A 57,671-nucleotide genomic window follows, 5' to 3' on the forward strand; every position below is an offset into this window, starting at 1 on the left:
CGGCCGCCGCCGTGTCGGTGAGCGGCCTGATCGGCTTCGTGGGGATCGTCGTCCCGCACGTCGTGCGCCGCCTGGTGGGCTCCAACTACCGGGCGATCCTGCCGGTCACCGTGCTCCTCGGCGGCGCCTTCCTGGTCCTGGTGGACATCGTCGCCCGGACGCTCATCGCCCCCGCGGAGCTGCCCATCGGCGTGGTCACCGCCTTCCTCGGCGCGCCCTTCTTCGTGCTCATCCTGCGCACCACGCGCCACCGCGGCACCTGAGTTCCCGCTGTCACCGGTGGTTCCGGGGCGCCCCGGAAGGGGAGAGGGCCTTACCGGTACCCGCTTCGTTCCCGGCGCGCCACCCGGCCGTGACGCGAACGCGTCGCACACTCTGGAACACTGGAAGGTGCTATGGACATCACCTTGCTCGTCGCCATCATCATCGCCGTCGTGCTCCTGGCCGCCGGTGGGTTCTTCCTGGTCACGACCCGGCGCTCGGTCGAACCGGGCAAGGACGAGACCGAACCCGAAGCCACCGGCGCCGCAGCCGGGGCCACCGCCGTGGAGGACCGGGAACGGGATCCGGGGACCGTCAGCACGCCCCCCGCCCAGGCACCCCCGCCCGTGCGGGAGACCGTCGAGCCCGCCCCGCCGGAGCTGGAGACCCCGCCGCCCTCGGCCGGGCGCATGGTCCGCCTGCGCGCGCGGCTGGCCCGCTCGCAGAACGCCTTCGGCAAGGGGCTGCTCAACCTCCTGTCCTCCGACTCCCTGGACGAGGACACCTGGGAGGAGATCGAGGACACCCTCATCACCGCCGACATCGGCGTCACCTCCGCCGCGCAGATCGTGGAGAACCTGCGCACCCGGGTCAAGGTCCTGGGCACCCGCGGCACGGAGGAGGTGCGGACGCTGCTGCGCGAGGAGCTGCTCGCCCAGATCACCACCGAGGCCGACCGCGCCGTGCGCACCGGCCCGCACGACGGACGCCCGGGCGTGGTCATGGTCGTCGGGGTCAACGGCACCGGCAAGACCACCACCACCGGCAAGCTGGCCCGCGTCCTGGTCGGCGACGGCCGCAGCGTCGTGCTCGGCGCCGCCGACACCTTCCGCGCCGCCGCCACCGAGCAGCTGGAGACCTGGGGCAGCCGCGTGGGTGCCCCGGTCGTGCGCAAGGAGGAGGGCGCCGACCCCGCCAGCGTGGCCTTCGACGCCGTGGCGCGGGGCGTCGAGGAGGGCGCCGACACCGTCATCATCGACACCGCCGGACGCCTGCACACCAAGACCGGGCTCATGGACGAGCTGGGCAAGGTCAAGCGGGTCGTGGAGAAGAAGTCCCAGGTGGACGAGGTCCTGCTCGTCCTGGACGCGACCACCGGGCAGAACGGCCTGCGCCAGGCCCGGGTGTTCGGCGAGGTCGTCAACGTCACCGGCATCGCCCTGACCAAGCTCGACGGCACCGCCAAGGGCGGCATCATCGTGCAGGTCCAGCGCGAACTGGGCGTGCCGGTCAAGCTCGTCGGGCTCGGCGAGGGCCCCGACGACCTGGCGCCCTTCGATCCCGAGGTCTTCGTGGACGCGATCCTGTCCACGGAGTGACGGGGGACCCGACGACGCACGGCCGGACATCCGCACGGGTGTCCGGCCTTCTCGTGTCCGGCCCCCCGCGGCCGGGGCCGGGTCCGCCGACGCGCGTCACCGCCCCCATCACCGACCGCCCCGCCCGTGTCCGGGGGCCGGAACGCGGATGTGACGCACGACACGCGGCGGAAACCCCGGCGCAACACGGGGGCGCCGGTACCTGACCGCGCCCGCGCCGATCCCGTGAGATGTGACCGTGCGTGTCCGTGACGTCGCCCAACGGTGGTGTGACGGGGGTCGCTCTGTGCCGGTGCACGTGCGTTCGCGCGGACTGGGGCTTCGGTTCATGGCGCCTTAACACTGCCGTCTGTCCTTTTACCGGCGCGCAACACACCGGGTCCTGGAGAGAAACACCCCGGTCCGACAGTTGCCTGCGTGGTGTTCTGCATCGGGCCCGATGATGCGCTCGCTGACCGCCGCCCTCACAGACACAATCCCCCGTCCGTCCTATGGAGGCGACGCAATGATTGACTCCGGCAACACGGCGTGGCTGCTGATCAGCGCAGCCCTCGTGATGCTCATGACCCCGGGCCTGGCCTTCTTCTACGGAGGCATGTCACGGGCCAAGAGCGTCCTCAACATGATGCTGATGAGCTTCGCGAGCATCGCGGTCGTGAGCGTGCTCTGGGTCGTCATCGGCCACTCGCTCACCTACTCCGACGGGCCCGGGGCGCTCGACACCTTCATCGGCGGCCTGGACTACGTCGGCCTGTCCAACCTGATCGGTGAGATCGAGCCCGCGGCCGAGGACGGCACCGGCGGCTACCCGCTGCTGGTCGACGCCGGGTTCCAGATGATGTTCGCGGTCATCACCGTGGCCCTCATCAGCGGCGCCATCGCCGACCGCGCCAAGTTCGGCGCCTGGCTGCTGTTCGTCCCGGTCTGGGCGCTCCTGGTCTACTTCCCCGTCGCCCACTGGGTCTGGGGCGAGGGCTGGATCGAGCAGCTGGAGATCGGCGGCTACACGGTCATCGACTTCGCGGGCGGCACCGCGGTGCACATCAACGCCGGCGCCGCCGCGCTGGCCCTGACCTTCGTCCTGGGCCGCCGCAAGGGCTTCGGCTCGGAGTCGATGCGCCCCCACAACCTGCCGTTCGTCCTGCTGGGCACCGCGCTCCTGTGGTTCGGCTGGTTCGGCTTCAACGCGGGCTCGGCCTACGCCGCCGACGGCACCGCCGCCCTGGCCCTGGTCAACACCCAGGTCGCCACCGCCGCCGCCACCGGCGCCTGGATGCTCGTCGAGCGCTTCCGCTACGGCAAGGTCAGCGCGCTGGGCTTCGCCTCCGGCGCCGTCGCGGGCCTGGTCGCCATCACCCCGGCCGCCGCCAACGTCACTCCGCTCGGCGCCATCGCCGTCGGCCTGCTCTCCGGTGCGGTCTGCGCCTACGCCATCAGCTGGAAGTTCAAGTTCAAGTACGACGACGCGCTCGACGTGGTGGGCATCCACATGGTCGGCGGCATCGTCGGCTCCCTGATCCTCGGCCTGGTCGCCGCGGGTGTGGCGGGCGGCTCCGACGGCCTGCTCTACGGCGGCGGCATCGGCCTGCTGGCCGTCCAGACCATCGCCGTCATCGGCGTCATGCTCTACTCCTTCGCCGTCACCTGGGTCATCGCCAAGGTCATCCACCTCGTCATCGGGTTCCGCATCCCCGAGGAGGTGGAGACCAACGGACTGGACCACGAGCTGCACGCCGAGTCCGCCTACGCCTTCGACGAACTCGACGAACTCGACGAACTCGACGAGCTCGAGGACGCGACGGAAGCGGTCTCCCTGCCGACGCCTCCGGGCGGGGAGACGGCCTCGCCGAAGGCCAAGGCCTAGACCTCAGCGTCGAGGCCGCGGGCCTTGCGCCACTGATCCGGCGAGGTGTCCAGGGGCTGGCGGAGAGAGATCTCCGTCAGCCCCGTTCGTGTGCTCAGCCACTTTTCATGGCATATATGGGCATTTCTGGCACCGTATTGGCTGTGGCCTGTGTATCCGTTCGGTACCCTCTGAGCGGTACGGCGGTAGAGCCCGGGCGCACGGCGCCCGACCGACGGCTCCGCCACGCGGGCGGCCCCGTTCCCGGCTCCCCCGAAAAGGGGCACGCGACACAACCGGGAGCCGCGCATTCGCATCCCACACCAGGAACGGGTCGGGGACCGGCGCGTCCACCCCGCCGTCCACCCGGAAACCATGCTGATTCGTACAGTGCCCCACATGTCGGGGTCAGGAGGCAAGATGGCGCCGGTTAGTCACATCACGGGTCGCAGAGGCGGGCGCGTGGCCCTCGCCGCCGCGGGCGCGGTCGTCGCCCTCGGCTTGTCCGGCTGCTCCATCGACCTCAGCCACCTGCGCCCCGGGGGCGGCGGCGAGGAGGAGCCCAGCCCCGAGGCCGCCGAGCCGGTCGCCGCGGCGCCGCTGATGGAGCAGGCCCTGGCCGACCTGGCCGCCTACCCGGCGCTCACCGCCACCGGTCAGGTGGCCGAGAGCGTCGGCTCCGCCGACGTGCGCGACGCCTCGCTGACCGTCGCCGACGGCGGCGCGGCCAGCGGCACCATCCGCGCCAACGGCATCGAGGCCGAGCTGATCAGCGCGGACGGCAGGATGTTCCTGCGGGCCGCGGAGGACTTCTGGCTCGACCAGGGCGTCTTCAGCCCCGACTTCGACGACTTCGACGGGAACTGGGTGCGGGCCTCCTCGGCCCAGGCCGGGTTCAACCCGAGCGTCTCCCTGGCCCCGCCGGAGCTCTCCGCCGTCCTGGGCGGCATCGAGCTGGACTCGGAGGAGGCCGTCGAGGAGAACCTGGACGGCACGCTCACCTACCGGATCGACCTGGCGGGCGAGCGCAACCAGGTCTGGATCAACGCCGAGACCAGCCAGATCCAGCGCATCGCCATCGAGGAGCTCGTCCCCGAGGAGGCCGAGACCGGCCCCCAGGTCCGCCTGGACCTGGCCCAGGCCGAGACCGCCGCCGTCGAGGAGCTCTACGACGGCGTCACCGCCGCCACCGAGGAGGAGCTGACCTCCTCCCGGGACGCCCGCATCGAGGTCGGCTGGGAGGGGAGCCCCTCCATGACGTGCGAGGACGGCCCCAACTGCACCTGGACCGGGACCGTGCGCGACGCGGGCGGCGACGGCAGCGGCGAGGTGGCCGTGAGCATGGCCGTCACCTTCAGCAACGCCGACATCGGCGAGCAGACCTGCGAGGACAGCGGGACCCTGGAGGCGGGCGGCACGCTGGAGCTCTCGTGCAGCGCCGACTACAACATCGTCAGCTCCGTCCAGCAGACCTACCCGATCGACGGCGAGGCCCAGCTGTCCACGCGCGGCCTGACCGGCGGCCAGCAGGAGGAGATGCTGGCGGCCCTCGCCGAGCAGCGCGAGGCCACCCTGTCGGGCGGGGCCTCCCCCTCCGAGGAGGCGTCGGAGACGGCCGAGGAAGAGGGCAACTAGAGGTACCCGCGGGGCTCGGCCCCGAGCGCACGGCGGCCGAGGGCGGGGACGGTGTTCCCGCCCTCGGCCGTGTCCGGACCCGCCTGCCGAGGGATACTGCAAGGTGATCCCGGCCGGTAGGCTGGGAGACCAACTCCGAGACGAAGGACTGGCCACACTCGTGTTCGAGACGCTTTCCGACCGGCTGACATCGGTCTTCTCCTCGCTGCGCGGTAAAGGGCGCCTGTCCGAGGAGGACATCAACGCGACCGCGCGGGAGATCCGTCTCGCGCTGCTGGAGGCGGACGTCGCGCTGCCGGTGGTCCGCGAGTTCATCGCGCGGATCAAGGAGCGCGCCCGGGGCGAGGAGGTCTCCAAGGCCCTCAACCCGGCCCAGCAGGTCATCAAGATCGTCAACGAGGAACTGGTCGGGATCCTCGGCGGCGAGACCCGGCAGATCCGCTTCGCCAAGAACCCGCCGACCGTGATCATGCTCGCGGGCCTCCAGGGCGCCGGTAAGACCACCCTGGCGGGCAAGCTCGCCCGGTGGCTGGCCGCCGACCGCAACACGCCGCTGCTGGTCGCCGCCGACCTCCAGCGCCCCAACGCCGTCACGCAGCTCCAGGTGGTCGGTGAGCGCGCCGGGACCCCCGTGTTCGCGCCCGAGCCCGGCAACGGCGTCGGCGACCCCGTCCAGGTCGCCCGCGAGTCCGTCGAGCACGCCCGCCGCAACAACCACAACGTGGTGATCATCGACACCGCGGGCCGTCTCGGCGTGGACAGCGAGATGATGCGGCAGGCCGCGGACATCCGCGACGCGGTCAGCCCGGACGAGATCCTCTTCGTCGTCGACGCGATGATCGGCCAGGACGCGGTCAACACCGCGCAGGCCTTCCTCGACGGGGTCGGCTACGACGCGGTCGCGCTCACCAAGCTCGACGGCGACGCGCGCGGCGGCGCGGCCTTGTCCATCCGCCACATCACCGGCCGTCCCATCATGTTCGCGTCCACCGGCGAGAAGCTGGAGGACTTCGACCTCTTCCACCCGGACCGGATGGCCTCGCGCATCCTGGACATGGGTGACGTCCTCACCCTCATCGAACAGGCCCAGCGCACGTTCGACGAGGCCGAGGTCGAGAAGATGGCCTCGACCATGGCGTCGGACGAGGACTTCACGCTCGACGACTTCCTCCAGCAGATGCAGATGGTCCGCAAGCTCGGCCCGATCGGCAACCTGCTCGGCATGATGCCCGGCATGGGCCAGATGCGCGAGCAGATCGACAGCATCGACGACAAGGACCTGGACCGCATCCAGGCCGTCATCCAGTCGATGACCCCGGGCGAGCGCGCCAACCCCAAGATGATCAACGGCTCGCGCCGCCTGCGCATCGCCAACGGTTCGGGCACCCAGGTCAGCGATGTCAACGGCCTGGTCACCCGCTTCTTCGAGGCGCAGAAGATGATGCGCAAGATGAAGAGCGGCGGCATGCCGGGTATGCCCGGGATGCCGGGCATGGGCGGCGGAGCCAACCGCAAGAAGGCCAAGGCCCAGGCCAAGAAGGCCAAGAAGGGCAAGCAGCGCAGCGGCAACCCGATGAAGGCCCGCCAGCAGGAGGCCGACCGCGCGGCCGAGCGCCAGCGCCGCCAGGAGGAGGGCGGCCAGCAGCCGCCGCAGCTGCCCCCGGGCCTGGGGGGCGGCGGCCAGCCCACGCTCCCGCCCGGCTTCGGCGGCCCCAACATGCCCGACCTGTCCAACTTCAAGCTGCCCAAGCAGTAGGCGCGGCCGGTACCGGCCCTCGCGCCCGTCGGCCGACGGGCGGAGCGCTACCATGCGTGTGGCGCGACCGACCGCACCGCGGACGCGGACGGGCCCACGGCCCGGACCGCGTGCCCGCCTCCTCGGAGGCGGGCGGTCGGCGCCGCCCGGGAGACCGGGCGGGGCGGCCCGTCCACGTTCCGGGGACGGGCCGTCTCCGGGTCCGCCGCCCATCCGTGCACGGGTGTTCCGGTGTCGTGTCCGGGGAACACGTCCGCGTCTGGCACAATGAGTAGTCGACTAACGGTGCCGGGCCAGCCCTCTAACTAGCCCGCCACCCACGTCTGTCCCGTCGGGTGCCGCAACCCCACGTGGTTTCGCCGCCGGGCGCCTTACACCGTTAATCGGGAGAAGACCACTCCAGTGGCTGTCAAACTGAAGCTCAAGCGTATGGGCAAGATCCGTACGCCCCAGTACCGCATCATCGTCGCCGACGCCCGCACCAAGCGGGACGGCAAGGCGATCGAGGAGATCGGCAAGTACCACCCCAAGGAGCACCCGAGCCTCATCGAGGTCGACTCCGAGCGGGCCCAGTACTGGCTGTCCGTGGGCGCCCAGCCCTCCGACGCGGTCAAGGTCCTCCTGCGCAAGAGCGGTGACTGGCAGAAGTTCAAGGGCCTGCCCGCTCCGGCTCCGCTCCAGGTCGCCGAGGCCAAGGACCCCGAGGCCAAGGAAGCCGCCTTCCAGGCCGCTCTGAAGGAGCTCGTGCTCCCCGGCGCCGAGGGCAAGGGCAAGGGCCGCAAGTCCGAGAAGAAGGCGGACAAGGCGGACAAGCCCGCCGAGACCGCTGAGACCACCGAGACTGAGAAGTCCGAGGGCGAGGCCTGACGTGCTGGAAGAGGCGCTTGAGCACCTCGTGAAGGGGATCGTTGCGAACTCCGACGACGTCCAGGTGAGAGCCAAGCGGCTCCGCAAGGGCAAAGTCCTGGAGGTCCGGGTCCATCCCGACGACCTCGGCAAGGTGATCGGCCGCAACGGCCGCACCGCCAAGTCCCTGCGGACCGTCATCGGCGCCCTGGCCGGGGGCCGCTACGTCCGCGTGGACCTGCTGGACCTGCACGAAGTGCGCTGACGCGCCTCTCGGGGCGCCGACCGCCAGCGGTCGGCGCCCCGCAGCCGTGCCCGGGACCCCGGGGCCCGTGCCCATCGCACGCGCCCGGTCCCGGGCACAGTTTTCTCACCCCCCGAGGGGCGGAAGGAAGAATCCCCATGCGACTCGTTGTCGGCCGGATCGGCCGCGCGCACGGCGTCCGCGGCGACGTCGCGGTGGACGTGCGCACGGACGACCCCGCGGCCCGGTTCGCCGACGGCTCCGTGCTGGCCACCGACCCGGCCGAGGCCGGTCCGCTCACCGTCGTCTCCACGCGCCGCCACAGCGGCCGCCTGCTCGTGCGCTTCGAGGGCGTGGCCGACCGCGACGCCGCGGAGGGGCTGCGCGGCACCGCCCTGCTCGTGGACTCCGAGGACATCCCGCCGCTGGAGGACCCGGACGAGTTCCACGACCACGAACTCATCGGCCTGGCCGCGGTGACCACCGGCGCGGAGCCGGTCGGCACGGTCGCGGACGTGCTCCACAACGCGCAGGACCTCCTGGTGGTGACCACCCCGGGCGGTGCGGAGGTGTACGTGCCCTTCGTGGCGGCCCTGGTCCCCGAGGTGGACGTGGCCGGCGGCCGGATCGTCATCGACCCGCCGCCCGGCCTGCTCGACCTCGCCGACTGAAGGGGCGCGCCGTGCGCATCGACATCATCAGCATCTTCCCCGAGTACTTCGGCCCCCTGGACCTGTCCCTGATCGGCAGGGCCCGCGTGTCCGGGCTGCTCGACGTGCGCGTGCACGACCTGCGCTCCTGGACCCACGACCGCCACAACACCGTGGACGACACCCCCTACGGCGGCGGCCCCGGCATGGTGATGAAGCCCGAGCCGTGGGGCGAGGCGCTGGACGAGGTCGTGGGGGAGGGCCCCGCGCGGCTGATCCTGCCCACTCCCAGCGGGCGCCCCTTCCGGCAGGCCGACGCCGAGCGCCTGGCCAAGGAGGAGCGGCTGGTCTTCGGCTGCGGCCGCTACGAGGGCATCGACTCGCGGGTCGCGGCGGACGCCGCGGAGCGGATGCCCGTCGAGGAGGTCAGCATCGGCGACTACGTGCTCAACGGCGGCGAGTCCGCGACGCTGGTGATGGTCGAGGCGATCACCCGGCTGCTGCCGGGCGTCCTGGGCAACACCGAGTCCGCGGTGCAGGACTCCTTCGCCTCCGGCGGCATGGAGAACCTCGTGGAGGGGGCGGTCTACACCAAACCCGCCTCCTGGCGCGGCCGGGAGGTGCCGCCGGTGCTGCTGTCGGGCAACCACGGCGCCGTGGACCGCTGGCGCCGGGACCAGGCGCTGCGCAAGACGGCGCGCAACCGCCCCGACCTGGTGGAGGCCCTGCCGGAGGAGGCGCTGGACCGGCGCGACCGGGAGGTCCTGGCGGAGGAGGCCGTTCGAGACGCCACCTGAGATGTGGCAGACTGGGTGGGTTCCCCCTCGGTGACCGGCGGCATCCGCATGCCGGCGGTACGACGTCGGCCTCTGTGACGGTCACCCGGGCGGTTCGACAGTACAGACCCATTCGGGCCCTCGCCCGCGTACCCCCTCCCCTGCCGGGGAGCAGGACGCGGAGCGCTATCGATGAGGATTCGCGAGATGCACACCGCCATTCAGGAGCTGGAGAAGGCCCAGCTTCGTTCCGACGTCCCGGAGTTCCGTCCGGGTGACACCCTCAACGTCCACGTCCGTGTGACCGAGGGCAACCGTACCCGTGTCCAGGTCTTCAAGGGCGTCGTCATCCGCCGCCAGGGCTCGGGCAACCGCGAGACCTTCACCATCCGCAAGGTGAGCTACGGCGTGGGCGTGGAGCGTACCTTCCCGATCCACACCCCGGCCATCGAGAAGTACGAGGTCGCCGCCCGCGGCCGCGTGCGTCGCGCCAAGCTGTACTACCTGCGCGACCTGCGCGGCAAGGCCGCCCGCATCCGCGAGCGCCGCTAGTCCGCGACCGGGTGGCCCGGGGCTTCCTCCCGGCGTTTTTCCGTGTCGAATCTCTCCGCTCCCGCCAGGGAGGCAGGATAGGCTTCGGCTCGATGAGCAAAGACGAGAAGGACCTCGGCTCGGACGGGGTCCAGGACGAGGAATCCGCCCAGCCCGGTCCGGAGGAGCACGACTCCGCCACTGGCTCCCGAGCTCACGAGAGCTCGGGAGCCAGTGCTGTCTCCGGTACCGACGGCGAGGAGTCGGAGGAGGGGGCGGACGACGAGATGAGCAAGTCCCAGAGCACCGAGAAGAAGGGGTCGTTCTGGAAGGAACTCCCCGTCCTGATCGTGATCGCCGTGGTCCTGGCGTTCGTGATCAGGACCTGGCTGGTGCAGGCCTTCTACATTCCCTCCACCTCGATGGAGAACACCCTCCTCGTCGGGGACCGGGTACTCGTCAACAAGGTCGTCTACGAACTCCGCGACATCGAGCGCGGAGAGGTGGTCGTCTTCGACGGCAACGGGTCCTGGGACGATCCGAACACCGTGTCGGTCCCCGAGCCCACCAACCCGGTCTCGGCCGCGTTCACGTGGGTGCAGCAGCAGCTGGGCGCGGCGCCCACGGGCAAGGAGTACATCAAGCGGGTCATCGGCCTGCCCGGTGACACCGTGGAGTGCTGCGACGAGCAGAACCGCGTCCTGGTCAACGGGGTCCCCCTCGAAGAGGATGCCTACCTGTACCCGGGCAGCGTGGCCACGCACACCGAGTTCGGCCCGATCGAGGTGCCCGAGGGACACCTGTGGCTGATGGGGGACCACCGGGCGATCTCCTCCGACTCGCGGCTCAACCAGAACAACCCCGGCGGCGGCGCGGTCCCGATCGACCACGTCGTGGGACGGGCCTTCGTGATCATCTGGCCGGCCGGGCAGATCGGTCCGCTCAGCATCCCCGAGTCCTTCGAGGAGCTCAACGCCGCGGACGAGTGACGCACCGCGCGGGCGGTCCGGCGAGAAAATCCGCACGGCGGAGTACACGGGGCCCTTCCGTGACGCATGATGGAGGCTGGACGGTATCGGCGTCCCCCGACGCGCGGGGCCGCCGTCGACCGGGAACATCCCGGCCGCCGGCGGTGTCCCGGTGGGAGGGGACCGGCACACCACGACCGGAGAGTGCGACGAAAGCGAGCGCGTGGATGAGTTCTGAGGACCTGGAGAAGTACGAGGCCGAGATGGAGCTCCAGCTCTATCGCGAGTACCGCGACGTCGTCGGTCTGTTCAGCTACGTGGTGGAGACCGAACGGCGGTTCTACCTCACCAACCACGTCGACCTCCAGCCGCGTTCGACCGAGAACGGGGAGATGTACTTCGAGGTCGTGATGGAGGACGCCTGGGTCTGGGACATGTACCGCCCGGCCAGGTTCGTCCGCAACGTCCGCGTGGTGACGTTCAAGGACGTCAACGTCGAGGAGATCACCAAGGCCGACCTGGAGATGCCGCCCGCCGAGGGGAGCGGACAGAGCTGATCCGGCCGCCGGGCGGCCGGGGAGACCCCCGGGTTCCGGCCCCCGGGCCCGGCCTCCCTCCCCCGGACGGCGTCGGGGTTTTCCACAGGAGAGAACCGGCCCTGGCGCCGTGAACGGCGATCACCGACCGTGGTTACGGGAGGTGGTCGACCTTGGACCGGTGGGCCGAGTACCGAAGGACGCTGGGCGGCCGCGGCGAGGACCTCGCCGCGGCCTTCCTCCGACGCGCCGGGATGCGGGTGGTCGCCCGCAACTGGCGCATCCCCGACGGGGAGATCGACATCGTGGCCCGGGACGGCCCCGTCCTGGTCGTCGCGGAGGTCAAGACCCGTACCTCCGTCCGGCACGGGCACCCGGTGGAGGCCATCACCCCCGACAAGAGGCGCCGCCTGCGCCGCCTCGGACGCGCCTGGGCGGCCCGGCACCGGGTGCCCGCCCACCCCCTGCGCGTGGACGGCGTCTGCGTCCTGATCAGCGGCGGGCGCGTGTTCGTCTCCCATGAGCGGGGGATGGCATGATGACGCTCGCCCGCACCCGCTGCATCGCCCTGCTGGGCGTCCAGGGGCACATCGTCGAGGTGGAGGTGCACCTGGGCGGCGGCGACTTCGGGGTGACCCTGGTGGGGCTGCCCGACGCCGCGCTCCGCGAGGCCAGGGACCGCATCCGCGCCGCCGTCGTCAACAGCGGTGAGGAGTGGCCCAGCGGCCAGATCGTCATCAGCCTGTCCCCGGCCAGCCTGCCCAAGTCAGGGAGCCTGTTCGACCTGGCCATCGCCGCCGCCGTCCTCGCCGCGGCGGGCTCGGTGCCGGTGGAGCGGCTGGAGGACAGCGTCCTCATCGCCGAACTCGGCCTGGACGGCCGGGCACGGCCGGTGCTGGGGGTCCTCCCGGCGGTCGTGTCGGCCGCCGAGCAGGGCTACCGCAGGTTCGTCGTCGCGCGGGGGAACGCCGCCGAGGCCCGGCTGGTGCCCGGCGCCGAGGTGACGGCGGTGGACAGCCTGATGGACCTGTGCCAGTGGCTACGCGGGGAGTGCTTTCCCGAGGCGCACGAGGAGGAGGCCGTACCCCGCCCCCGGGAGCCGCGCGGCCAGGGGCCCGACCTGTCCGACGTCCTGGGGCAGCCGGTGGCCCGCCGCGCGGTGGAGATCGCCGCGGCCGGCGGCCACAACCTCATGATGCTGGGGCCTCCCGGCACCGGCAAGAGCCTGCTCGCCGAACGCCTGCCCACCGTGCTGCCCCCGCTCAGCCCCGCCGAGGCGCTGGAGGCCACCGCGATCCACTCGGTGGCGGGCATGCTGCCGCCCGGCGCGCCCCTGGTCACCGCGCCCCCCTTCGCGGCGCCGCACCACACCTCCACCCGGGCCTCGATCATCGGCGGCGGCAGCGGCTACCCCACGCCCGGCTGGGTGTCCAAGGCCCACCGCGGCGTGCTCTTCGTCGACGAGGCCCCGCAGTTCGGGCGAGGGGTGCTGGACTCCCTGCGCGAACCCCTGGAGCGCGGCGAGGTGGTCCTGGCCCGCGCCTCCTCGACGGTGACCTTCCCGGCCCGCTTCCAGCTGGTGATGGCCGCCAACCCCTGCCCCTGCGCCAAACCCGGCGCCCTGTGCACCTGCCCCGCCGGTGAGCGGCGCCGCTACTTCTCCCGCCTGTCCGGGCCCCTGCTGGACCGGATCGACCTCAAGGTGGAGCTGCAACCGGTGTCGAGGGCCGAGCTGCTCGCCGACCGCGCCTTCGCCGAGTCCTCCGAGGTGGTGGCCGCCCGGGTGGAGAAGGCCCGCGCCCGCGCCGCCGAGCGGCTGGCGCACACGCCCTGGACCACCAACGCGGCCATCCCCGGGGCGCAGCTGCGCCGGGAGTTCCCGGTGGAGTCCGCCGCGCTGCGGGTGCTGGGCAGAGCGATGGACCTCGGACAGATCAGCGCCCGGGGGGTGGACCGCGCCCTGCGGGTCGCCTGGACCCTGGCCGACCTCGCCGACCGGGACCGCCCCGGCGAGGAGGAGGCGGCCTACGCCTTCGCGCTCTGGGCGGGGCGCGCGTGGTGAGCACGGACACGACGGAGGGGAGCGGGGGGACGGTGCGGGACGCGGAGGACGAGGCGGACGCGCGGGCGCGGGCCTGCCTGACGGCGGTGGCCCCGCCGGGGGACCTGTGGCTGGGGGCGGTGCTCGCCGAGCACGGTGCGGAACGGGTGTGGGCGCTGCTGGTGGCGGGGGCGCCCCCGCCACCGGCGCCCGCCAGCGCCGGGGAGGAGGGGCCGGGGCCGCAGGCACGGGCCCTGCTGGAGCGCAGGTGGGTGCGGTGGGGCGCCGCGGCGCGGGCGGTGGACCCCGACGGGCTGCTCGGCGACTCGGCGGCGGCCGGCATCCGCTTCGTGGCCCCGCGGGACCCCGAGTGGCCGGGCCGCCTCGACGAACTGGACCTGCCCGGAGGGCGGCGCTCGCACGGACTGTGGGTGCGCGGCGCGGGGGACCTGCGCCACCTGTGCCTGCGCTCGGTGGCCGTGGTGGGCGCGCGCTCGGCCACGCCCTACGGGGAGCATGTGGCGGCGGAGATGGCCTACGAGCTGGCCGAGCGCGCGGTCGTGGTGGTCTCCGGCGGCGCCTACGGGATCGACGGGGCCGCGCACCGGGCGGCCCAGGCCCACGGCGGCACGGTCGTGGTGCTGGCCTGCGGGCTGGACGTGGACTACCCGCGTGGGCACGCGGGCCTGTTCGCCGACGTCGCCCGCACCGGGGTGCTGGTGAGCGAGCGGCCGGTGGGCGCCACCCCGCGCGCACCGGACTTCCTCGTACGCAACCGGCTGATCGCCGCGCTCACCCCGGGCACGGTGGTGGTGGAGGCCGGGCGGCGCAGCGGTGCCCTCAACACCGCCTCGCACGCGGCCGAGCTCAACCGGGCGCTGATGGCGGTCCCCGGCCCGGTCACCTCGGCGATGTCGGTGGGCTGCCACCTGCTGCTCCGCGACTGGAACGCGAGCTGTGTCACCTGCGCGGACGACGTCGTCGCCCAGGTGAGCGCGCTGGGGGAGCTGCCGCCGGAGTCCGGGCCGCTGCGGGTGTCGGCCGAGCTCGACCAGGACAGCGCCCGGGTCCTGGCGGCGGTGCCCCGGTCCGGCGCCGGGCCCGCGGTGATCGCCGTGGCCAGCGGGACCCGCCTGGAGAGGACCCTGCGCTCCCTGGGGATGCTGGCAGCGGCCGGGCTGGTGGAGCGCTGTCCGGCGGGCTGGCGGCTGCCGCAGTGAGCGGGCGGAGGCCGCGACCGGCAAGCCGGTTCCCGGCGTGCGCCGCCGGGTCGGAGCGGTCAGGGGCCGTGCGGCACCGCGGACGGTCGCGGCCTACCCGGTCCGGTGGGACCGGGCCCCGCTTCGCACCCTCGTGGACGGTCACGGCCCGCCGGGCCCGGCGGAGACGGACCCCACGCGCCGCGTACGCTCCGTGGCCCGCCCCGCCACGTCCGGTCTTCGGCCCGCGCGGAGGCGAAGTGGTGATGGAACTCCATCTGGGCTGCCCGCGGTCCGGTCCCGGCCCGCGCGGGGGCGAAGCCGGTACGCGGTCCCGGGGGCGGCACGCGGACCGGAGTGCGGCGACGGTAGCGCACCCCGCGTGACGGGTACGGTGACGCCATGACCAAACCCTACAGTGACGCCCTGGTGGCGGACGGGCCGCTGTTGTTCGTCTCCGGACAGACCCCCGAGGGGCCCGGGGGAGAGGTCGCCGGGGACATCGGGGGGCAGACGCGCCAGATCTTCCGCAACCTGGAGGCCGTCCTGTCCCGCCACGGCGCGGACCTGGGCCACCTGGTCAAGCTCACCTACTACCTGCGCCACATCTCCGACCTGGAGGAGTTCCGCTCCGCCCTGCTGGAGTGCCTGCCCGACGGGCGCCTGCCCGCCGCCTCCCTGGTGGAGGTGAGCGGACTGGTCGACCCCACCCACCTCGTGGAGGTCGAGGGGGTCGCCTGCCTGCCCTCCGGGAGGTAGGCGTGCTGGAGCGCTTCGCCGCGCACCTGTCGGGCGAGCTGGGGCGCTCGCCCCACACCGTGCGCGGCTACCTGGCCGACCTGCGCTCCCTCCTGGCACACCTGGAGGAGCGGGGGCGGGGCGTGCGGGACCTGGACGTGGACCTGGTGCGCGGGTGGCTGTCCCGCGCCCGCGACGCGGGCGCGAGCCGCGCCACCGTGGCCCGCCGCGTGGCCGCCGTCCGCGCGTTCACCCGGTTCCTGCACCGCGAGGGCGTGCTGGCGGCCGACCCCGGCCCGCGCCTGGCCGGCCCGGCGCAGCAGCGCTCCCTGCCCACGGTGCTCGACGAGCGCCAGGCCGCCGCGGCGCTCGCGGGGGAGACCGACGGGACCCCGACCGGTCTGCGCCGCCGCGCGGTGGTGGAGACGCTCTACGCCACCGGAGTGCGCGTCGCCGAGCTGTGCGCTCTGGACCTCGCCGACGTGGACCGCGAACGCGACACCGTGCGCGTCCTGGGCAAGGGGGCCAAGGAGCGCACGGTCCCCGTGGGCGGTCCGGCCCTGGACGCCCTCGACGCCTGGCTGAGCGGCGGCCGCCCGGAGATGGCGGGCGCCACCAGCGGCTCCGCGCTGTTCCTGGGGGCACGGGGCGGCCGCCTGGGCGTCCGCCAGGCCCGTGAGGACGTGCACGCCCACCTGCGCGCCGTCGGTGCGGACAGCGCGCCGCACGGTCTGCGGCACAGTGCGGCCACCCACCTGCTCAACGGTGGCGCCGACCTGCGCAGCGTGCAGGAGTTCCTGGGCCACGCCAGCCCGCGCAGCACGCAGATCTACACCCACGTGTCCGTGGAGCGCCTGCGCGACACCTACCGCCGGGCCCACCCCCGCGCCTGACCGCTCCCCGCGCTGCCGCGGGCCCCTCGCGGTGCGCCTGGTCGGCGTACCGCGCGCCCGCGCCCCGCCCGCGGCGGTGATCAGGAGGGCGCGGACGCGGCCCCGCCCGGGGCGGTTCCCCGGGGCGATTCCGGGGTCCGGGAGCCGTCCGCTCCGCCGTCGGCGGGCGTCGGCGGGGCCGGGGCCGTCCGCGCCCGTGCGGCGACGCGGGCGGCGGGACCGGCAGCAGGCGGAACTCGCCCAGGCCGAGCAGGGAGAGCGGATCGAGGTGGTCGTCGCCGCGGAGCAGGCCCCAGTGCAGGCAGGGCCGGTCCGGGCGGTGCGGCGGCGCGGCGGCGAGCGTGCCCAGGACGTCCCCGGCGGCGACCGGGTCGCCGCGGACCAGGTCGGACTCCACCGGCAGGTAGGTGGTGCGCAGGTCGCCGTGGGCCACGCTCACCAGAGGTGTGCCCGCCACCTGGCCCGCGAAGTGCACCCGCCCGGCACCGGCCGCGCGGACCTCCTGGCCGGGCTCGGCGGCCAGGTCCACGCCCAGGTGCCCGGGCAGCCAGCGCTGTTCGGGCGGGTCGAAGGGGCGCAGCACCCGGACCGGTGGGTCCACCGGCCAGCGCCAGTCGGCCTCTGCGGGGTGGTGCGGGGACAGGAGGGAGAACACCAGGGACAGGCTCAGGAGCAGCGAGGGGGCCATACCTCCAGGGTCCGGACGCGGGGGCCGCGACGCCAGGGGGAGTCCGTGCCTGTGGACGACGCCGCCGCGGAAGAGGGGCGTGACGCGGCGCAGGTCCCGACGTATTCCCGATGGAGATAGAATCATCTGTGGCCCGTCGGGCCGATCACAATACGCACGTCCACGAGCCTCCTCAGCGAGGGGCCGCACCCGCGGTCCGCGCCGCCTCCGGGCGGTGCGGCGGTACGGCCGGGGCGTCAGGAACAACCGAGGGCGGGGTCCCTCCCCGCCACCATCAAGGAGGACCAGGTCATGGCCACAGTCGTGACGATCCGCCAGCTCCTGGAGAGCGGCGTCCACTTCGGGCACCAGACCCGTCGCTGGAACCCCAAGATGAAGCGCTTCATCTTCACCGAGCGCAACGGCATCTACATCATCGACCTCCAGAAGTCGCTGGCCTACATCGACCGCGCCTACGAGTTCGTCAAGCAGACGGTCGCCCACGGCGGCACCGTCCTGTTCGTCGGCACCAAGAAGCAGGCGCAGGAGGCCATCGACGAGCAGGCCCGACGCGTCGGCATGCCCTACGTCAACCAGCGCTGGCTGGGCGGCATGCTCACCAACTTCTCCACCGTGCACAAGCGGCTCCAGCGCCTCAAGGAGCTGGAGGAGATCGACTTCGACGACGTCGCCGGCTCCTCGCTCACCAAGAAGGAGCTCCTCAACCTTCGCCGTGAGAAGGAGAAGCTGGAGCGCACCCTCGGCGGTATCCGCGACATGTCCCGCGTGCCCAGCGCGGTCTGGATCGTGGACACCAAGAAGGAGCACATCGCGATCAGCGAGGCTCGCAAGCTGAACATCCCGGTCGTGGCCATCCTGGACACCAACTGCGACCCGGACGAGGTCGACTACCCGATCCCGGGTAACGACGACGCCATCCGCAGCGTCAGCCTGCTCACCCGCGTGGTCGCCGACGCCGTCGCCGACGGTCTCATGGCCCGCTCCGGCGCCTCCGAGGCCTCCGGCGAGCGCAAGTCCGCCGAGGAGCCCCTGGCCGAGTGGGAGCGCGAGCTCCTGGAGGGCAAGGCCGACTCGGCCGAGGCTCCCGCCGAAACCGGCGAGGCCGCCGCCGAGCAGGCTCCCGTCGAGGCCGCCGAGGCCGCCGCCGAGCAGGCTCCGGTCGAGACCGCCGCCGTCGCCCCGGCCGACGAGGTCGCCGCCGAGGCCCCGGCCGAGGCCACCTCCGAGGACTCCCCGGTCGACGCGCCCGCGAAGGCCCCCGACGCCGAGTAGTCCCGTGCCCCCGAGCACCGTCGCCGCCCCGCCGCTCCCGGCGGGGCGGCCGCTCGGTGCCCGGGGCCGGATCCGCTTCACTTTCCGTACAGACTCTCCACTCCAAGGGAATCCGAGAACAGTCATGGCGAACTTCACCGCCGCGGACGTCAAGAAGCTGCGCGACATGACCGGCGCCGGCATGATGGCCTGCAAGAAGGCCCTGACCGAGGCCGACGGCGACTTCGACAAGGCCGTCGAGGCCCTGCGCGTCAAGGGTGCCAAGGACGTCGGCAAGCGCGCCGAGCGCACCGCCGCCCAGGGCATGGTCGTCCTCAAGCAGGAGTCCGAAGGCAAGGCCACCCTCGTCGAGCTCAACTGCGAGACCGACTTCGTCGCCAAGAACGACCAGTTCATCGCGCTGGCCAACCAGGTCGCCGACTTCGTCGCCGCCCAGGACAGCGACGACCTCGCCACCGTCGCCGCCGCCGAGATCGAGCCGGGCAAGTCCCTCCAGTCCTTCATCGAGGCCAAGAGCGCGGTCATCGGCGAGAAGCTGGAGTTCCGCCGCTTCGCCAAGTTCGAGGGCGCCTACGTCGCCAGCTACCTCCACAAGTCCGACCCGGACCTGCCCCCCACCATGGGCGTCCTGGTCGAGCTGGACAAGGCTGACGAGGAGGTCGGCAAGGACCTCGCCCAGCAGATCGCCGCGCTGGCCCCGCAGTACATCGGCCGGGACGACGTCCCCGCCGAGGTCGTGGAGAACGAGCGCCGCATCGCCGAGCAGACCACCCGCGAGGAGGGCAAGCCCGAGCAGGCCATCCCCAAGATCGTGGAGGGCCGCCTCAACGGTTACTTCAAGGACGTGACGCTGCTCGGCCAGCCGTTCGTCAAGGAGAACAAGAAGACGGTCCAGAAGGTCGTCGACGAGGCGGGCGTGACCGTCAAGCGCTTCGTCCGCTTCAAGGTCGGCCAGGCCTGAGGGTTTTGAGATGATGGAGGTGCCGGGGAGACTGCTCCCCGGCACCTTCGGTGGATATGGGCGGGTGGCGGGGCGCGTGAGCCCGGCCGGCCGCATCGAGGATCACTCGGGGGACCCTGTGCCGCTCGGGGACGACAAGGGAGGCCACAGGCTGTGAACGAAGCGACGAGCACCGAACCGGCGATGCACGGTTCCGGGTGGAAGCGCGTGATGCTCAAACTCTCCGGAGAGGCGTTCGCGGGCGGCGGCGGCCTGGGCATCGACCCCGAGGTCGTCCAGTACGTGGCCGAGTCCATCGCCGAGGCGGTCTCCGAGGGCATCCAGGTCGCGGTGGTCGTCGGCGGCGGCAACATGTTCCGCGGCGCCCAGCTCACCGAGGGCGGCATCGAGCGCGGCCGCGCCGACTACATGGGCATGCTCGGCACCGTCATCAACTGCCTCGCCCTCCAGGACTTCCTGGAGCGGCTCGGTGTGGACACCCGTGTGCAGACCGCGATCCACATGAGCCAGGTCGCCGAGGCCTACATCCCCCGCCGCGCCGTCCGCCACCTGGAGAAGGGCCGCGTGGTCATCTTCGGCGCCGGTCTGGGCGCACCCTTCTTCTCGACCGACACCACCGCCGCCCAGCGCGCGCTGGAGATCGGCGCGCAGGCGGTCCTCAAGGGCACCCAGGTCGACGGGGTCTACGACTCCGACCCCCAGCGCAACCCCGACGCGGTCAAGTTCGACAAGCTCAACTACAACGAGGTCCTCACCCGCGGCCTCAAGGTCATGGACGCCACCGCGGTCAGCCTGTGCATGGACAACGGGCTGCCCATCGTCGTGTTCGACCTGATGAGCCAGGGCAACATCCTGCGCGCGGTACGCGGTGAGAAGATCGGCACCATCGTCGGTCCGGCCCCGGTCTAGACAGCCTCCGCGACCACAGCAAGCCACGACACCAGGGAGCGCCCACATGATCGAAGAGACCCTCCTCGAGGCCGAGGAGAAGATGGAGAAGGCCGTGACCGTGGCGAAGGAGGACTTCGCCACGATCCGCACCGGACGCCCCACCCCGGCGACCTTCAACAAGATCACCGTCGACTACTACGGTGCCCGGACGCCGATCAACCAGCTGGCCTCCTTCTCGGTCCCCGAGCCGCGCATGGTGGTCATCTCGCCGTTCGACGTCAACTCGCGCACCGACATCATCAACGCCATCCGCAACAGCGACCTGGGCGTGAACCCCTCCGACGACGGCCAGGTCATCCGGGTGGTCTTCCCCGAGCTGTCCGAGGAGCGCCGCAAGGAGTACGTCAAGGTCGCGCGGACCAAGGCCGAGGACAGCAAGGTCTCGATCCGCAACGTCCGCCGCCGCGCCAAGGACACCTTCGAGAAGGCCGTCAAGTCCGGCGACGTCGGCGAGGACGAGGCGCACCGCGCCCAGGCCGAGCTGGACGAGCTGTCTTCGAAGTACGTCGCGTCCGTCGACGAGCTGTTGAAGCACAAGGAATCGGAACTGCTCGAGGTTTAGCCGGTGACCCTTCCTTCCTCCAGCGACTCGGGAGGCGATGACCGCTCGCCCGAGCACAGACCCGGCGGCGGGCCGCGGGGCGGTCCCGATCCGGACGGGCAGCGCTTCGTGCTGCACAAACCGGGGGGCGAGCCGGTCCGGACGGGCCGCAACCTCCCGGTGGCCATCGCCAGCGGGTGCGCCCTGGGCGCCCTCGTGTTCTTCTCCATCTTCCCCCTGCCCCAGCTGTTCACGATCATCACCTCCCTGGGGGTGCTGATCGGCCTGCGCGAGGTCAACCGGGCTTTCGCGGGCAAGGGCATGGGCCTGGCACTGGTACCGCTGGCCGTCGGCGGCGTGGCCATGCAGGTCGCCGCCTACTTCGGGGGAACCGACTGGCTGGTGGGCACGACCGCGCTGACCGCGATCGTCGCCCTGGTGTGGCGGCTGCGCGGAGGTACGGAAGGGTTCGTGGCCGACGTCGCGGCGAACCTGTTCACCCTGGTGTACCTGCCGTTCCTCTTCGGCACGTGGCTGCTGCTCATCTCCCATCCCGAGGACGGCCAGTACCGCCTGGTCACGTTCATCGTGGTGACGATCTCCAGCGACATCGGCGGGTACTTCGCCGGGATCCTGCTGGGTCGGCACAAGATGGCGCCGGTGATCAGTCCCAACAAGACCTGGGAGGGCTTCGGCGGATCGGTCGTGGGCTGCGCCGTCGCGGGCGCGCTGTGCGTGACGCTCATGCTGGACGGCCCCTGGTGGGTCGGCGTGGTCCTGGGCCTGGCGGTCGTGCTGGCCGCCACCGTCGGGGACCTCATCGAGTCGCTGTTCAAGCGCGACCTCGGGGTCAAGGACATGGGCAGGTTCATGCCCGGACACGGCGGCCTCATGGACCGCCTGGACTCGCTGCTGATCGCCGGTCCCGTGACGTGGATGGTGCTGAGCCTGCTGCTGTAGACGGCGGCGGACGGGGCGGGTCCTTGCGGGGACCCGCCCCGTCGGCGTCCCCGCGTCTGGCCCGCCGACCGGGCGGGTGGATACGCTCGTCGGGTGGAAGAACCGCTGATCGAACGAATGCGCGTGTACGGCGAGACGGTCTTCGCCGAGATGACGCGGCTGGCCGTGGAGACCGGGTCGGTCAACCTGGGGCAGGGGTTCCCCGACACCGACGGCCCCCGCTCCCTGCTGGAGGCCGCCTCCGGGCACATCCTGGAGGGGGTGAACCAGTACCCGCCGGGGCCGGGCCGTCCCGAGCTGCGGCGGGCGGTGAGCCGGTACCGGGCCCGCCACTACGGCATCGAGCTGGACCCGGACACCGAGGTCTACGTGACCGTCGGCGCCACCGCCGGGATCGCGGCCGCGATGCTCGCCCTGGTGGAGCGCGGTGACGAGGTGATCGTCTTCGAGCCGATGTACGACTCCTACGCCGCCATGATCACGCTGGCGGGCGGGGTGCGCAGACCGGTGACGCTGCGGCCTGACCCCGTGACCGGCCGGTTCACCTTCGACCCCGCGGAGCTGCGCGCGGCCGTGGGCCCCCGCACCCGGATGGTGCTGGTGAACACGCCGCACAACCCCACGGGGACCGTGTTCACCGCCGAGGAGCTGGAAGCGGTCGCGCGGGTGTGCCGCGAGCACGACCTGATCGCGTTCACCGACGAGGTGTACGAGTTCCTCACCTTCGACGGGCGGCCGCACGTGCCGCTGGCCACCCTGCCGGGCATGCGCGAGCGGACGCTGTCGGTGTCCTCGGTCGGCAAGATGTTCGCCGTGACCGGGTGGAAGACCGGCTGGGTGATGGGGCCCGAACCGCTGGTCAGCGCGGTGCGCACGGTGAACCAGTTCCTCACCTTCTCCGCGAACGGCGCGCTCCAGCTGGCCACGGCCGACGCCATCGACCAGGAGGAGGAGTGGGTCGCCGCCCAGCGCACCGCCCTCCAGGGCAAACGCGACCGCCTGGTGGAGGGGCTGACCGGGGCCGGTTTCGAGGTGGACGCGTGCGAGGGCACCTACTTCGTCATGGCCGACATCCGCCCGCTCGGGTACGCCGACGGGGTGGAGGTGGCCCGCGCGCTGCCCCGGGAGGCCGGGGTGGCGGCGGTGCCCGCCCAGGTGTTCTACGACCGCCAGGAGGAGGGCGCGCACCTGCTCCGGTTCGCGTTCTGCAAGAGGGACGAGGTGCTGGACGAGGCGGTCGCCCGCCTCTCCGGCTGGCACGCGCGCGGGCGGTAGGAACCCGCCGCCGTGCGCTCAACCGGAGCGCACGGCGGTGTCCGTCAGGCCCGCGGGCCCGGGCGGGAGCGCGCGTCCATCACCTCGACCAGGCGCCGCTCGGCGTCGGGACCCGCGGCGATCCGGGGCAGGCGCCACATCAGGGCGGCCCCGGCCGCCCACCACACGAGCACCATCAGCCACTCGTTGGGCCAGCTCAGCGCTGCGGGCATGCCGGGCAGGTAGAGCAGGAGCAGCCCCACGGACAGCACGAGGGCCACCACGCCGACGGGGACGCCCGCCGGAACGGTGAAGGGCCGCTCCATGGCGGGTTCGCGGCGGCGCAGCACGAGGAAGCTGACCACCACCGTGACGAAGCCGACCACGATGTTCAGGCCGCCCGCGTTGACCAGCCAGCCCAGCATCGGCTCGCCGAAGAACGGGGACACCAGGGAGAGCGCGCCGACGAACAGCACGGCGTTGGACGGGGTGCGAAAGCGCGGGTGCAGGCGGCCGAACCAGGCCGGGAGCATCCGCGAGGCGGCCATGGCGTAGATGAGGCGGCTGCCGCCGATGAGGAAGGCGTTCCAGCTGGTGAGCAGGCCCGCGACGCCGCCGAGGACGAGCAGGTTGCCCATGGCGGCGCTGTCCCACGCGGCGGCGACGGCGTCGGCGGAGGCCAGTTCCGAGTCCGCCAGCTCGGCCGGACCCAGGCCCGAGCCCGCCGTCAGCATGACCATCACGTACCAGGCGGTCGCGCAGAACACCGACAGCACCACCAGGGTGCCGACCATGCGGTACGGGAGTCTGATCTCGGAGGCCGACTGCGGGATGACGTCGAAGCCGACGAAGAGGAACGGGACCGCCACCAGGACCACGAACATGCCCGGGGCGCCGCCGGTGAACAGCGGCCGCATGTTGTCCACGGAACCGCCGACGAACGCGCCGGTGACCATGGCGGCCCCGGTGAGCAGCAGGAACAGCACCGCGATGGTCTGGAAGACGCTCGCGGGCTTGATGCCGACGTAGTTGACGGCGGTCATCAGCACGGCCGCGGCCACGCCGACGGCGACCAGGCTGGCGTGGACGTCGTACCCGGCCACGGTCCACAGGCGGCCGACCGCCATGTCGGGGAAGAGGTAGACGAGGGTCTGGGGGACGGCCACGGCCTCGAAGGCGACGACGGAGACGTAGCCCAGGACCATGGCCCAGGAGGCGGTGAAGGCTCCCTTGGGGCCGATGGCGCGCATGGCGTAGTGGTGCTCTCCGCCCGCGTGCGGCATCGCGGCGACGAGCTCGGCGTAGGCGAGGCCGACGAAGGCCATGATGACGCCGCCGATCACGAAGGCCAGCGCCGCGCCCGCGCTGCCCGCCGCGCTGACGAAGTCGCCCACCAGCACGATCCAGCCGAAGCCGATCATCGCGCCGAAGCCGAGGGCGAGGACGTCGCCCCTTCCCAGCACCCGGACGAAACTCTGGCTGTTGTCGGACACGGGGTCTCCCAACGGTCGTGCCTGTGGTGCAGGACACACAAGCACGCGGCGGCGGTGAGCGGAAGGGCCCGTCGCGGAGGTTTTCGCTCCTGTTCCGCTTCCGCCGCTTCCACCGCTCGCGCACCGGGGCGGCGTCCGCACCCCGCCGCCGATCGGTGCGGACGCCCCACCCGCGAACGGGCGGTTCGGCCCGGACGCGGCGGGTGTTCCTGACGGCCGGTCAGGCGTGCGCCCGTGAGCGCGGCCCCTCAGGGCCGGGAGGCCGACGGGCTCCAGACCATGGTCCGCTGGTGCACGTGCCCTCCCTCGAAGCGCACGCCCGGTACCACGGGGGCCGGTCCGTGGGGTTCGAACCCGGCGCGCGCGAAGAAGCGCACGGCGCCGGTGTTCTCCACGAGGGTCTGCAGGTGGCAGCCGCGGGACCCCCGCGCGAGCAGCCGCTCCTGCCACTCGCGCACCAGAGCGGCGCCCACGCCGGTGCCGCGTGCCCGGGACTCGACGTTGACGTGCAGGTGGGCGGGCCAGCGCGGGTCCGAGAACTCGCCCGCGGTGGGCCTGCGCCGGAGGGCGGACACCGCCGTGTCCAGCAGTGCCCGGGCGAAGAAGGCCGCCGGTCCTCGTCGCAGCGCGAGCCGGTGCTCCCGGATCGCGCGGTCCATGAGCTCGCTCTCCCCGGGCATCGCGGAGGGGTCGGGGCAGCCGGTCAGGTAGCCCGCCATCCGACCGTCGACCAGGGCGACCAGGAGCGAGTCGGGCACGTGCTCCATGTAGGGATCCAGGTAGATGGCGGCCTCGGACGGCAGGTGCCCCCAGAGCGTTCCCGACGGCGACCCCTCGCCCGCGCGGGCGAACAGCGCCCGCAGTTCGGCGCGGTCGTCCTCGCGGAAGGTCCGGATCTCGGTACTGGCCACAACGTCGCCCCTTAACTGTGTATCAAATACAGTGTATAAGATACACAGTGCGGCGACCGGGCCGACAGGGGCCCGGGCGCCGCACCGGTGGCTCCGCTGGGATGCTGCTTTCCCACCGGCCTCAGCTCGCGGTGACCGTCCCGGGTGCCCACGGGGTTCCGGAGGCGGAGGGCGGCGGGTGGGACGAAGCGGAGCGAAGGCCCGAAGAGAACACCGCCTAGATCGTTGATGGGAAATCCCTGAAACGCCTGCGCCCATGACGAAGGGCGTCGAGGATCGGTGTGTGACGACCAACCTTGACGCCCTTCTGACAGCACTCTACGTCCATCTGGACGACGACGTGATCCCTTCGGCCAACTCACGTCCCGGCCCGGGCCGCCCACCCCTGCTCACCGACGCCGAACTCATCTGTGTCGCGGTCGCCCAGGTACTCCTGCGCTGTGATGACGAGCGCCGCTGGCTGCGCCTGGCACCGACCCGGATCGGTCACCTCTTCGGCCGCCTACCGCACCAATCCGAGTACAACCGGCGCCTGACCCACCTGGCCCCGGTGCTGTTCACCGCCGCGGGCTGGCTGGCCCGCCACACCCCCACCTGGCACGAGAAACTGCGGTTGATGGACGGCACCCCCGTGCCGTGCGGGGCCTCGCGCACCACCGTGCAGCGCTCGAACCTGGGCCAGGTGTGCGGCTACGGGCGCGACGCCTCCCACCACCGGTTCTACTGGGGGTCCAAGCTGATGCTCATCACCACCACCGACGGGGCGGTGGTCTCCTTCTCTTTGGCCAACCCCAAGGAGCTGGACGAACGCAAGCAGGCACTGCATCTGCTCCACGTCCAGCGGTGCGCGCAGGGGCCGTGCCCGATCGTGTGCGACAAGGGTTTCGCCGGGGCCGGTATCGAAAAGGCCGCGGCGGATCTGGGGCATGTGCTCGTGCGTCCCGCGCGCAAGGACGAGGTCGACACCGGGGTGTTCCCGGCCTGGTTGCGTCAGCGGGTGGAGGCGATCATCTGGACGTTGAAGAACCAGCTCGGGCTGGAGCGTCACAACGCCCGTACCAGCGAGGGGCTCTGGGCCAGGGTGTGCCAGCGGGTTCTGGCGCTGAACGCGGTGGTCTGGCACAACTGGCTGGTGGGTGCCCCGGTCAAGCGGTCGTTGATCGCTTACGACCACTGACCAGGACACATTTTCCCATCAACGATCTAGGACCCGGGCTCGAACCAGACCGCGCCGAGCGGGGGCAGGACGACCTCCGCCGAGAACGGCTGCCCGTCCCAGGGCACGGGCTCGGCGTCCACGCGGGCGGGCGCCGGGTGGCCCGACCCGCCGAAGCGCGCCTCGTCGGTGTTGAGCACCGCGTTCCACCGGCCCCCGGAGGGCAGGCCCATCCGCCGCCCCGTACGGGGCACCGGTGAGAAGTTCACCGCGCAGGCGAGCACCGAGCCGTCGTCGCCGTGGCGCAGGTACGACAGCGTGTTCCCCTCGCGGTCACCGCCGTCCAGCCAGGTGAAGCCCGCCGGTTCGGTGTCCTGGGACCACAGCGCGGCCCGCGGCCGGTAGGCCTCGTTGAGCGTCCGCACCAGGCGCTGCACCCCCGCGTGGTGCTCGAACTGGAGCAGCCACCACGGCACGCCCTCCCGGTGCGACCACTCGTCGCCCTGGGCGATCTCCCCGCCCATGAACAGCAGCTGCTTGCCCGGGTGGGACCACATGAACGCCAGGAGCGCGCGCAGGGTCGCCGACCGCTGCCACTCGTCGCCGGGCGGCTTGTTGAACAGCGACTGCTTGCCGTGCACCACCTCGTCGTGCGACAGCGGCAGCACGTAGTTCTCGCTGTAGGCGTAGACCATCGAGAACGTGACGTCGTCATGGTGGTACTGGCGGTGGACCGGTTCCTTCTTGACGTACTCCAGGGTGTCGTGCATCCACCCCATGTTCCACTTGAACCCGAAGCCGAGCCCGCCGTGGTCCACCGGCGTGGTCACGCCCGTGTAGGCGGTGGACTCCTCGGCGATCATCGCCACGTGCGGGTTGCGCCGGTAGACGGTGGTGTTGAGCTCCTTGAGGAAGTCGATCGCCTCCAGGTTCTCCCTGCCGCCGAACACGTTCGGCTCCCAGGCCCCGGAGTCGCGCGAGTAGTCCAGGTAGATCATCGAGGCCACCGCGTCCACCCGCAGGCCGTCGACGTGGAACTCCTCCAACCAGTACAGGGCGTTGGCCACGAGGAAGTTGCGCACCTCGGTCCGCCCGTAGTTGAAGATCAGCGTCCCCCAGTCCGGGTGCTCGCCCCGGCGCGGGTCGGGGTGCTCGTACAGCGCGCTCCCGTCGAAGCGGGCCAGCGCCCACTCGTCCTTCGGGAAGTGCGCGGGCACCCAGTCCAGCAGCACGCCGACCCCCGCGCGGTGCAGGGCGTCCACCAGGTGGCGGAACTCGTCCGGCGTGCCGAACCGGGGCGTGGGCGCGTAGTACGAGGTGACCTGGTATCCCCAGGAGCCGTCGTAGGGGTGGCCCGCCACGGGCAGGAACTCCACGTGCGTGAACCCCATGTCGGTCACGTACGCGACGAGTTCCTCGGCCAGTTCGGCGTAGCCCAGCCCGGGCCGCCAGGAGCCCAGGTGCACCTCGTACACGCTCATCGGCGCCCGGTGCTGCTCCACGCCCTTGCGTTCGGCCATCCACTCCTGGTCGGACCACACGTGCGTGGAGGAGGTGACCACGGAGGCGGTCGCGGGCGGCATCTGCGTGCACCGCGCCATCGGGTCGGCCTTGTCGCGCCAGTGCCCGTCGGCGCCCAGGATCTGGAACTTGTACAGGCCGCCCTCGCCGATCCCGGGCACGAACAGCTCCCACACACCGCTGGAGCCCAGGCTCCGCATCGGGTGCCCGACGCCGCTCCAGTGGTTGAAGTCGCCGATCATGCGCACGCCGCGCGCGTCCGGCGCCCACACCGCGAACCGGGTTCCGGCCACCTCGCCCATCGCGGTGTCCTCGACCCGCAGGTGCGCTCCGAGGGCGTTCCACAGCTCCTCGTGGCGGCCCTCGCCGATCAGGTGCAGGTCCAGCTCGCCCAGGGTCGGCGCGAACCGGTACGGGTCGGCGGCCACGTGCTCGGCGCCGTCCTCGTAGCGGGCGCTGATCCGGTAGTCGGGTACGGAGCCGAGCCTGCTCCGGGACACCTTCGCGGAGAACACGCCCCGGTGCAGGTGGTCCAGGCGCAGCCGCGAGCCGTCGGCCAGGACGGCGTGCACCTCCACCGCGCCCGGCCGCAGGGCCCGCACGACGGTGCCCCGGCCCTCGGCGTGCACGCCCAGCAGCGCGTGCGGGTCGTGGTGGTGGCCGTCCACCAGCCGGTCCAGGGCGGCGACCAGCTCGGGGTCGGGCCCCTTGCGCCGGGAGGCGGCCGGGGGCTTCGCCGTCGCGGCCCTCCCGTTCGCGGAGGCCCTGCCCTTGGAGACGGCCGGGGCCCGCTTCGCGGCCGGGGCCTTCTCACCGGTCCCCGCCGTCGCGGCCTTCCTGCCCGCCTTGCCCCCCGCGGGCTTCCCCGCGGCGGGTTCCACCGCGGCCGCCGTCTCGGCGACCGACACCTCCTCCACGACCGGGATGCTCTCCACGGCCTTCTCCTTCGGGTTCTTCCCGTTCGTCGCAGTCTTGGCTGCGCTGGCACGCGGACGTTGTTCGCTGCGCGGCGAGGTCAATGCGGACTCCGTGGTACTCGTGCGGACGGATCGGGGGGCGTGGTGGTCGAAGGGGCGGCCGCCGCGCTCGGGAGGCGGCCGCCGGCGTGCTCAACCGGGCACGGGAGGCGCGGCGGCGGTGGCGATGGACTCCAGCGGGACCCGCAGCCAGTTCGGCCGGTTCCGGGCCTCGTACAGCACCTCGTACACGGCCTTGTCGAACTCGAAGGCCCGCAGGACCGCCAGGTGCTTCTCCGGGTCGGCCCCGCCGCCGTCGGCGTAGCCCCGGCAGAACGCCTCCCGGTTGTGCCGGGCCCAGGAGCGGGCCGCCCACTCCAGACCGGGGTCGCCCGGGTGCCCGATCAGCAGGTACCCGGCCGCGTAGTCGAAGGAGCGGAGCATCCCCGCCACGTCCCGCAGCGGGCTGGACAGGCGCTGGCGGTCGCGCACCGGCACGGTGGGCTCGCCCTCGAAGTCCAGCAGCACCCACCCGGACGCGGTCCGGATCGCCTGCCCCAGGTGGTAGTCGCCGTGGATGCGCTGTATCGGCAGCGGCTCGTCCACCTCGGAGAAGTCGGCGTAGGCCTCCATCACCCGGGGCGCGTGCTCGGCCAGCTCCGGCACCTCGGCGCTGGCCATCGCCAGGCGCTCCACCATGGCGTCGGCCATCTCGGCCGCGCCCGTCGGGGTGAGCACGTCCGTGGGCAGGGTCCGGGCCAGCGACCGGTGCACCTCGGCGGTGGTGCGGCCCAGCCGGGCCGCCTCGCCGGTGAACGCGGACTCGCGCCCGTCCCCCGGCCCCTCCAGCAGGGCGCGCACGTTGGCGGTGGCGAGCACCCACCCGTCCGTGGCCTGCGGGATGTAGGTCTGGAGCATGGCCAGGGTCGTGGGCGTGGAGTGCCCGGCCAGGTCGGCCTCGATCCACCCGCACGGCCGGGCCACGTACGGGGTCCCCGACAGGGCCATGTTCAGCTCCAGGTCCGGGTTGGGCCCGGGCCAGAGCCTGCGGAAGGTCTTGAGGATGTAGTCCTCGCCGAAGACCAGCGACGTGTTGGACTGCTCGCCGGTGAGCAGCCGCCCGGACGACCCGGTGCGGATGCTGTCGCCCGGCAGGCTGCGGAAACGCACCTTTCCGGAGGGCTCGGCCCCGGTGGGGGCGGCGAACCGCTCCAGGAGCATCCGGGTCAGCTCCTCGTCGTGGGCGGCGTCGTAGACCACCCTGGGTCTGCCGCCCGCCACCTGGCACACGCCGATGGCCACGCGCGCCAGGTCCGGCGGCAGGGAGCGCGGCGGCCGCGAGCCCAGCAGCACCTGGTAGCGGGAACTGCGGCCCCGCTGCCCGGCCTGGAGGACCAGGACGTTCAGGTCCGGGCCGTCGGGGCCCGACGTCACCAGCGTGTACCTGCTCTCGACCCGGATCTGGCGGATGGGGATCCCCTTGCCGGAGAACCAGCGCTGTCTCGGTAGCCAGACGGCCAGGAGTTCTTCGAGTTGGGACATGTCAGAGCGACCCGTTTCCCTTCTCGCCCCCACCCCGGCCCGTGCGCTCCGCGGCCGGGCCGGAGGGGCCCGACGCGCGCACCGCGCTCCCGGGGGAGGGGGTGCGGGCGCCGTCGCCGAACGCGGGGGAGAACCCGGCCGGGATGCTGGACGTCGTGCTCACTGGGTGTTCCGTTTCGGGCGTCCGGGCCGCGGCCGTCGACACCGGCGAGGCCTCGAATGTGGCGTGCACCCGGGCCCCGGCCTCGGGCAGTCCGTAGGACGGCACGCCGTCCCGGTTCGTGCCCGCGGACTCCCGGTCGGCGGTGGCGGGCAGCTGGAACCAGTAGAAGCCGTGCCCGGGCAGGGTGAGCAGGTAGGGCAGCTCCCCGATCTCGGGGAAGCGCACACCGCCCACGCACTCCACCGGGGCGACCCCGGCGTAGCGCCCCAGGTCCAGCTCCACGGGCTGCGGGTACCGCGACAGGTTGTTGACGCAGAGCATCCGGTCGTCGCCGTGCTCGCGTATGAAGGCCAGCACGCTCGGGTTGGTGGCGTTGAGTTCGGTGAAGGCGCCGGTGCCGAACACGGGGTGGCGCTTGCGGATCTGGATCATGCGCCGCGTCCAGTGCAGCAGCGAGCCGGGGTTGTCGCGCTGGGACTCCACGTTGAGCGCCTGGTATCCGTAGACCGGGTCCATGATCAGCGGCAGGTACAGGCGGGCCGGGTCGCCCTTGGAGAACCCGGCGTTGCGGTCCGAGCTCCACTGCATGGGCGTGCGCACGGCGTCGCGGTCGCCCAGCCAGATGTTGTCGCCCATGCCGATCTCGTCGCCGTAGTACAGGACGGGCGAGCCCGGCAGGGACAGCAGCAGGGCCGTGAACAGCTCGATCTGGTTGCGGTCGTTGTCCAGCAGGGGCGCGAGCCGCCTGCGGATCCCCACGTTGGCGCGCATGCGGGGTTCCTTGGCGTACTCGGAGTACATGTAGTCGCGCTCCTCGTCGGTGACCATCTCCAGGGTCAGCTCGTCGTGGTTGCGCAGGAAGATCGCCCACTGGCAGTTGCGGGGGATCGGCGGCGTCTGGGCGAGGATCTCCGAGATCGGGAAGCGCTGCTCCTGCCGGACCGCCATGAACATGCGCGGCATCAGCGGGAAGTGGAAGTTCATGTGGCACTCGTCGCCGCCGGACTCGAAGTCGCCGAAGTAGTCGACGACGTCGGACGGCCACTGGTTGGCCTCGCTCAGCAGCACGCGGTCGGGGTAGAGCCGGTCCACCTCGGCGCGCACGCGCTTGAGGAACTCGTGCGTCTCCTTGAGGTTCTCGCAGTTGGTGCCCTCGCGCTCGTACAGGTAGGGCACGGCGTCCAGGCGGAACCCGTCGATGCCCAGGTCCAGCCAGTAGCGCAGGACCTCCAGGATCGCCTCCTGGACGGCCGGGTTCTCGAAGTTGAGGTCGGGCTGGTGGGAGAAGAACCGGTGCCAGTAGTACTGGCCGCGGACCTCGTCGTAGGTCCAGTTGGACGTCTCGGTGTCGACGAAGATGATGCGGGCCTCGTCGTAGCGGTCGTCGGTGTCCGACCACACGTAGAAGTCCCCGTAGGGCCCGTCCGGGTCCTCGCGGGAGGCCTTGAACCACGGGTGCTGGTCGCTGGTGTGGTTCATGACCAGGTCGGTGATGACCCGGATCCCGCGCCGGTGCGCCTCGTCCAGGAGCTCCACGAAGTCGGCGGTGCGGCCGAACTCCGGGAGGATCTTGAAGTAGTCGGAGATGTCGTAGCCGCCGTCGCGCAGGGGCGACTCGTACATCGGCAGCAGCCACACGCAGTCGATGCCCAGCCACTGGAGGTAGTCCAGCTTCTGCACCAGCCCGGCGAGGTCGCCGGTGCCGTCGCCGTTGGAGTCGAAGAAGCCCCGGGCGAGGACCTCGTAGAAGACGGCGTGTTTGTACCAGTGGGGATCACTGGTGCCGCCGGAGGACATCAGCGGGCCGGTGGCGGCCCCGGTGGCCGGGGCGAGCGGACCGTGTTCGGCGTGACCGCGTCCGCCGGGGCCGGGCTCGTCTTTGCTCATCTACTGCTCCCCACCAAGAATGTTCGACGTCGGTTCAACAGGCGTTTCGGACACGGCGGGGCTCCGGCGGAGCAGCTCCGCCGGGCCCCGTGCGCTGGTTCCGGGGCCGCTATCTGCCGCTGACGGTGAACACGTGCGCGGGACCGGCCGCGGGGTCGAGTCGGACGTAGTTGTCCGCACCCCAGGTGTAGGAACGGCCGGTCAGCTCGTCGGTCACCCTGAACTCCTCCTCCCTCGTGAGGCCGATGGACGGCAGATCCAGGTGCACCGTCGCCTCGCGTGCGTGGTGCGGGTCGAGGTTGACGACGGCGATCACGGTGTCGTCGGGGTCCTTGGGGCCGGTGCCGGGCCGGTGCTTGGAGAAGCAGACGATCTCGGGCCGGTCCGCGTGGTGGAAGCGCAGGTTGCGCAGCTCCCGCAGGGCCGGGTGCCCCCGGCGCAGCCGGTTGAGCAGCGTGAGGAGGCCGGTGAGGGTCTCGCCGGAGGCCTCGGCCGCGGCCCAGTCGCGCGGGCGGTACTGGTACTTCTCCGAGTCGAGGTACTCCTCGCTGCCCGGCCCGGCGGGGGTGTTCTCGCACAGTTCGAAGCCGGAGTAGACGCCCCAGGTGGGGGAGAGCAGGGCCGCCAGCACGGCGCGGACGGCGAACGCGGGCCGACCGCCGTGCTGGAGGTAGGCGTGCAGGATGTCCGGGGTGTTGGCGAAGAAGTTGGGGCGCAGGTAGTGGGCGCTCTCCCGGCTCAGCTCGGTGAGGTAGTCGGTCAGCTCGTCCTTGCCGTTGCGCCAGGTGAAGTAGGTGTAGGACTGGTGGAAGCCGACCTTGGCCAGGGTGCGCATCATGGCGGGGCGGGTGAAGGCCTCGGCGAGGAAGAGCACGTCGGGGTGCCTGTCGGCGACGTCGGCGAGCAGCTTCTGCCAGAACGCGACCGGCTTGGTGTGCGGGTTGTCGACGCGGAAGATGCGCACGCCGTGCGCGATCCAGTGCTCGACCACCCGCAGGACCTCCGCGTACAGGCCCTCGAAGTCGCGGTCGAAGTTGAGCGGGTAGATGTCCTGGTACTTCTTGGGCGGGTTCTCGGCATGGGCGATGGAGCCGTCGGCCCGGGCGGTGAACCACTCGGGGTGCTCGGCGACCCAGGGGTGGTCGGGGGAGCACTGCAGGGCCAGGTCCAGGGCGATCTCCATGCCGTGCTCGCGGGCCTCGGCGACGAAGGCGTCGAAGTCGGCGAGGGTGCCCAGGTCCGGGTGGACCGCGTCGTGGCCGCCGTCGGCCGACCCGATGGCCCACACCGACCCGGGGTCGCCGGGACCGGCGGTCAGGGCGTTGTTGGCGCCCTTGCGGTGGGTGGTGCCGACCGGGTGGACGGGCGGCAGGTAGACCACGTCGAAGCCCATGTCGGCGATGGCGGGCAGGCGCTTGGCCGCGGTGGCGAGGGTGCCCGAGCGCTCCTGGCCGGGCACGGTGTCGACCTGGGCACCCTCCGAGCGCGGGAAGAACTCGTACCAGGAGCCGAACAGCGCGCGCTCGCGGTGGACGACGACGCTGGTGCGTTTGGACCTGGTGACCAGCTCGCGCAGGGGCGCGCGCTCCATCTCGGCCAGGACCTCGGGGGTGAGCGCCGCCTCGAAGCGCTCCACCGGGGTCATCGAGGTGTCGCGCAGCGCCTTGGCGGCGGCGTTCAGGAAGGGGCGGCGCGGGACCCGCCGCCCGGCGCGGGCGAGCAGGCGGGCGCCCTCCTCCAGGACGAGCTCGGTGTCCTGGCCCAGCGGGAGCTTGACGCCCGCGACGTGGTGCCAGGTGGCGAAGGGGTCGGTCCACGACTCCACGGCGAAGGACCACGTCCCCTCCGTGGGGAGGCTGACGCAGGCCTCGTAGCGGTCGGTGCCGGGGGCGTGCTCGCGCATGGGGACGAGCTGTTCGCGGCGTCCCTCGGGGGAGTAGACGACGACGCCCGCGGCGAGGGAGTCGTGGCCCTCGCGGATCACCGTCGCTCCCACGGTGAAGCGTTCGCCCGGAACGGCTTTCACCGGTCCGAGGTCGTTCTCTGGAGAGATATCGAGGATGGGCAGGCGTCCGATCACTGGCTACACCGTAATTGTCGTGGTTCGGCGTTGCGGAACCGTGCTGTTTTTCGGCAGGCGGAAATAACCGGGGGTTAATCCGGGGCAAGGCGGAGTTCACGGAGTATCCGGAACAGAAACTGTCCGGATTAAGGCTTGGGTGCCCTCCGCTGTCTATCGTCTGCCCTCTTGTGGTGTTTGGCGGAGTGCCAGGGCCGAATAATTTCTGTGATCCTCCTCACATCGACTGTGGGTGCTAAGAGCCGGTGTTTGTCGGGTTTCTGCCGAGTAAACCTCTCAAAGCGGGCATAAGGACACAGCAGATGCAGGTGCCTCTGTGGTTGTTTTCTGATGCATCCTGTGGAAATGCCGAAAAACTGATCAGTCATGTTGGGCGGCGTGCTGCGGTGGGTAGGGATGACCGAATGCACGCGCGAGCTGTATGGCTGTATTCCGGACATCCGCGTGCGGTCGAACAGTCGCCTAAGGATCTTTTGTCCCGGATTCGGTCACCCGTGGCCCGGGCTGTCTCCCCGGTGTTCGCGTCCTCTCCCTGTTCCGGGTGTGTGACGCGCCTGTTTCGTGGTGATTGAAGAAATATGTTCGTTCTGCGGTGCTTTGCTTGGCATTGAGGAAGTTTTTCGCTGACGCGCCCGTTAACCCGGCCTGCCCTTTGCGTCCGCCCTGAGACCGTGGTCGATGGAGTTGCCTGCCCGCACGTCCCGCGGGCGGGGCGGCACACGGCCGTAGGGGGCGACGTGACGGAGTCCAACCAGCGCCCGCCGCGTGGGCGGCGGCACGAGGCCCCGCGCCGGAACCGGCGCGGGGCCCTCTCCCGTGCGGTACCGGCCGCCGCGGGTCCGCGTGTCCGGCGGTGGGCCGAGGCCCTGCGCCGAAAGGTGTCGGAGCCGACCCCGGCGGGGGACCGCCGGGAGACGGTCCAGCGCCTGGCGGGAACCGGCGCGGTCGCCGGGCTGCTCACGGCGGCGCTGGTCATGCCCTGGGTCGGCGGCCTCGGCCTGGCGGCCAGGGACTCCGCGGCGGCCTTCATGGCCCTGCCCAGCGACCTGGCCGTGCCGCGCCCGTCCGAGCGCGTGCTGCTGACCGACGTCGACGGGGAACCGATCGCCGAGGTCGCCGAGCGCGAGCGCGACGTGGTGCCTCTGGACGAGATCAGCCCCTGGGTCCCCGCCGCCCTCATGGCGATCGAGGACGACCGCTTCTACGAGCACGCCGGGCTGGACCTGCGCGGCACGCTGCGCGCCGCCGTCCGCACCGCCCTGGGCAACACCCAGGGCGGGTCCACCATCACCCAGCAGTACGTGAAGAACCTCCTCATGGAACAGGCCGACACCGAGGAGGAGCTGGCGAGCGCCAACGCGCGCACCCTGACCCGCAAGGTGCTGGAGCTGCGCTACGCCATCGAGCTGGAGGAGAAGCTCACCAAGGACGAGATCATGGAGGGCTACCTCAACCTCGCCTACTTCGGCCAGAACGCGTACGGCATCGAGGTCGCCGCCGAGCGCTACTTCTCCGTCCCGGCCTCCGAGCTCGACCCCGCGCAGGCCGCCACGATCGTGGCGCTGGTGCGCGCGCCCTCGTACTACGACCCGCTCACCAACCCCGAGGCCTCCGTCGAGCGCCGCAACCTGGTGCTGGACCGGATGGTCGCCACCGGCCACCTGGAGAGCGCGCGTGCGCAGGAGTACAAGGGCCGGGGCCTGGAGGTGGACGAGACCCCGCGCGCGGGCAGCTGCTTCAGCAGCGAGCAGCCCTTCTTCTGCGACTACGTCATGCGGTGGCTGGGCGGCTCCGACGCGCTCGCCGACACCCAGGAGGAGCGCGACCGGATGCTGGAGCGGGGAGGCATCACCGTGCGCACCACCCTGGACCTGGACATGCAGGAGGCCGCCGAGCAGGCGATCGAGCGCTACGTCCCCGCGGGCGACTCCCACAAGTTCGCCGCCGAGGTCCTCGTGGAGCCCGGTACCGGCCGGGTGCGGGTGATGGCCCAGAACATGCGCTACGGCTTCTCCGACGAGCCGGGCACCACCTCGATCAACCTGTCCGTGGACCACGAGGACGGCGGGTCGCTGGGCTACCAGGCGGGTTCGACGTTCAAGCCGTTCACCCTGGCCGCCGCCCTGGACGCCGGGCTCAAGTACGACACCAGCTTCTCCTCGCCCGAGTCCACGACGGTGAGCGGCCTGGAGAACTGCGAGGGCGGCAGGATGGCGCCCTGGGACGTGCGCAACGCCGGGGAGAGCGACGGCGGCAGGCACAACATGATCAGCGGGACGAAGGGCTCGGTGAACACCTACTTCGCCCAGCTCCAGGAGCGCGTCGGCCTGTGCGAGACGGCGGAGATGGCCCGGAGCCTGGGCATCCACCGCGCGGACGGCGAGGACCTGCAGGTGTGGAGCTCCTTCACCCTGGGCGACCAGGAGGTCTCCCCGCTCACCATGGCCAGCGCCTACGCCGTCTTCGCCTCCCGGGGCACCTACTGCGAGCCGGTCCCCGTGGCCTCGCTCCTCATCGAGGGAGAGGACGGCGAGGAGGTCGAGGTGGGCACCGAGTGCGAGGAGGGCGCGCTGGACGCCGAGGTCGCCGACGGCGTCAACCACCTGCTCCAGCAGACCTTCGAGGGCGGTACCGCCAACGGCCTGGAGATCGGCCGCCCGGTGGCGGGCAAGACCGGCACCACCGACAGCGCGGCCTACGCGTGGTTCGCGGGCTACACCCCGAACCTGGCCGGGACCGTGGTGGTCGGCGACATCCGGGGCGGGGAGCAGCACACGCTCCAGGGCGTGACCATCGGCGACCGCTACTACGGCATCGTCTACGGGGCCACGCTGCCCGGCCCGATCTGGCAGGCCACCATGCGCGAGGCCGTGGCGGAGCTGCCGAAGGAGGAGTTCGCCCCCTCGCCGAAGGTCTACGGCAAGGCCTCGGACAAGCCGTCGGGCGGCGGTGACGACGGTGACACCGGTGGCGGCGGCGGTGGCGACACGGGTGACGGCGGCGTCGCGGCCGGTGGCGGTGACGGCTCGACCGGCGGCGCTGGCGGCGCCGCGGGTGACGGTGGCTCGACCGGCGGTGGCGGCACCGGTGACAGCGGCGAGGAAGCCACCGGCGGTGGCGGTGGTACCGGTGGCGGCGGTGGCTCGACCGGCGGAGGTGGCGGCGGTGGCGAGGGCTCGACCGGCGGCGGTGGAGGCGGCGGTACCGGCGGTGGTGGCGGTTCGACCGGTGGAGGCACCGGTGGCGGTGGCGGAGGCGGGAACACCGGCGGCGGTGGAGGCGGCGGGGGCGGAGACGGCGGCGGTACCGGCGGCGGCGGCGGTACCGGTGGCGGCGAGTCCCCGGGCGGGGACGGCGGCGCGCCCTGGAGCGGCGCGACCCCGGGACCGCAGACGCCCGAAGGCGGTGCCAGCCCCGGGGGCTGAGGCCCCCGACGTGCGCTGACGCGACCCGGGAACACCCCGGCGTTCCCCGTTGTTCATAATGGACGAAACCGACAGGGGAGCGCGCGAGCGCTGAGAGTGCGGCACCAGGCCGCAGACCCTTACACACCTGATCTGGGTCATGCCAGCGAAGGAAGTCGTAGGAACCGTCACCGGTGGCGTGCTCCCGCGCACCGGGGACGTCCCGGCGCGCACGGAACGCGTCCCGGCGCCGCTCTCGGCCGCACGGGCCCCTCGCATCCCCCGGCGAAGGGACACCACATGAAGAGGAACACCACCCCCCAGGGCGCCGGCTTCCGGCGCGACCTCCTCGACCGACTGCGGAGCTGGCGCACCGTCGACATCGTCGTGGCCGCCGTCATCGGCGTCGCGGTCGGCGTGGTCTTCTGGCTCTGGAACATCGTCTGGTCGGTCACGACGCCGCTGTTCGTCGGCTTCCCACCCGCGCAGGCCGTCGTCTACGGCATGTGGCTGATCTCCGGCGTACTGGGCGGCCTGATCATCCGCAAGCCCGGTGCGGCCCTGCTCACCGCCATCGCCGCCGCCTCGGTCTCGGCGCTCCTGGGCACCCAGTGGGGGGTCATGGTCATCCTCGACGGCACCCTCCAGGGCATCCTGCCCGAACTCGTCTTCCTCGCCTTCGGCTACCGCCGCTGGGGCATGGGCGTGGCCGTCCTGGCGGCGGCGGTCGCGGGCGTCTCCCCCGCCATCCGCGACAACCTCGCCTACAACGTGACCTGGCCGCTGTCCTACCAGGTCACCTACGGCGTCATCGTGGTGGTCAGCGCCGCCCTCATCGCGGGCGTGGGCTCCCGCCTGCTCACCACCGCCCTGGCCCGCTCCGGGGCACTGGCCCCCTTCCCGTCCGCGAGGGGCTGACCGTGGCCTCCGCGAACGGGCGCCGGACGGCGGCCGGGGGCCCCGGTGCGCGCGTGGAGCTCTCCGGCTGGGGCTGGCGGCACTCGGGCCGCGGGTCCCACGCGCTGCGCGGCGTGGACCTGGTGATCGAGCCGGGCGAGCGCGTGCTGCTGCTGGGCGCCTCCGGCGCGGGCAAGTCCACCCTGCTGCACTCGCTGGCCGGTCTGACCGGCGAGGACGCCGCCATCAGCGGCGACCACGAGGGCACCCTGCTCCTGGACGGCGAGCCCGCCGACCGGAGCCGGGGCTCGGTCGGCCTGGTCAGCCAGGACCCCGAGACGCAGCTGGTGATGGCGCGCGCGGGCGACGACGTCGCCTTCGGCCCGGAGAACCTGGGCGTGGCCCCCGACCTCATCTGGCCCCGGGTCCACGAGGCGCTGGAGGCCGTGGGCTTCCCGTACGGCCCGCGCCACCCCACCGGAGCGCTGTCGGGCGGTGAGAAGCAGCGCCTGGTGATCGCCGGGGCCCTGGCTATGCGCCCCCGCCTGCTGCTGCTGGACGAGCCCACCGCCAACCTCGACCCCGCAGGGGCCGAGCTGGTGCGCGGCGTGCTGACCCGCCTGCTCGCCGAGACCGAGGCGACCCTGGTGCTGGTCGAGCACCGGGTGGCCGACGTCGTGGACCTGGTGGACCGGGTCGTGGTCGTGGCACCGGGCGGCGGGGTCGTCGCCGACGGGCCGCCGGGGACGGTGTTCGCCGAGCACGGGCGCTCGCTGGCCGCGCAGGGAGTGTGGGTGCCCGGGCACGAGCCCGCGCCCGTCCTGGCGCCCGCGCCGGGCGGGGATCCCCTGCTGGAGGCCGCGGGCGTCACGGCGCGCACCCCGCGCCAGCTCGGCGTGCGCGCGGCGCCCCGGCGCACGGTGTTCGAGGGGGTGGACGCCACCGTCCGCGCCGGGACCGCGACCGCCCTGACCGGCCCCAACGGCGCGGGCAAGTCCACGCTGCTGACCCTGCTCGCCGGACTGGCCAGGCCCCACCGGGGGGCGGTGCTGCCGCGCGGGCCGCTGGCCGGAGCCGACCCGCGCCCGCTCGTGCGCTGGCCCGCCCGCAGGCTGGCCCGGCACGTGGGCACGGTCTTCCAGCACGCCGAGGACCAGTTCGTCACCGCCACCGTGCGCGACGAGCTGCGCTTCGCCCCGCTGCGCGCCGGGATGGGCGAGGCCGAGACCGAGGCCTGGGTGGGCGAGCTGATGGAGCGCCTGCGCCTGTCCGCGCTGGCCGACGTGCACCCCTACACGCTCTCGGGCGGGGAGAAGCGGCGGCTGTCGGTGGCCACGGCGCTCAGCTCGGGCCCCGCGCACGCGCCCGACGCGCTCGTCCTCGACGAGCCCACCTTCGGTCAGGACACCCGGACCTGGACCGAACTCGTGGAGCTGCTCGCCACCCTGCGGTCCGCGGGCCGCGCGGTGGTGATGGCCACCCACGACGACCTGCTGTTGCGCCACCTGGCCGACGCGCGGGTGCGCGTGGCCGGGGGCAGGGCCGTCCAGGAGGCCGCCGCACCGGACGCGGGCGCAGGGACGGAGCCGACCGGGCCCGCGGGGCACGCGGCGGTGGGAAGGGGGAGCCGTGGCTGACCGGAGGCTGTCGGACACACCCGGGGAGGGAACCCGTGCACCGGGCGGGGTCCGTACGCCGGACGAGGTCCGTGCACCGCAGGGGGTTCGAGGACAGGGCGGGGCCGGTCCCCCGGCAGGGGACGCGCTCACCCTGGAGGCGCCCGAGGACGGCGGTGCGCGCTTCTGGCTGGTCGGGCTCAACCCGGCGGCCAAACTGCTCGCCGCCCTGCTGCTGGGCGTGGGCCTGGTCCCGGCCGTGGACGCCGTCACCGGCGGCACGGTGCTGGCGGGCGTCCTGCTGCTCCTGCCGTTCAGCGGGATCGACCGGCGCACCCTGCTCGTCCTGGGCGGGCCCTTCCTGCTCATGGGGCTCTCCAGCGGGCTGGTCAACTACCTGTACGGGGAGCACGGCGCGGAGGGCGCGCTGGGCGCCGCGGTGCGCCTGCTGGCCATCGCCCTGCCCGGACTGCTCGCCGCCGTGAGCAGCGACCCCACGGAGACCGCCGACGGCCTGGTGCAGCGGCTCCGGGTCCCCGAGCGGCCCGCCATGGGCGTGCTGGCGGCGCTGCGGCTCGTCCCGCTGCTCGCCGACCAGTGGCGCACGATCACGCTGGCGCGGAGGGCGCGCGGGCTGGAGGCCGGTCGCAACCCGGTCAGGGCGGTCACGCTGTTCTTCGGCCGCCTGTTCGCCCTGCTGGTGCGCTCCATCCGCACCGGGACGCTGCTGGCGGCGGCGATGGACGCGCGCGCCTTCGGGACCGGGCCGCGCACCCGAGCCCGGGAGAGCCGCTGGCGGACCGCGGACACGCTGCTGCTGGCGGGGGCCGCCCTGCTCCTGGCGGCGGCCTACACCCTGTCCGCCCGGCTGGGCACCCTGGTGCTGCTCTTCTCCTGAACCGGGTGGTAAGCAGTTCGGAGACAGTGACGTCCGAGTAGTGAGGGGCAGTGGACCGTGGGCGAGTTCGTGCGTGTGGAGACCGATCCGGACCACCCGGCCGTGGCCGTGATCCGGCTGGACAGGCCGAAGGTGAACGCGCTCAACGCCGCGCTCACCGCGGAGATCGCCGAGGCCGCGACCCGGGTCGCCAAGGACCCGGACGTGCGCGCCGTGGTCGTCTACGGCGGCGAGCGGGTGTTCGTCGCGGGCGCCGACATCAAGGAGATGGCCGACCTCACCGCCGCGCGGATGCTGGGCTACGCGCGCGACCTCCAAGGCGCCCTGAACCTGGTGGCCCGCATCCCCAAGCCGGTCGTGGCGGCGGTCACCGGGTACGCGCTCGGCGGCGGCCTGGAGCTGGCCCTGGCCGCGGACTTCCGCGTCGCGGGGGCCGGGGCCAGGCTGGGCGTGCCCGAGATCCAGCTCGGCGTCATCCCCGGTGCGGGCGGGACCCAGCGCCTGCCCCGCCTGATCGGTCCGTCCCGGGCCAAGGAGATGATCTTCAGCGGCCGCCACGTGAAGGCGGACGAGGCCCGGGAGATCGGCCTGGTGGACCAGGTCGTCCCGGACGAGGAGGTCTACCGGGCCGCCGTGGCGCTGGTCGCCCGGTACGCCGAGGGCCCGGCCGTCGCGCTGGCCGCGGCCAAGGAGGCGGTGGACCGGGGCCTGGAGACGGACCTGGACACCGGTCTGGAGATCGAGCGCCTGCACTTCGCGGGTCTGTTCTCGACCGAGGACCAGAAGGACGGCATGCGCAGCTTCGTCGAGCAGGGACCCGGCAAGGCCGTTTTCCAGGGGCGCTGAGGAGGCGCCGCACGGAGCTGATCGGACACCGGAACAGCAGGTCGGGGCGGCGGCACACGGTGCCGTGCCGTCCGTCCCGCCACCGTTTCGGCGGATTCGAGAACTTTTCGCCCCTCTCGTTGGATCGAACGGTGTCACAGGGGGTTCGGCCGAACGTCCGGATCCGGCCAGTCCGGACGGGAGGGAGGGAACCGCCCACGCCAGTTTTCCGTCATACTCGTGAGGGTCGCCCCCGGACGGACGCGCCGCCTGAACCCCGGACGCCCGGCGGTGCGGAAGCGACCACACGGGCCCGAGACGGGACGAACAAGCCAATGGTGACCCATCCCCCGGCCGTTAAGCTGGACGCGGTGGTATGTGGTCTTTTGAGGGGATGAGTTCTCGATGGCAATGTCGGCAGGTTTCCCCATGGGTGAGGAGCTGCCGGAGCGCATCGGCCACTACGTCATCCGCCGCCGCATCGGGCAGGGCGGCATGGGCGTGGTGTACCAGGCCGAGGATCCCCGGACCGAGCAGTTCGTCGCGGTGAAGGTCCTCAAGCCGGAGGTCGCGGGCGACCAGATCGCCCGGGCCCGCCTCGCCCGCGAGGTCGAGACCATGCGCCGCGTGCACAGCCCCAACGTGGCCGAGGTCATCGAAGCCGACACCCAGGCCGAGCTGCCGTGGGTGGTCACCGAGCACATCCCCGGCCCGACCCTGGACGCCACGGTCACCAACCACGGCCCGCTGCGCGGCCGGGCCCTGACCCGCTTCGTCACCGGCATGGCCCGCGCGATCCGGGACATCCACGCGGTGGACGTGATCCACCGCGACCTCAAGCCCGGCAACGTGATCATCTCCAACGGCGAGCCGATCGTCATCGACTTCGGCATCGCGCACGCGGTGGACGGCGCCAAGCTGACCCAGACCGGCACGTTCGTGGGCACGCCCAGCTACCTGTCCCCGGAGGTCATCGAGGGCACCGACCTGGGTCCGGCCACCGACATCCACGCCTGGGGCGGCACCGTCGCCTTCGCCTCCACCGGCCGCCCGCCCTACGGCGCGGGCACCTTCGAGGTCATCTTCTTCCGCATCCTCAACGGCGAGATCGACATGGACGGGATGCACGAGGCGCTGCGGCCGCTGGTCAACCGCGCCGTCTCCCGCGACATGCGCAGCCGCCCCACGGCGGAGGAACTGCTGGAGGAGGCCAGCCGCCTCAACCTCGACCTGCCCTGGACCGAGGACGCGGGAGGCCGTCCCAGCGGGCTCACCGGCAGCCACACCGTGTACCACCCGACCACGGCCGGGGGCACGGGGGAGGAGCCGGGCAGCGGCGGCCTGGGCGGCGCCGCCGCGGCGGGCGCGGCCGGTGCCGCGCTCGGCGGTGCGGCGGGCTACCTGGCCGGTCGCGCGGCCCAGGGCGACCAGGGCTGGGGTCCCCCGCACACCAGCGGCGGCCCCGCCTCCAGCGCCTGGTCCCCGTCCGGGGACCCCGCGCGCCCGACCTCCGCCGCGCACTCCGGGGGTCTGCTCGACGACCCCGGGTCCACCGACGACCTCTCGGGCGCGGCGAACGGCCGCCGCGCCGACGACCCGGAGTCCACCGACGACCTCTCGGGCGCCCGGCGCGGCTGGGACGACGAGGACGACGGGCTCCCGGGCACCGAGCGCATCGCCCCGCGCGGCGCCGACGACCCGGACGACCCGCAGGGGACGATGCGGATCAGCCCGGTCCGCGACGAACCGGACGACGCGCTGGGCACGCGGCACTTCCAGCCCGACGAGTTCTCCCGCGAGGACCCGCAGGGCACGATGATGATGGACCCGGTGGACCGGGACGGGTACGCTCGGCGCCCCGTCGACGAGCGCGAGGACGAGGGCTACCAGGCCCCGCACACGCAGTTCTTCAACACCCCGCTGCACAAGGGCGACTTCGCTGACATCCTCACCCCGGTGGACGACGGCCGGGGCAGCAACCAGACTCAGGAGTTCGACGGGGACGGGTACGAGGAGCGGCGCGGCGGACTGCTGGGCCGGTTCCGGCGCGGCGGCAACGACCGGGTGAGCGACTACTTCCCGGACGACTCCGACGAGGAGGGCGAGGAGTACGAGGAGCGGTCGTGGCGGATGCACCCGCTGACGATCCTGCCCATGCTGGTCTCCGTGGCCGGTGTGTCGCTGCTCTTCCCCTGGTTCGGGCTGATCCTGGGAGTCGTGCTCATCGCCGCGCTGGGCGCCCTGGACGTGGTCAAGGCCGAGCACGCCCGCCGCCTCCAGACGCGCGGACCGCGCAGCTCCGACAACATGGTGGTGGCGCTCAGCTTCCCGTGGGCCTTCGGGCGCATGGCGCTGCGCACGCTCGGCTTCGGGCTGGTCTACCTGCTGGCGGGCATCCTGGTCGGCATGATCTACGCGCGGGTCGCGGACGTGCCGGGTCAGGGCGCCAACTACACCGGCGCCTTCGCGATCTTCGTGATGATCCTGCTCAGCTACGTCATGCCGAGCGGGCGCGAGGCGCGGCACCAGGCGGTGTGGCTGGTGCGCCGGGTCCACTACCGCAACCTGTACGTCTACGTCGGCGTGTGCATCGGCCTCGTGCTCCTGACCATGCTCATCCTGTCGTTCGGCCTGTCGGCGGCTCCGGACTGGGTGCCGATCGGCGGTCCCTCGGACTGGTTCGACGGGCAGTGACCCCCGCCCGGCGGCCGTACGGCTCACCGGGCACCGCGAAGGCCCCGGGCTCCGGCCCGGGGCCTTCGGCGTCCTTCCGGGGCGTGGGAGACCCCGACCTGTTACCGGTGGTGTGACCGGTTCCGGCGGGATCGGCGGCGACTAGGGTGGGGAGCGGGAGGCGGGCGCCCGCGACCGGTGTCCGGCGCCGGCGCTCCGACCCGGGTCGGAGCATCAGCGGCGTACCGGCGGTACAGCGCTGGTTAGGGTTGCCTCAGTCACACCGGGGGCCAGGGGTTGGCCTCCAAGCTACTAGCCAGTAACATCTGGGCTATGAGCACATCGCGGGACCTGTCTGGACGTGAAGACGGCCCCGCCGTCGGATGACCGAACGGCATTCGGCATTGTTGGCAGTAGGGGGCGCGCCAGCGTCCGGCCGCCGCACGGCGGATCATGGAGTGCAGGGAGGTCGGCCACCGGCCATGAATATTGTCGTTTTGGTCAAGCAGGTCCCGGACACGGCGACCGAGCGGAAGCTCAACGCCGATGACAAGACGCTGGACCGCGCCGCGTCCGACGGTGTCATCAACGAGCTCGACGAGTACGCCATCGAGGAGGCTCTCCAGCTCAAGGAGAAGCACGGCGGCGAGGTCACCATCCTGACGATGGGACCGGACCAGGCCACGGACTCCATCCGCAAGGCCCTGTCGATGGGCGCGGACAAGGCCGTCTTCGTCAACGACGACGCCCTCCACGGCTCGGACTCGCTCCAGACCGCCTACGCCCTCGCGCAGGCCCTGGGCACCATCGAGTTCGACGTGGTCGTCCTGGGCTCGGAGTCCACCGACGCGCGCACCGGCGTCGTCGGGGCCGCGCTCGCCGAGTACCTCGGCCTGCCGCAGCTCACGTTCGCCCGCAAGGTCGACATCGACGGCAGCACCATCAGGATCCAGCGCCAGACCGACTACGGCTACGACCTCGTCGAGGCCCAGCTCCCGGCGGTCGTCTCCGTGGTCGAGAAGATCAACGAGCCGCGCTACCCGTCCTTCAAGCTCATCATGCAGGCGAAGAAGAAGCCGGTGGACAAGAAGTCCGCCGCCGACGCGGGCATCGACACGGCCAGGGTGGGTCTGGCCAACGCCGCCACCGAGACCGTCGACTTCGACGCCGCGCCGCCGCGCGCCGCGGGCACGGTGGTCAAGGACGAGGGCGACGGCGCCGCGAAGATCGCCGAGTTCCTCGTCGAGAAGAAGTTCGTCTAGGTCGAACGAGAGACTCAGGGAAGGTTCAAGGGATATGGCTGAGGTCCTCGTCCTCGTCGACCACGTCGACGGACAGGTCAAGAAGGTCACCACCGAACTGCTGACCGCCGCCCGCCGCATCGGCGAGCCCGCGGCCGTGTGGATCGGTGACGGCGCCGAGTCGGGCAGGGGCACCCTGGCCGAGTACGGCGCCGAGAAGGTCTACGTGGCTTCGGCCGAGCTGAACGACCACGTCGTGGCCCCCAAGGCCGAGCTGCTCGCCAAGCTCGCCCAGGACAAGGGCGCCGCCGCCATCCTGGTCTCGGCCACCGCCGAGAACAAGGAGATCGCGGGCCGCACCGCCGTCAAGCTGGGCTCGGGCGTGCTCACCGACGTCGTGGACGTCAACGCCGAGGTCGTCGCCGAGCACAGCATCTTCGGCGGCACCACCATCACCCACGCCCGCGTGCGCACCGGCGTGCCGGTCGTCGCGGTCCGCCCGAACTCCGTCCCGGCCGAGGCCGCCTCCGGCGCCGCCGCCGAGGAGCAGGTGTCGGTGGAGGTCTCCGACGCCGCCAGGACGGCCAAGGTCGTCGAGCGCGTCCACGAGGAGCAGGGCGAGCGCCCCGAGCTCACCGAGGCCGCCATCGTGGTCTCCGGCGGACGCGGCGTGGGCTCCGACGACTTCTCGGTCGTGGAGAACCTGGCCGACTCGCTGGGCGCGGCCGTGGGCGCCTCCCGCGCCGCCGTCGACTCCGGCTGGTACCCGAACCAGTTCCAGGTCGGCCAGACCGGTAAGACGGTCAGCCCGAACCTGTACGTGGCCCTGGGCATCTCCGGCGCGATCCAGCACCGCGCGGGCATGCAGACCGCCAAGAACATCGTGGCGGTCAACAAGGACCCCGAGGCCCCGATCTTCGAGCTGGCCGACTTCGGCGTCGTGGGCGACCTGCACGCGGTCACCCCGCAGCTGACCGAGGAGATCAACAAGCGCAAGTAGCCGACAGGCGCGGGTCGACAGGCGCAGGGCACAGCACCGCGCCGACCCCCGAACGCCCGGCCAGGGACCTCCCCGGCCGGGCGTTCGCGTTTCCGGGGGCCGTTTCCGGGGCCGCAGCCCGGGTAGGCGGGCCGCACGGCGGCGAACGGGGAGGCCATGGCGACGGAGACCGCGAAGGTGCGCGCCGGACGGCGCGTGGTGGAGGTGCGCAGGCCCGGCAAGCCGCTGTTCGGCGAGGGCGGGGCGACCAAGGAGGACCTGGCGCGGTACCACGCCCGGATCGCACCCCTGATGCTGCCGCACGTGCGCGACCGGCCGGTGGCCCTGGCGCGCTTCCCCGACGGGATCGACGCGCAGGGGTTCTTCGTCAAGCACCCGTCGGTCCCGGACTGGGTGCGGACCGTGGACACCAGCGGCGGCCGGATGATGCTGTGCCAGGACGCGGCCGCGCTGGTCTGGTGCGCCGACCAGGCGGCGGTCACCCTGCACGCCTGGCAGTCCCGGGAGCCGAGGCTGGGCCTGCCCGACCGGATGGTGATCGACCTCGACCCCGCCGGGGACGGCCCCGAGGACTTCGCCGCCTGCCGCGCCGCGGCGCGGGACGTACGGGAGGTGCTCGACGACCTGGGCCTGGCCGCCTACGTGATGACCAGCGGCTCCCGGGGACTGCATGTGCGCTCGCCGCTGCGGCCCGAGGCCGACGACCAGGAGGTCCGCGTGCTCGCGGAGGCGGTCGCGGACCGGGTGGCGGCCCGGCGGCCGGACGAGCTGACCACCGAGGTGCGCAAGGCCGCGCGCGGGGACCGGCTGTTCGTGGACTACCTGCGCAACGGCCGCGAACAGCTCGCGGTGGTGCCGTACTCGGTGCGGGCCAGGCCGGGTGCGCCGATCGCGGCGCCCCTGACCTGGGAGGGCCTGGAGAAGGTGGAGACGGCCCGGGATTTCACGATCGGCCTGGAGCGCGAGGAGTGCCCGTTCGCGGGGATGGGCGGGCACGCCCGCTCCCCGCGCGGGGCCCTGGAGCGGCTGGGCTGAGGCTCGCCCGTGGCGTCAGGAGTCCGGGGTGCCCTCGGGCCAGACGCAGGGGGACGAGGCGCCGATGGAGAGGTGTCCCTCGACGCTGGCCTGGACGGACATCCTGAAGGTGTCCTCCTCGTTCTCCACGGAGACGAATACGTCGTCCGGACGGGAGTCGGTCAGCACGCGGTAGCCGTTGGAGGCCCAGTACTCGGTCAGGAGGTCGATGTTGGCCTCGTTGTCCTCGACGGGCAGGCCGTCCAACCAGTAGGAACGGCCCACCGTGACGCGGCCCTCGGGGCCGCCGTCGGTGGGATCATCGCAGGCGGCGATGTTGACCCCGCCCACCAGTTGAAGTTCCAGGGTCTCGGGCAGCACGGTCACCGCTTTGTCGATGTGCTCCCGGACGTTCTCCGCTGCCTCGTCCTGGTTCATGGTCTCTCCCCCTCCGGTCTCCTCCGGTGCGTTGGAACCGCAACCGGCCACCACCCCCGTGAGAACGGCGGCGCACACCCAGTGTCGTGCTCGGCTCATCAGGTGATCGTCCCTACTCTTGTCCCGCGATGACGGAGCCCATGTGCCTCAGCGAACTCGTGTTCTCGTCGAAGTACTCCGAATGGGCGTCACCGAGGGGCCACGTGCCGCCCTCGCTGCCAGGGTCGGACTCGAACACGTTCGCCCCGAACTCCGGATCGGTCGGATCCATGCCGTGCGTGAGGCCCGTCAAGTTGGTGATGCCGTCATTCTCCGCCGTTGAGACGTGCACGTCCTCGGCGGGAAGGTTGAGGTCGGTCACGTGGTCGGCATTGGTTCCGGGGCTGCCCACGAGTATCACTTCGTCCGTGTCGAGCCCGGCGTCGCTCTGCGCGGTGTGCCCGACCACCGTGGAACCGTAACTGTGGCCTATGACGGTGTTGTGGGACGGCGGTCCCTGGTGGGTGGAGCGCAGCCCGTCCTGGAATCCGCTCAGCTCGCTGACCGCGTCCTCGGCCCGTCCCTCGAAGGCCGCCTCGGGAACGTTGGGGGCGTCGTACCCGATCCAGCTGATCACGGAGTGGCTGCCGTTCGGGTCCGCGTTCAACGCGGACTCCATGAGGCTGTCTCCTCGCCCCACCTGGTCGTTGACGCTCTCCCAGGTCGTCGTGGTGCCCGGCACCAGGGTCGCCACGTTGTCGGCGGTGTCGGGTTGCCGTTGGCCACGATCGCCCGCCCGTCGCCCTCGGTGTTCAGAGCCAGCAGGTACCTGTCAGCGCTTTCGTCCCCCAGGCTCTCCCGCAGCTCCTTCAGCTCCGCGAGCTGGTCGTCGAGCGTGTCGTCGTTCGCCATGCCCAACGCGATCGCGTCGGACCCGTTGCCGCCCCGGGCCGCCGTCTCCCGGATCTCCTCGTCCCGCTCGGCGATCTCCTCCTCGAACCGCTCGATCTCGTCGTCGAGGTGGTCGCGGTTCAGCCGGTCGCGCACGGCCGCCGGGATGCCGTCGAGCTCGCGCAGCAGCTCGGGATGGTCCCGCACGGCCTGTTCCTGCTCCTCCTCGGTCATCGAGGTCCACCACAGGTTGACGCCGTTCTGGGCGACCCTGCGGATGTGCTCCATGGTGTCGAGGTCGTAGTCGTCCAGGCCGCCCGCCACGTGCTCGGACACGGCTCCCGTCAGGCCTTCGACGGCGGCCTCGAAGTCGGTGCCGAGGAAGACCATCGCCTCGGCCAGGGCTTCGGCCTCCTGGGCCTCGGACATGGCGTCGACGGGGTTGACGCCGGTCGGACCGGACACGGGAACTCCAGAGGGTGAAAGAGGGGTATCGGAGAGGAAGGTTGCAACAGGTGCGTAAGAGCCCTCCGGAGGGGACAGTCGCCCTTCGCGGTGACCTCTGTGCGTTCCTACCTGCGGTAACAGCGCTGAAGTGAACGGGAGGCCATTCGGGCTCGTTTTTGTCCGCATGCGGTCAGGCCGCGCCGCGGGCGGGGCCCGTGCGGTGCGCGGACGACGGCCCCGGATGGTGTGGCCCGCGGGTTTCGGGGAAGGAATGCCAGCTCCAGACACCGACAGTCGACCGCGGGGGAGTCCCATGGAGGGCATCGGGGCCCAGATCGGCCTCGTCCTGGTCCTGGTCGTGGTGAACGCCGTGTTCGCGGGCAGCGAGATCGCCCTGATCACGCTGCGGGAGGGGCAGATCAGGCGGCTGGAGGAGCGCGGCCCGGGCGGGCGCGCGGTGGCCCGGCTGGCCCGCGACCCCAACCGGTTCCTGGCCACCATCCAGATCGGCATCACCCTCGCGGGCTTCCTCGCCTCCGCCACCGCCGCCGTCTCCCTGGCCCGCCCGCTGGTCGAGCCGCTGGGCTTCCTCGGCTCCTACGCGGCCCCGGTGTCGGTCGTGCTGGTCACCGTCGTGCTCACCTTCGTCACCCTGGTCCTGGGCGAACTCGCGCCCAAGCGCATCGCCATGCAGCGCGCCGAGCCCTGGGCGCTGCTCGTGGCCCGCCCGCTCAACGCGCTGGCGCTGCTCTCGCGCCCCGCGATCTGGCTGCTCAGCGCCTCCACCGACCTGGTCGTCCGGCTCGGCGGGGTCGACCCGCACGGCGCCAGGGAGGAGGCCACCGAGGAGGAGCTGCGCGACATGATCGAGGCCCAGGGGCAGATGACCCCCGAACAGCGCACCATCCTCTCCGGGGCCTTCGACATCACCGGGCGGACGCTGCGCCAGGTCCTGGTCCCGCGCCCCGACGTGGACACCGTCCCGGCCGACCTGCCCGCGTGCGAGGCGGCCCTGCTCCTGGCCGAGCACGGCCACTCGCGCGCCCCGGTGGTCGGCCGGGGCGACGTGGACGACATCGTCGGCGTGGTGCACTGGTCCGACCTCCTGCGGGGCGAGGGCACGGCCCGGGAGCTGGCCCGCGAACCGCTGCTGCTGCCCGACTCGCTGACGGTCTCCGCCGCCCTGCACCGGCTCACCGCCGAACGCCAGCAGCTGGCCGTCGTGATCGGCGAGAGCGGCGAGGTCAGCGGCATCGTGAGCCTGGAGGACCTGCTGGAGGAGGTCGTCGGCGAGATCTACGACGAGACCGACACCGACGAGCGCGCCCCCGCCCGGCTGGACGGCGGCGCCCTGCGCCTGCCCGGCGTGTACCCCGTCCACGAGCTGGAGGACCTCGGCGTCGTCCTCACCGACCGGCCCCGGGGCAGTTACGTGACCGTCGCCGGGATGGTCCTGGTCCTGCTCGGCCACATCCCCGACGAGCCCGGGGAGAGCGTGGACCTGGGCGGCTGGACGGCCACGGTCACCGAGGCCGACGGCCGCGTCGTCAGCGAACTCCTGCTCACCCCCGCCCGCTGAGGACACCGGGCGACAAGGGCGGTCGCGGAGTCGCTGAACAGTTGGCCAAGAGGCGGCAAGTCCCGTTGCCCGCGCCCCGGGCAGGGGTGACCGTGGCACCAGTGACGCCGAAGCAGGGGAGGGCCGATGCACGCGGACCGCAGGCCGGACGCCTACACGGGACTGGACCGGATGCCGATCGGGGACCAGTGGCGGCACGGGTCGTCCGGGAGCGTCGTCCGGGACGTGGACCCCTACGACGACACGGTCCTGACCGAGTTCCGCCTGGCCGACGAGGGCGACGTGGACCTGGCCTACCGCGAGGCGCAGCGGGCGTGGCCGGGCTGGGCCGCTACCCCCGCCGCCGAGCGCGCCGAGGTCTTCGTCCGCGCCCTGCGCGTCCTGGACGCGCGCCGAGAGGAGATCGTCGACTGGCTGGTCCACGAGGCCGGGGCGATCCGTGAGCGCGCCGAGTTCGAGTGGGGGCTGGTGCGCAGCGGCATGGTCGAGGTGACCTCCTACCCCACGCGGGTCATGGGCCGGATCCTGCCCGGCATCACCCCGGGCAAGGAGAACCGCGTCTACCGCGAACCCCTCGGCGTGGTCACGGTGATCAGCCCGTGGAACTTCCCGTTCCAGCTCTCCCACCGCTCCGTCGCGCCCGCCGTCGCCCTCGGCAACACCGTGGTCCTCAAACCCGCCGAGAACACCCCGGTCACGGGCGGGCTGCTGCTCGCCCGGATCTACGAGGAGGCCGGGCTGCCGCCCGGGGTGGTCAACGTGGTCGTCGGCAGGGGCGGCGAGATCGGCGACGCCCTGGCCACCCACGAGCTCTGCCGGATGATCTCGTTCACCGGCTCCACCGAGGTCGGCCGCCACATCGCCCGGCAGGCACCGCTCACCAGGCGCGCACTCGAACTCGGCGGCAACGGGCCGCTGGTGGTGCTGGAGGACGCCGACCTCGACCTGGCCGCGGACGCCGCCGTGTTCGGCTCCTACTACCACCAGGGCCAGATCTGCATGGCCACGAACCGGGTCGTGGCCACCGCCGCCGTCCACGACGAGCTGGTCGAGCGGATGCTCGTGCGCGCCCGGGCGCTGCGGGTGGGCGACCCCTCCGACGCCGCCACCCAGATCGGCCCCGTCATCGACGACGAGCACTGCGCGGGCGTGCGGGACGTGGTCGAGCGCTCCGTCGAGCAGGGCGCACGGCTCCTGCTGTCCGGCGAACCGACCGGCCCGGCGGGCAGGGTCCTGCCGCCCCACCTGCTGCTGGCCGACAACAGCGCGCCGAGCGCGGCCGAGGAGGTGTTCGGCCCGGTGGCCACGGTCATCCGCGCCGAGGGGGAGGAGGACGCACTTCGCATCGCCAACGACACCGAGTACGGGCTGTCCAGCGCGGTGCACACCCGCGACGCCGAGCGGGGGGTGCGCTTCGCCCGCCGCCTGAGGGCGGGCATGACGCACGTCAACGACTCCACGCTCAACGACGAGGCCAACACCGCCTTCGGCGGCGAGAACCACTCCGGGATCGGCCGGTTCGGCGGCGAGTGGGCGATGGAGGAGTTCACCGCCGACCACTGGGTCAGCCTCCAGCACACGCGCCGCAGGACGCCGTTCGGCCCGGAGTGAGCGGGTCCGGACCTCCCGCTTCCCTCGCCGCGACCTCGTACCCGTGGCGGGTCCCGACCGCCCGACCCCGCCATGAGCACGGGGCCGCCGCGGGTCGGAGCCCCACGTGCCCCACCGGCCAGACCCCGGGCCCGCCGGTCAGCGCCTGCGCAGGACCAGCAGCAGGTTCCAGGTGACGACCTCGCGCAGCAGCGGCACCCGCACCACCGGCCTGGCCCATCCGGGCAGGTAGCGGGGGCGCACGTCCACCACGTCCACGTCGGTGCGCCCGCGCGTCCAGCGCAGCATCTCCCCGGCGTGCGCGGCGTACATGGTGCGGCCGAAGTCGTTCTTGGGCCGACGTCCGTGGCGCCGCGCGAACCGCTCCGCCGCGTACGCGCCGCCCAGGTAGTGCCACGGCGAGGTCTCGTGCCCGCCCCACGGGGACAGCCACAGCGTGTACGACAGGTACACCAGCCCTCCCGGCCGGGTCACCCGCACCATCTCGTCGGCCATCCGCGTCCGGTCCGGCACGTGCTCCAGCACGTTGGAGGAGAAGCACACGTCCACCGAACCGCTGCGCAGCGGCAGGTCCAGGGCGCTGCCCTGGACGCCGTACGCGTCGGCGTCGCGCCCGTGCAGCGTCATCTCGTGGGCGTCGGCGTCCACGCACAGGCAGCGGGCCCCGGCCGCCCTCAGCTCGTCGGCGAAGTAGCCCGGGCCGCCGCCCACGTCCACCACGAGCCTGCCGTCCAGGGGCGTGTAGGAGCGCAGCTGGGCGACGGTGTCGCGGGCGAGCGTGCCGTAGAAGGACGCCGGGTCGGTCTGCTCCCCGCGGAAGGCGGTGAACAGCCGCACCGACCGGCCCAGGGTGGCGCGGAAGGGGACGGTGCCCCCGTCTGCGGCGTTCGCGGTCACGTGCCCGCCTCCAGCACCACGAAGTGGCGCAGGTGGCGCCAGTGGTCGCCGCCCCAGTACTCGTCGGAGGCGGCGATCCGGCCGCCCGGGACCAGCTCGGCGATCCGCCCGGTGCGCAGGGTGTGCATCCGCATCGGCGCCGGGTAGCGCAGCAGCACCCGCTGGGCGAGGGCCACCAGCGGCCACGGCGCGTACCGGAACACCAGCCCCTTGAAGGTGCGCCGCTCGGACTCGGGCACGCCCAGCACCATGGCGCCGCCGGGGCGCAGCACCCGCGCGAACTCGCGCACGTAGCCCTCGGCCAGAGTGGGCGGCAAATGCTGGAGGACCAGGTCGGTGTAGACCAGGTCGAAGGAGGCGTCCCCGAACACCGACAGGTCCGGGCGCTCGTTCAGCACGAACTCGATCCGTCCCCCGGAGCGGTCCAGGCGGCGGGCCTCCTCCAGCATCGGCGCGGAGATGTCCACCCCCACGACCTCGGGGAAGTGCGCGGCCAGGGCGTTGGACAGCCGTCCCGCGCCGCACCCGAAGTCCAGCACCCGGCCCCCCGCGGGGCGGATGCCCAGCTCCTCCAGGCGGGCGACGGACGGGTCGATGTCGGCCCGTCCGGAGGCGAGGAACTCGTCGTCGTCCCAGCCGCCGCCCCTCTTGGCGGGGTCCACACACACCGCCCACAGGGGTTCGGCCGAACCCAGCCGCGTCCAGTCGCGGCGGACCTGTTCGAGTCCCACCCGCATCACCTCCACGGTGCTCGCGACCCGCCGGAACACGACACCTGGATCGTGTTCCTGTTCCGGGCATCCAGGCCGGAGAGGCCTGCGACAAGGGTCCAGGAAAAAAGTGGAACGTGTTGTATTCTGGCACCCCTTCTCCGGATCGGCCAACTACGGCGGGAGAGATGCCGATGCCGCCTGTTCCCCCCACCGCGCGCGGGCACGACGGTCCGGGCGCCGAGGCCGAGCGGCCCGGCCCGGTCGGGGCACCCAGGGTACGCCGCCCCTCTGAGGAACCCCGGGGGAAGGGCCCCGGCCCCGGCGGGGCGGTCCGCGCCGCGTGGGCCGCCGCCCGCCGCCTGGCCCGCGACCGGTTGGTCTTGGTGGGGTTGGTGGTGGTGCTGGGGGCCGTGGGGCTGCGGGCCTACGTGCTCGGCGAGTCCTACTTCGTGGAGGACGACTACCTCTTCTTCGCCAACGCCCACGCCAGCGACCTGGGGCCGGACTACCTGCTCACCCTGCACAAGGGCCACCTGATGCCCGGGGCGCTGTTCCTGGTCTACCTCCAGACCGCCCTGTGGCCCTACGAGTGGTGGGTCAGCGCGGGCACGATGCTCGCCCTCCAGGCCGCCGCGCTGGTGGGGTTCCTGCGCCTGGTGTGGGAGCTGTTCGGCCGCCGCTGGGCGCTGCTCGTCCCGCTGACCGTGTACGCGCTGGCCCCGCTGACCGTGCCCGTGCTGGGCTGGTGGTCGGCGGCGCTCAACGCGGTCCCCCTCCAGCTGGCCCTGGTGCTCGCCGTGCTGTGGACCGTGCGCTACCTGCGCACGGACGACCACCGCCTGGCCTGGCGGGCGGTCGGCGCCGTCGTGTTCGGCATGCTGTTCACGGTCAAGGCGATGTTCCTGCCACCGGTGCTGTTCGCCGTGGCCGTCGCCCACCTCTACCCCGGCGGGCTCGTCGCCGGGACCCGGCGCGCCTGGGCCCTGCACCGCCCGTTCTGGACGGCGATGGGCGCGCTGTTCGCCGCCTACGCGGTGTTCTACCTGGTGCGGATGCGCGCGGCCGGGGGCGGGGAGGGCGCGGGCGTGCCCCAGAGCGAGCCCGCCCTGACGATGCTGCGCGGACTGCTCACCGAGGTGTTCCCGGTCGGCGCCCTGGGCGGACCCCTGGAGTGGGGCCCGGTCACCCCGACCGGCGGCCTGGTCGACGTGCCGGACGTGACCGTGCTGGCCGCCTGGGCGGTCTTCGCCGTGATCGTGCTGGTCAGCCTGCGGATGCGGCGCGGGGCGTGGCGTGCCTGGGCGCTGCTGCTGGTCTACCTGGTGGTCGTGGACGTCATCCCGACGATCATCGCGCGCGGCCGGTTCCAGGACGTGGCCGCCGCCGACCCCCGGTACGTGGCCGACGCGGCGCTGGTGTTCGCCCTGTGCCTGGCCCTGGCCTACCTGCCCACCAGGGAGGAGCGGGCGCGCGCCCTGGTCGGCGGGGCCTCATCGGCCCCGGCGGGCGGGGAGCCCTACCGCGTGCGGCCCCGGCGCGCCGCCCGGGTCGCGGCCGCGCTGGCGACGGCGGTGTACGCGGTGGCGGCGGGCTACTCCACCCACGCCTACGCCCGGACCCTGAGCGGCGACCGCCTCCAGTGGTACCTGGACACGGTGCGCACGGCGCTGGCGGACGTTCCGGAGGAGGGCGGCCTGTACGCGCGCCCGGTCCCCGAGGACGTGGTCCTGGAGTGGAACGGCCAGCGCCGCCTGAGCTCGTGGGTGCTGCCGCCGCTGGCGTCGGACGACGTGGCCGAGCGGATGGCCGTGCCCGAGGAGGCCGCCACCGCGTACGTGTTCAACGACGCCGGGTTCCTGGTCCCGGCGCGGCCCTCCGACGACAGCGACATGTTCGCACCCGGGCCCGCGGACGGGTGCCTGGAGCCCTGGGAGGGGCTGGTCTCCTGGCCGGTGGAGGCGCACGGCGGCGTCGCCCAGGTCGTCACGCTCGGCTACACGGCCGAGGAGGACGTCGACGTGGTGGTGGCGCTGGGCGACGACTGGATCGAGGTCGAGCTGCCCGCCGCGCAGGAGAACGGCACCTGGTACGTGCCCGCGGGCGCCCCCGGCGAGCAGCTGTCGGTGTTCGTGCCCGAGGACCCCGAGGACCGGGGCGGGCTGTGCCTGGACTGGGTGTCGGTGGGCGGCATGGCGCCGACGGTGGAGGGCAACCCGTGGGCGCCCGAGGAGGACGGCCGGGCGGGGGGCTAGGGGGAGGACCGTCGGCGGGAGAGGCGGTGGGACCACCGGCGGCTGGGCTCCTCCACCCACCGGTGGCTCGCGGCGGCCAGCAGCACGGTCCCGATCGTCACCGGCACCGCGTCCAGCCAGAACGACCCGGTGAAGATCTCCTGGCCGGTGAAGTCGCGCCACAGGTAGAGCACCATGAACTGCCACAGGAACACGCCGTAGGAGATCCGCCCCAGGAACTGGCACACCCGGTGCCGCAGCAGCGAGTCCAGCCACCGACCCCCGCGCCAGGCCCGCGCCTCCCGCAGCGGGAGGGCGGGCCCCGCCGGGCGCGGCGCCAGCGCGCACGGGGCGATCAGGAAGAACGCGAACCCGATCCCGGCCAGCGAGTCCACGGCCGAGGTCCAGATGTCGCCGGAGCCGATGAAGCGGCCGCCGGAGGCCTCGGTGGCCTTCAGGGCGAAGAACCCGCCCGCGACCAGCCAGCACACACCGGGGGAGGAGCCCAGGGTCCGGCACAGGCGGCGCACGGGGCCGTCGGCGCCGGGTTCGCGCCAGGCCCACTCCGAGAGCACGGCCAGCGCCATGCCGGCGGCGAACAGGCCCGCGGCCCGGGGCAGCCAGGCGTGCATGTACTCGCGGGGCTCGGGATAGAACTGCGGGACCAGCGCGGCCAGGCCCAGCAGCGCCATGACCCCCAGGCCCGCGAGCAGCCTCCGGCCCCGGGCGTCCACGCTCCGGCCGC

At 72.5% G+C, this 57,671-nt stretch carries 48 protein-coding genes, 1 pseudogene and 1 riboswitch (2 of these 50 running past the window's edge); of the genes and pseudogenes, 36 read left to right on the forward strand and 13 right to left on the reverse strand.

Annotation, left to right across the window (positions count from 1 at the left end; genetic code table 11):
* The 17 genes from EV372_RS15310 to EV372_RS15390 form a co-directional block, all read left to right on the forward strand.
* Positions 1-263 carry the end of a FecCD family ABC transporter permease gene (locus EV372_RS15310; protein ID WP_130396525.1) on the forward strand. Its footprint begins 772 nt before the window's first position, so only the last 263 of its 1,035 coding nucleotides appear in the window; its start codon lies beyond the left edge, outside the window; it ends in the stop codon at positions 261-263.
* 132 nt (positions 264-395) lie between these two features.
* Positions 396-1,580 carry a signal recognition particle-docking protein FtsY gene (ftsY, locus tag EV372_RS15315; RefSeq protein WP_130396526.1) on the forward strand — a complete coding sequence of 395 codons (1,185 nt, stop codon included), beginning with the start codon at positions 396-398 and terminating at the stop codon, positions 1,578-1,580.
* A 505-nt stretch (positions 1,581-2,085) separates the two neighbouring features.
* Complete coding sequence (locus tag EV372_RS15320; protein ID WP_130396527.1) at positions 2,086-3,444, forward strand: ammonium transporter; 1,359 nt, start codon at positions 2,086-2,088, stop codon at positions 3,442-3,444.
* 399 nt (positions 3,445-3,843) lie between these two features.
* Positions 3,844-5,058 carry a LolA-like protein gene (locus EV372_RS15325; RefSeq protein WP_130398937.1) on the forward strand — a complete coding sequence of 405 codons (1,215 nt, stop codon included), beginning with the start codon at positions 3,844-3,846 and terminating at the stop codon, positions 5,056-5,058.
* A gap of 160 nt (positions 5,059-5,218) precedes the next feature.
* The gene (gene ffh / locus EV372_RS15330) at positions 5,219-6,814 is read left to right on the forward strand and encodes a signal recognition particle protein (RefSeq protein ID WP_130396528.1); all 1,596 of its coding nucleotides are present in this window, start codon (positions 5,219-5,221) and stop codon (positions 6,812-6,814) included.
* A gap of 402 nt (positions 6,815-7,216) precedes the next feature.
* A complete protein-coding gene (rpsP, locus tag EV372_RS15335; RefSeq protein ID WP_130396529.1) occupies positions 7,217-7,681 on the forward strand; it encodes a 30S ribosomal protein S16 in 465 nt (154 codons plus the stop codon).
* Position 7,682: 1 nt separating this feature from the next.
* Positions 7,683-7,925, forward strand: a complete 243-nt coding sequence (locus EV372_RS15340) for an RNA-binding protein (protein WP_013151282.1) — start codon at positions 7,683-7,685, stop codon at positions 7,923-7,925.
* A 137-nt stretch (positions 7,926-8,062) separates the two neighbouring features.
* Complete coding sequence (gene rimM, locus EV372_RS15345; RefSeq protein ID WP_130396530.1) at positions 8,063-8,575, forward strand: ribosome maturation factor RimM; 513 nt, start codon at positions 8,063-8,065, stop codon at positions 8,573-8,575.
* An 11-nt stretch (positions 8,576-8,586) separates the two neighbouring features.
* Positions 8,587-9,351 (forward strand): tRNA (guanosine(37)-N1)-methyltransferase TrmD, encoded by a 765-nt coding sequence (trmD, locus tag EV372_RS15350; protein WP_130396531.1) that lies wholly within the window; start codon positions 8,587-8,589, stop codon positions 9,349-9,351.
* 186 nt (positions 9,352-9,537) lie between these two features.
* Complete coding sequence (rplS, locus tag EV372_RS15355) at positions 9,538-9,882, forward strand: 50S ribosomal protein L19 (protein ID WP_019608682.1); 345 nt, start codon at positions 9,538-9,540, stop codon at positions 9,880-9,882.
* Between the two features lie 92 nt (positions 9,883-9,974).
* The gene (gene lepB, locus EV372_RS15360; RefSeq protein WP_130396532.1) at positions 9,975-10,850 is read left to right on the forward strand and encodes a signal peptidase I; all 876 of its coding nucleotides are present in this window, start codon (positions 9,975-9,977) and stop codon (positions 10,848-10,850) included.
* Positions 10,851-11,056: 206 nt separating this feature from the next.
* Positions 11,057-11,386, forward strand: coding sequence for a DUF2469 domain-containing protein (locus tag EV372_RS15365; RefSeq protein ID WP_013151287.1), 330 nt, complete (start codon positions 11,057-11,059; stop codon positions 11,384-11,386).
* Between the two features lie 152 nt (positions 11,387-11,538).
* A complete protein-coding gene (locus EV372_RS15370; protein WP_130396533.1) occupies positions 11,539-11,904 on the forward strand; it encodes a YraN family protein in 366 nt (121 codons plus the stop codon).
* Positions 11,904-13,427, forward strand: a complete 1,524-nt coding sequence (locus EV372_RS15375) for a YifB family Mg chelatase-like AAA ATPase (protein ID WP_130398938.1) — start codon at positions 11,904-11,906, stop codon at positions 13,425-13,427. The genes EV372_RS15370 and EV372_RS15375 overlap by 1 nt, the downstream gene beginning before the upstream one ends.
* Positions 13,424-14,626 carry a DNA-processing protein DprA gene (locus tag EV372_RS15380; RefSeq protein ID WP_486484400.1) on the forward strand — a complete coding sequence of 401 codons (1,203 nt, stop codon included), beginning with the start codon at positions 13,424-13,426 and terminating at the stop codon, positions 14,624-14,626. The genes EV372_RS15375 and EV372_RS15380 overlap by 4 nt, the downstream gene beginning before the upstream one ends.
* 381 nt (positions 14,627-15,007) lie before the next feature.
* Positions 15,008-15,364, forward strand: coding sequence for a RidA family protein (locus EV372_RS15385; RefSeq protein ID WP_130396534.1), 357 nt, complete (start codon positions 15,008-15,010; stop codon positions 15,362-15,364).
* 2 nt (positions 15,365-15,366) lie between these two features.
* Positions 15,367-16,236: a tyrosine recombinase XerC gene (locus tag EV372_RS15390; protein ID WP_130396535.1), complete on the forward strand. Its 870-nt coding sequence runs from the start codon at positions 15,367-15,369 to the stop codon at positions 16,234-16,236.
* Positions 16,237-16,507: 271 nt separating this feature from the next.
* Here EV372_RS15390 and EV372_RS15395 read toward each other — a convergent pair.
* Positions 16,508-17,050: pseudogene (locus tag EV372_RS15395) on the reverse strand (M23 family metallopeptidase); the annotation flags it as partial.
* 165 nt (positions 17,051-17,215) lie between these two features.
* On the opposite strand from EV372_RS15395, the gene rpsB reads away from it, so the two are divergent.
* From rpsB to EV372_RS15425, 6 genes are all read left to right on the forward strand, one after another.
* Positions 17,216-18,196, forward strand: coding sequence for a 30S ribosomal protein S2 (gene rpsB, locus EV372_RS15400; RefSeq protein WP_130396536.1), 981 nt, complete (start codon positions 17,216-17,218; stop codon positions 18,194-18,196).
* Between the two features lie 124 nt (positions 18,197-18,320).
* Positions 18,321-19,157 carry a translation elongation factor Ts gene (tsf, locus tag EV372_RS15405; RefSeq protein WP_130396537.1) on the forward strand — a complete coding sequence of 279 codons (837 nt, stop codon included), beginning with the start codon at positions 18,321-18,323 and terminating at the stop codon, positions 19,155-19,157.
* Positions 19,158-19,340: 183 nt separating this feature from the next.
* Positions 19,341-20,066 carry a UMP kinase gene (pyrH, locus tag EV372_RS15410; RefSeq protein WP_197044425.1) on the forward strand — a complete coding sequence of 242 codons (726 nt, stop codon included), beginning with the start codon at positions 19,341-19,343 and terminating at the stop codon, positions 20,064-20,066.
* Between the two features lie 46 nt (positions 20,067-20,112).
* Positions 20,113-20,670 carry a ribosome recycling factor gene (gene frr / locus EV372_RS15415; protein WP_130396539.1) on the forward strand — a complete coding sequence of 186 codons (558 nt, stop codon included), beginning with the start codon at positions 20,113-20,115 and terminating at the stop codon, positions 20,668-20,670.
* Positions 20,671-20,673: 3 nt separating this feature from the next.
* Complete coding sequence (locus tag EV372_RS15420) at positions 20,674-21,609, forward strand: phosphatidate cytidylyltransferase (protein WP_013151298.1); 936 nt, start codon at positions 20,674-20,676, stop codon at positions 21,607-21,609.
* Positions 21,610-21,702: 93 nt separating this feature from the next.
* Entirely contained in the window at positions 21,703-22,884 is a 1,182-nt protein-coding gene (locus EV372_RS15425) for a pyridoxal phosphate-dependent aminotransferase (RefSeq protein ID WP_130396540.1), read from the forward strand.
* Between the two features lie 44 nt (positions 22,885-22,928).
* Here the strand turns inward: EV372_RS15425 and EV372_RS15430 are convergent, their stop codons facing one another.
* Together EV372_RS15430 and EV372_RS15435 are read right to left on the reverse strand one after the other, a co-directional pair.
* On the reverse strand, positions 22,929-24,356 hold the full coding sequence (locus tag EV372_RS15430) for an APC family permease (RefSeq protein WP_130396541.1): 1,428 nt from the start codon (positions 24,354-24,356) through the stop codon (positions 22,929-22,931).
* A gap of 248 nt (positions 24,357-24,604) precedes the next feature.
* Positions 24,605-25,267, reverse strand: a complete 663-nt coding sequence (locus tag EV372_RS15435; RefSeq protein WP_130396542.1) for a GNAT family N-acetyltransferase — start codon at positions 25,265-25,267, stop codon at positions 24,605-24,607.
* Between the two features lie 283 nt (positions 25,268-25,550).
* On the opposite strand from EV372_RS15435, the gene EV372_RS15440 reads away from it, so the two are divergent.
* Positions 25,551-26,444 carry a hypothetical protein gene (locus tag EV372_RS15440; protein ID WP_130396543.1) on the forward strand — a complete coding sequence of 298 codons (894 nt, stop codon included), beginning with the start codon at positions 25,551-25,553 and terminating at the stop codon, positions 26,442-26,444.
* Between the two features lie 26 nt (positions 26,445-26,470).
* Here EV372_RS15440 and glgB read toward each other — a convergent pair whose 3' ends face one another.
* The 4 genes from glgB to EV372_RS15460 form a co-directional block, all read right to left on the reverse strand.
* Positions 26,471-28,636 carry a 1,4-alpha-glucan branching protein GlgB gene (glgB, locus tag EV372_RS15445; protein WP_275101990.1) on the reverse strand — a complete coding sequence of 722 codons (2,166 nt, stop codon included), beginning with the start codon at positions 28,634-28,636 and terminating at the stop codon, positions 26,471-26,473.
* A 417-nt stretch (positions 28,637-29,053) separates the two neighbouring features.
* Positions 29,054-30,442, reverse strand: coding sequence for a maltokinase N-terminal cap-like domain-containing protein (locus EV372_RS15450; protein WP_130396544.1), 1,389 nt, complete (start codon positions 30,440-30,442; stop codon positions 29,054-29,056).
* A gap of 1 nt (position 30,443) precedes the next feature.
* Complete coding sequence (gene treS / locus EV372_RS15455; protein ID WP_130396545.1) at positions 30,444-32,492, reverse strand: maltose alpha-D-glucosyltransferase; 2,049 nt, start codon at positions 32,490-32,492, stop codon at positions 30,444-30,446.
* Between the two features lie 109 nt (positions 32,493-32,601).
* Positions 32,602-34,572, reverse strand: coding sequence for an alpha-1,4-glucan--maltose-1-phosphate maltosyltransferase (locus EV372_RS15460; RefSeq protein WP_130396546.1), 1,971 nt, complete (start codon positions 34,570-34,572; stop codon positions 32,602-32,604).
* Between the two features lie 737 nt (positions 34,573-35,309).
* Here EV372_RS15460 and EV372_RS15465 point away from each other — a divergent pair.
* The 9 genes from EV372_RS15465 to ligD all read left to right on the forward strand — a co-directional run bounded on the left by EV372_RS15465 (position 35,310) and on the right by ligD (position 48,161).
* Entirely contained in the window at positions 35,310-37,997 is a 2,688-nt protein-coding gene (locus EV372_RS15465; protein ID WP_130396547.1) for a transglycosylase domain-containing protein, read from the forward strand.
* 63 nt (positions 37,998-38,060) lie between these two features.
* A riboswitch (TPP riboswitch) is annotated at positions 38,061-38,168 on the forward strand.
* 108 nt (positions 38,169-38,276) lie between these two features.
* Entirely contained in the window at positions 38,277-38,894 is a 618-nt protein-coding gene (locus EV372_RS15470; RefSeq protein ID WP_130396548.1) for an ECF transporter S component, read from the forward strand.
* A 2-nt stretch (positions 38,895-38,896) separates the two neighbouring features.
* Complete coding sequence (locus EV372_RS15475; protein WP_130396549.1) at positions 38,897-40,510, forward strand: ABC transporter ATP-binding protein; 1,614 nt, start codon at positions 38,897-38,899, stop codon at positions 40,508-40,510.
* 133 nt (positions 40,511-40,643) lie between these two features.
* Entirely contained in the window at positions 40,644-41,387 is a 744-nt protein-coding gene (locus tag EV372_RS15480) for an energy-coupling factor transporter transmembrane component T family protein (RefSeq protein ID WP_130398941.1), read from the forward strand.
* A gap of 57 nt (positions 41,388-41,444) precedes the next feature.
* Positions 41,445-42,233, forward strand: coding sequence for an enoyl-CoA hydratase/isomerase family protein (locus tag EV372_RS15485; protein ID WP_130396550.1), 789 nt, complete (start codon positions 41,445-41,447; stop codon positions 42,231-42,233).
* Between the two features lie 384 nt (positions 42,234-42,617).
* Positions 42,618-44,906: a protein kinase domain-containing protein gene (locus EV372_RS15490; RefSeq protein ID WP_253796557.1), complete on the forward strand. Its 2,289-nt coding sequence runs from the start codon at positions 42,618-42,620 to the stop codon at positions 44,904-44,906.
* A gap of 461 nt (positions 44,907-45,367) precedes the next feature.
* The gene (locus EV372_RS15495) at positions 45,368-46,147 is read left to right on the forward strand and encodes an electron transfer flavoprotein subunit beta/FixA family protein (protein ID WP_197044261.1); all 780 of its coding nucleotides are present in this window, start codon (positions 45,368-45,370) and stop codon (positions 46,145-46,147) included.
* A gap of 34 nt (positions 46,148-46,181) precedes the next feature.
* Positions 46,182-47,126 carry an electron transfer flavoprotein subunit alpha/FixB family protein gene (locus EV372_RS15500; protein ID WP_130396551.1) on the forward strand — a complete coding sequence of 315 codons (945 nt, stop codon included), beginning with the start codon at positions 46,182-46,184 and terminating at the stop codon, positions 47,124-47,126.
* A 156-nt stretch (positions 47,127-47,282) separates the two neighbouring features.
* On the forward strand, positions 47,283-48,161 hold the full coding sequence (gene ligD / locus EV372_RS15505; RefSeq protein ID WP_130396552.1) for a non-homologous end-joining DNA ligase: 879 nt from the start codon (positions 47,283-47,285) through the stop codon (positions 48,159-48,161).
* 15 nt (positions 48,162-48,176) lie between these two features.
* Here ligD and EV372_RS15510 read toward each other — a convergent pair whose 3' ends face one another.
* From EV372_RS15510 to EV372_RS29445, 3 genes are read right to left on the reverse strand one after another with little or no spacing between them, the layout of a single operon-like run.
* Positions 48,177-48,677 (reverse strand): hypothetical protein, encoded by a 501-nt coding sequence (locus EV372_RS15510; RefSeq protein WP_165435992.1) that lies wholly within the window; start codon positions 48,675-48,677, stop codon positions 48,177-48,179.
* Positions 48,678-48,690: 13 nt separating this feature from the next.
* Positions 48,691-49,311: an alpha/beta hydrolase gene (locus EV372_RS29440; protein WP_486483982.1), complete on the reverse strand. Its 621-nt coding sequence runs from the start codon at positions 49,309-49,311 to the stop codon at positions 48,691-48,693.
* The gene (locus EV372_RS29445; RefSeq protein WP_486483983.1) at positions 49,221-49,913 is read right to left on the reverse strand and encodes a hypothetical protein; all 693 of its coding nucleotides are present in this window, start codon (positions 49,911-49,913) and stop codon (positions 49,221-49,223) included. Before EV372_RS29445 ends, EV372_RS29440 begins: the two co-directional genes overlap by 91 nt.
* Before the next feature lie 295 nt (positions 49,914-50,208).
* On the opposite strand from EV372_RS29445, the gene EV372_RS15520 reads away from it, so the two are divergent.
* Both EV372_RS15520 and EV372_RS15525 read left to right on the forward strand, forming a co-directional pair.
* Positions 50,209-51,474 (forward strand): hemolysin family protein, encoded by a 1,266-nt coding sequence (locus EV372_RS15520; RefSeq protein WP_130396553.1) that lies wholly within the window; start codon positions 50,209-50,211, stop codon positions 51,472-51,474.
* Between the two features lie 126 nt (positions 51,475-51,600).
* Positions 51,601-53,085 (forward strand): aldehyde dehydrogenase family protein, encoded by a 1,485-nt coding sequence (locus tag EV372_RS15525; protein WP_130396554.1) that lies wholly within the window; start codon positions 51,601-51,603, stop codon positions 53,083-53,085.
* Between the two features lie 138 nt (positions 53,086-53,223).
* Here the strand turns inward: EV372_RS15525 and EV372_RS15530 are convergent, their stop codons facing one another.
* Both EV372_RS15530 and EV372_RS15535 read right to left on the reverse strand, forming a co-directional pair.
* The gene (locus tag EV372_RS15530) at positions 53,224-53,982 is read right to left on the reverse strand and encodes a class I SAM-dependent methyltransferase (RefSeq protein ID WP_130396555.1); all 759 of its coding nucleotides are present in this window, start codon (positions 53,980-53,982) and stop codon (positions 53,224-53,226) included.
* Positions 53,979-54,752 (reverse strand): class I SAM-dependent methyltransferase, encoded by a 774-nt coding sequence (locus EV372_RS15535; protein ID WP_130396556.1) that lies wholly within the window; start codon positions 54,750-54,752, stop codon positions 53,979-53,981. Before EV372_RS15535 ends, EV372_RS15530 begins: the two co-directional genes overlap by 4 nt.
* A gap of 134 nt (positions 54,753-54,886) precedes the next feature.
* Between EV372_RS15535 and EV372_RS15540 the strand changes: the two genes are divergently transcribed.
* Positions 54,887-56,947: a hypothetical protein gene (locus EV372_RS15540; protein WP_130396557.1), complete on the forward strand. Its 2,061-nt coding sequence runs from the start codon at positions 54,887-54,889 to the stop codon at positions 56,945-56,947.
* Here EV372_RS15540 and EV372_RS15545 read toward each other — a convergent pair.
* Positions 56,944-57,671, reverse strand: the 3' portion of a protein-coding gene (locus tag EV372_RS15545; protein WP_130396558.1) for an acyltransferase family protein. 592 nt of this gene lie beyond the right edge of the window; the window shows 728 of its 1,320 coding nt (coding positions 593-1,320); its start codon lies beyond the right edge, outside the window — the gene reads right to left on this strand; it ends in the stop codon at positions 56,944-56,946. The genes EV372_RS15540 and EV372_RS15545 overlap by 4 nt on opposite strands.

The organism is Nocardiopsis sp. CNZ308 (genome assembly GCF_004217075.1).

Coding starts and splice junctions, on each gene's coding strand:
- rimM (WP_130396530.1), top strand. CDS start 8,063: ATGCGACTCGTTGTCGGCCGGATCGGCCGCGCGCACGGCGTCCGCGGC.
- rpsB (WP_130396536.1), top strand. CDS start 17,216: ATGGCCACAGTCGTGACGATCCGCCAGCTCCTGGAGAGCGGCGTCCAC.
- lepB (WP_130396532.1), top strand. CDS start 9,975: ATGAGCAAAGACGAGAAGGACCTCGGCTCGGACGGGGTCCAGGACGAG.
- EV372_RS15540 (WP_130396557.1), top strand. CDS start 54,887: ATGCCGCCTGTTCCCCCCACCGCGCGCGGGCACGACGGTCCGGGCGCC.
- EV372_RS15450 (WP_130396544.1), bottom strand. CDS start 30,442: ATGTCCCAACTCGAAGAACTCCTGGCCGTCTGGCTACCGAGACAGCGC.
- EV372_RS15325 (WP_130398937.1), top strand. CDS start 3,844: ATGGCGCCGGTTAGTCACATCACGGGTCGCAGAGGCGGGCGCGTGGCC.
- tsf (WP_130396537.1), top strand. CDS start 18,321: ATGGCGAACTTCACCGCCGCGGACGTCAAGAAGCTGCGCGACATGACC.
- EV372_RS15500 (WP_130396551.1), top strand. CDS start 46,182: ATGGCTGAGGTCCTCGTCCTCGTCGACCACGTCGACGGACAGGTCAAG.
- EV372_RS15495 (WP_197044261.1), top strand. CDS start 45,368: ATGAATATTGTCGTTTTGGTCAAGCAGGTCCCGGACACGGCGACCGAG.
- EV372_RS15320 (WP_130396527.1), top strand. CDS start 2,086: ATGATTGACTCCGGCAACACGGCGTGGCTGCTGATCAGCGCAGCCCTC.
- ligD (WP_130396552.1), top strand. CDS start 47,283: ATGGCGACGGAGACCGCGAAGGTGCGCGCCGGACGGCGCGTGGTGGAG.
- EV372_RS15525 (WP_130396554.1), top strand. CDS start 51,601: ATGCACGCGGACCGCAGGCCGGACGCCTACACGGGACTGGACCGGATG.
- EV372_RS15385 (WP_130396534.1), top strand. CDS start 15,008: ATGACCAAACCCTACAGTGACGCCCTGGTGGCGGACGGGCCGCTGTTG.
- pyrH (WP_197044425.1), top strand. CDS start 19,341: ATGCACGGTTCCGGGTGGAAGCGCGTGATGCTCAAACTCTCCGGAGAG.
- ftsY (WP_130396526.1), top strand. CDS start 396: ATGGACATCACCTTGCTCGTCGCCATCATCATCGCCGTCGTGCTCCTG.
- frr (WP_130396539.1), top strand. CDS start 20,113: ATGATCGAAGAGACCCTCCTCGAGGCCGAGGAGAAGATGGAGAAGGCC.
- treS (WP_130396545.1), bottom strand. CDS start 32,492: ATGAGCAAAGACGAGCCCGGCCCCGGCGGACGCGGTCACGCCGAACAC.
- rplS (WP_019608682.1), top strand. CDS start 9,538: ATGCACACCGCCATTCAGGAGCTGGAGAAGGCCCAGCTTCGTTCCGAC.
- EV372_RS15490 (WP_253796557.1), top strand. CDS start 42,618: ATGGCAATGTCGGCAGGTTTCCCCATGGGTGAGGAGCTGCCGGAGCGC.
- EV372_RS15365 (WP_013151287.1), top strand. CDS start 11,057: ATGAGTTCTGAGGACCTGGAGAAGTACGAGGCCGAGATGGAGCTCCAG.
- EV372_RS15375 (WP_130398938.1), top strand. CDS start 11,904: ATGACGCTCGCCCGCACCCGCTGCATCGCCCTGCTGGGCGTCCAGGGG.
- EV372_RS15510 (WP_165435992.1), bottom strand. CDS start 48,677: ATGAGCCGAGCACGACACTGGGTGTGCGCCGCCGTTCTCACGGGGGTG.
- EV372_RS15470 (WP_130396548.1), top strand. CDS start 38,277: ATGAAGAGGAACACCACCCCCCAGGGCGCCGGCTTCCGGCGCGACCTC.
- EV372_RS15520 (WP_130396553.1), top strand. CDS start 50,209: ATGGAGGGCATCGGGGCCCAGATCGGCCTCGTCCTGGTCCTGGTCGTG.